This window comes from Gordonia caeni (assembly GCF_039537105.1).
Classification (GTDB): Bacteria; Actinomycetota; Actinomycetes; order Mycobacteriales; family Mycobacteriaceae; genus Gordonia; species Gordonia caeni.
This window is the reverse complement of the sequence record NZ_BAAAZW010000008.1, coordinates 170,213-227,341: the sequence shown is the minus strand read 5'-3', so window position 1 is coordinate 227,341 and position 57,129 is coordinate 170,213. Positions and strand designations below refer to the sequence as shown.

The window sequence follows — 57,129 nt, the reverse complement described above, 5'->3', positions numbered from 1 at the left end:
GCACCGAGCCGGTCGTCAACTGCATCAGGGCCGAGCCGGCGAACACGCCGAACACGGCCAGCCCCTGAATCGCGACCGAGTCGATGTGCATGGACTCGCTCAGCAGGCTCGGCGCCACCGCACCGAACAGGCCGAGCACGGCGAAGCCGACCATCCCGGGCACCAGCGCCCGGCGGAAAGCCAAGCGCGCGGAGGGAGGCACCGTCAGCATGTGGATCCCCGGCGGGCGCGCATGCGGCGGACGCAGCACCGTCTCGGGGACGAAGAAGATCACCAGCAAGGCCACCAGTTGCAGGCCGAGGAGCATCCAGAACACGGTGCGCAGCGGCTCGTAGCTGATGAACTGCACCACGAGTCCGCCGAAGAGCGGCCCGATGCCCAGACCGAAGACGTTGATCGCGGTGGCCAGGAACGACGCCTTGCCGTCCGCCCACGACCGGGGAGCCAGTTCCACGATGTGCACGGTCGCGGTCGCCACGAACACGCCCGAAGCCAGCCCGGCGAAGAACCGGGCCACCAGCAGGACGGTGAGGTCGTCCGCCACCAGGAACAGCACGGTGGACGCGATCGCCGAGAGCAGCGCGGCCACCTGCATCGGGATCCGGCCGAAGACGTCGGACCAGCGGCCCACGGTGAACAGCGCCAGCAGCACGCCCACCACGTAGGTCGCGAAGACCACCGTCACGATGAAGACGGAGAAGTGAAAGTCCGTGCGGTAGATCGGATACAGCGGGGTGGGAATGGTGGTTCCCGCCATGCGACACGACGACGACGCCGAACAGGCCTCTGCGGTCGCTGTGCGTCGGCGGCGTTCTCGGCGTCACGGAGACGGGCACGTTGTGCATGATGCGAACTTAGACGACATCCGGAGAGACCGGGATCCGAACTCGAGCGCTCTGGCACGGATCCGTGCCAGAGCGTGGCGAGAATGCGTCGCACGCACGCCGACTCACCGATCTATGACAACCTGTTCTAGTGACGCATTTCTTCGTGACCGGAGGCAGCGGCTTCACCGGCCGCTGCGTTCTGTCACGTCTCCTGGCCCGGGAAGACACCACGGTGACCGTCCTGGTGCGTTCGGCATCTCTGCCCCGATTCGCCCTGGCCCTGGAACACATTCCGGGCGGTGACCGGGTGGTCACGGCCGTCGGCAACCTCACCGCCGAGGGGCTGGGACTGCACGACGAGGACGCGCTGGAGCCCATCGATCACGTCATCCATCTGGGCGCTCTCCACGACCTCACCGCAGGCGAACAGACGCTGCAGGCCGTCAACGTCGAGGGCACCGCACGGATCGCCGAGTTCGCCGCGCGGCACGGCGCCATGCTGCATCACTTCTCGTCGATCGGGGTGTCCGGGAATCACGACGGCGTCTTCTCCGAGGACGACTTCGATCTCGGCCAGGATTTCCCGACGCCGTATCACCGCGCCATGTTCGAGGCCGAGCGCGTGGTGCGCGAAACACCGGACCTGAGCTGGCGTATCTACCGGCCGTCGGCTGTGGTGGGCGATTCGGTGACCGGCGAGATCGACAAGATCTCCGGCCCCTACTTCTTCTTCCCCCGGCTCGCCCAAGTGGGCAGCCTGCCTTCGTTCCTGCCGATTCCACTGCCCAACGGCGGTTCCCTCAACATGGTGCCGGTGGACTATGTGGCCGACGCGTTGGTGGCCCTGACCGGTTACCGCCCCGGCGAATCGGGGCTGGTCTTCCATCTGTGCGACCCGGAGCACCGGACCGCCACCGACCTGTTCAACATGATGGCCCCGACACTCGGTGGACCGCGCGGCTTCGAGATCGTGCCCGGCGCGCTGGCCCGGCCGATGCTGGCCGCCACCAGCCACAATCCGCTGCGCCCGGGGCGCGACCTGGTGGCCGAGCAACTCGGCATCCCGCCGGTGGTCCTCGATTCGATCTCCGTGCCGGTGACCGTGCTGTCCGATACGTCCGTCGCTGTCCTCGACGGTCTCGGCGTGCGGCTGCCCGCGCTCGCCGACTACGCGCCGACGCTGTGGAAGTACTGGGCGGAGAAGCTGGATCCGGGACGGCATCGCCGGGACGATCCACGCGGGGCGCTGGTCGGCAAGAACATCGTCATCACCGGCGGTTCGGCCGGGATCGGCAAGGCGACGGCCCGGATGTGCATCACGCGCGGCGCCAACGTGATCCTGGTGTCCCGCGACGCCGACCGACTGGTCGAGGTAGCCGACGAGCTGAACGCCGAGCTGCCCAAGCCGGGCATGCCCCTGGGGGTGGCCTCGGCCTATCCCACCGACATCACCGATGAGGCTTCGGTGCGCACGCTGGTGAAGTCGATCATCGCCGAGCACGACCACATCGACGTCCTGGTGAACAATGCCGGCCGGTCCATCCGGCGCGCCTCGGTGAACGCCGTGGACCGCGCGCACGACTACCAGCGGATGATGGCGGTCAATTACTTCGGCGCGGTGTACATGACGCTGTCGGTGCTGCCGCACATGATCGACCGGCAGGCCGGGCACATCGTGAACGTGTCCTCGGCCGAGGTGCAGAGCCGCGCACCGCGATTCGGCGCCTACGCGGCCTCGAAGGCGGCGCTGGAGGCGTTCGCCGATGCGACGAGCGCGGAGACGCTGTCCGACCACGTCACGTTCAGCACGGTGCGCCTGCCGCTCACCCGCACCCGGATGATCGCCCCCACCCGCGCCTACGAGTCCCGCCGCGGCATCTGGGGCGTGGACAAGGCTGCGCACCGGATCCTCAAGGCGATCGTCGACCGGCCGAAGCGGGTGACCTCCTTCTGGGGCGACCTCGCCGAGTTCGGCCACTGGGCCGCCCCCCGCCTCACCAATCGCGTGATGCACCAGCAGTACCTCCTGGTCGACGAATCCGAAGCCGCCCTGGGCACCCAGCCTCCCACCGCTCCTTGAGCCTCCCCACCCGCCCCTTGAGCGCCCCACCCGCTCCTTGAGCCGGACGAGCCGCTAGGCGAGTCCGTGTCGAAAGGAAAGCGGCCCCTGTGCGCCGCCCCTTGAGCCCGTGTCGAAAGGAAGCCGCCCCACCGCTCCTTGAGCCGGACGAGCCGCTAGGCGAGTCCGAGTCGAAAGGACAGCGGCCGCCCCCACGACCGCCACCAGAAGGCACACTGGCTTCCATGACCGACACTCCCTACCTGCTGGTCGACGACGCCGTGCTCCGCCGCAATCTGGAAACCCTCGCCGAGCAGGTCGCCGCGCACGGCCTCGAGCTACGCCCGCACGCCAAGACCCACAAGTGCGCGCAGGTGGCCCGGCGTCAGATGGATTGCGGCGCGACCGGTCTCACGGTCGCCACCATCGGCGAGGCGGAAGCCTTCGCGGCGGCCGGCTTCACCGATCTGTTCATCGCCTACCCGCTGTGGCTGTCCGACGACAAAGCCGCACGACTCCGCGCCCTCACTGAATCCGTTGCGGCCGGTGGCGCGACGATCCGCGTCGGGGTCGACTCGATTGCCGGAGCTCAGCGTCTGGCGGCCGGGCTGGCCGGCGCACCGGTCGAGGTGATGGTCGAGATCGATTCGGGGCAGCACCGCACCGGCGTGGCACCCGGCGAGGCCGGCGCCCTCGCCGCCGCGGCGCGCGAGGCGGGCCTGACCGTGGTCGGCGTCTTCACCTTCCCCGGCCACGGTTACGGTCCCGGCGATGCCCGCCGCGACGCGGCACGACAGGAAGCCGAGGCACTGTCGACCGCGGCGGAGTCGTTGCGCCACAGCGGGATCGAACCACGAGTGATCAGCGGCGGTTCCACCCCGACCGTCGCCTTCACCGGCGCCGGCGAGCTCACCGAGGTGCGTCCCGGGGTCTACCCGTTCAACGACGCCCAGCAGGTGGAGCTGGGCAGCTGCACCTGGGACGACGTGGCCCTCGTCGCCGTCGCCACCGTGGTCAGCACTGACGCCCAGGTCCCTGAGCCCCGTCGAAGGGCGGTCCTCGACGCCGGCAGCAAGGTGCTCGGCGCGGACCGCCCTGCTTGGACCACCGGCTTCGGCCGGCTCCCCGATCATCCCGACGCGCGCATCACCTCGCTGTCCGAGCACCACGCCGTCGTCGAGTTCCCGCCCGACGCCGCCGCACCCGCCCTCGGCGATCGGGTCCGGGTGGCGCCGAATCACGTCTGCTCCGCGGTGAACCTCGCCGACGAACTCGTCGCCCAGACCGCGAACGGCCTGGAGCACTGGCCCCTCCTCGCCCGCGGCGCCAATCGCTGACCCCACACGTTGGTCTGCCCCCACACGCCGGTCGAGCCCCGCACGCCGGTCGAGCGAAGTCGAGACCAACCCCGGCCCGAAGCCCTCGCTGTATCCTTATCGCGTGGCATCCGCTGCCACGCCTCGCGCAATCGATGGTGAAGTGCTCACCTGACACATTCGCGGAGAGGACTGAGTCACTCAGGACACGTCCGGAATGGAGAATGCGCAACCCGCCCGTACCCCGCGGGCGAGTTGTCATGTCCATGCCGCGTCAGCGGCGCGAGAGAAAGCGTCCGACACCATGTCCGACCCCAGCAAGGCCCCCAAAGTCAGCAAAGATCAGCGGGCGGTGACCGACAAGATCGAGTCGATGCCCGAGCCGTACCGCGCCGTCGCCGAGCGGCTGCACCAGACCATCCTCTCGGCCGGCCCTAAACTGAAGCCGCGGCTTTGGTACGGCATGCCGGGCTATGCGACCGCCCGCAGCGCCCCGGTGCTGGTCTTCTTCCGGCTCGACGACGATCTGATGACCGTCGGTCTCACCGAGAAGGCACATCTGGAGCGCGAACCGGGTGCGGCGGACACCCTGATGCCGTGCGCCTGGTATCTGACCGAGATCAACGAGGCCACCGAGGCACGCGTCGCCGACGTCGTACGGTCGGCGTTCGCCGATCAGGTCAGCGAGCCCGGACCGCCTTCGCCGTAGATACGACCGGATCGGCCGCCGGCGGCATCGTCTCCGGCGGCCGATCCACGTCTCACTCGTAGACGCCCTCCACCGACCAGGCGGCCCCGCGGTAGCAGAGCAGCAGCGCCCGGGACTGCCCCGACTCCGGCGACGGTTCCAGCAGTACCTGCGCCCGGGCCATCACCGCGCCGGCGCGGGCCGAGAAGCCGCCCCGGGCGCCGGGCTCGTCGTCGATGCCGAACGGCCACGGCCCGGCCCACCAGTGGATGCGCCGCTGCTGCCGGCCCATCCGCACCTCGACGGGTTCGGCGCTGAAGGCGCCGCGCCCGGTCACCGCCACCGGTTCGCCGGCGGCGTCGAGCAGTTCCGCCTGCCCCGTGGACAGCAGCGCCGGCAGCGGGCGGGCCAGAGCGTCGGGCCAGGAGGCGTCGACGGGGCGCTCGAGCGCGGCTTCGTCGCCGTAGGTCACCAGACAGACCCGTTCGGCCGGGCCACGTCCGCCGCTGGGCACCGGGACCCGGACGGCCTCGCCGCCGAGCAGGCCCTGCACCCGGACCAGGGAGCGGCGGGCACGATCGCCCAGGCCGCCGGCCCCCGAGTCCGGCGGCAGCCCGGCCCCGGTGAGCACGTATTGCAGCGCGCCCGGATCCACCAGTTCCACCGGTTCCAGGATCAGGCGCACCAGCGGCGAGTCCGGCCTGTCCTGCGCAGTGAGCCAGCCCTCCAACTGCCAGCGGACCCGGTCGGCGGTGGCGTCCGGGGTCAGCGGCTCGGCGGCCCGCCAGGTCCGCGAATGCCACTGCCCCTGCTCGGTGACCACGTGCACCGTCAGCCGCGTGCACGCCAGCGCCGCCGCCGACAGACGACGATGCAGGTCTTCGGCCAGCCGCCGCCCCAGGAAGGCGGCCGCGTCGATCCGGTCCACCGGCGGATCGCAGTGATGGATCACCTCCAGGTCCGCGGGGATCGGGGCCCGCGCCGGCCGCCGCCCCGGCTCCGCCGACGCCATCCGATGCGCCAGCACCGCATCGGCGGAGAACCGGGAGGCCACATCGGCGACGTCGAGCTCGGCGAACCGGCCGAGGGTCCGCAATCCCAAGCGCCACAGCAGGTTCACCAGGTCGTCCCGGCCCGCCACGGTCAGCGACGGCTCGATCACCAGATCGGCGACGGGCCGGTCGGCCAGGAAGGCGGCGTCCCCGCCAGGCGACACGATGCGGCCCGCACGGGCGGCCAGTACCGCGGTGAACAGCTGATCGGCCACCCCGACCTGCGCGGTGACGCCGATCGCCTCGACCGCTTCGGCCACCGCCTCGGCCAGGCCGGTCTCCCCACCGAAGTAGCGAGCGGCGCGGTCGGCGGCCGCCACCAGCAGACCGGGCCGCAGCACTTCGGTCATCGGGATCACGGCGGTCGCCGCCGTCACCACCGACTCGAAGAAGCGGCCGTCCCGGTGCGGATCGTCCTGCGTCACCGTCAGTTCCGGACAGGCGGCCTGGGCTTGTCGTTTCCGCATGCCCCGACGGACTCCGGATCGTCGTGCGCTGCGCGAGCAGGCCACCACCTTCCCTGCGGCGAGCACCGCGATCGGTTCGGTGCCCACCAGATCCAGGCCCCGGGCCGCGGCGGTCGCCGGCCAGTCGGGGCACCACAGCGCCAATACCCGGGTCAATTCGCCACCCGCAACCGGTTGTCGTGCGGCGCTGCCGCCACCAGCCGCAGCGGGCCGTCTTCCCCGATGCCGGGCGCCACCAGTTCGCAGCGCACTCCGCGCGGCACGATGCCCGTCCCGGCCACGCCGATGTCCACCTGGAGTCCGCCGATCCGTCCGTACCCGTTGCGCCGCAACGGGAGATGCCGGTAGCCGGCCACCTGAGCGTCCATGCGGACCGCGGCGCCGGGCCACACCCCGGACGGCCCCACCGCCATCAGCGTCGACGACTGCCGCCGCGCCCGGCCGGTCAGCACCCGCGCTCGCGACGGCGTCACCCGGTCGATGCCGACCAGCACCAGGTCGATCCCGTCCAGCAGCACCGCGGCCACCTCGAGCAGGTCCACCGCCGAGCCGCCCGTCCCGGGCGAGGTCGCGGGGACCACGGCGATCCGACTCAGGTCGGCCCCCAGGTCGGCGGCCATCGCCAGGTTCAGTTGCGGAAGTCCCACCAGCGCGGCAGTGGCGCCCGCGGCGCTGGCCGCGGCCAGCAGGGCCACCGGCAGCGTCATCGCCCCGCTGACCGCCGCCACCGAGCCGGGCACCAGCCCCCCGCGCGGCAGCAACTCGGCGACCGGCCCGGGCACCGGCAGCACCGGACTCCCGCTCGTCGAGCCGTCGGCGGCACTGCCGGTTGAGCCGGTCGAAACCTCCGACATCTGCGCGAGCTTGCGCCGCAGCGCCGCCACAGTGGCAGGCTGTTTCTGGACATTCTGATCGGACATGCGCTTCCCCTCGCCTGACGACCATTCGTTGCAGCGGCAGGGAAGATACCGATGTTCGAACTTCTGTTCGATAGATTAGCGCTCGGTGCACGCCGGCGTCAACGCCGCAGGAGAGGGCCCGCACGGTAGATTCTTCGCCATGCAGCAGCGCATCTTCGCCCTGGTGATCGGGGCTCTGGCGATCGCGGCGATCGTCCTGACCTCGCTTCCCTGGGCCGGTTCCGGACCGCTGGGCCACGGCCTGCAGTGGAACGGCTTCGGCGGTGCCGACTACGGCACCATCGAGGATCCGACACTGCCGGTCGATGAGATCGCGGCCGCTCCGCTCGGGATCTTCGTGGTGATCGCCGCCGTCGCCGCACTGCTCGCCGCCATCGCCATGGCGGTTCCCGCGCTGGCCGGTCCGGCCACCCCGCTGCGCTGGGTCGCCGCGCTGTTCACCTTGGTCGCCGCCGCGGTGCCGATCACCGTCATCCTCAGCCCGCAGGTCTTCCTCGGCCGGTCGTTCGAAGCCGTCAACGCACGCGAGGTGCTCTCCGATCCGCACTACCGCGACCTGGTGCGCGAGCGGATCCTGGAAGTCCCGACCCTGATCGCCCTCGCGGTGGTGCTGGTCGTCACGGCGGCCGTCTGCGTGGCCGCGGCCGTGACGGCACCGTCTCGCCAGGTGACGCCCGAGATCCTGTCCGAGACCTGACCGCCGGCACTCCCTTCGCCACACGCCCGTTCAGGAAACGCTCACCCGCCGCCGAGTAGATTCGACAATCATGCAGCAGCAGCAACGGCGCCTGTACTCCTTCGCGATCGGACTGGTCGCAGTCCTGACGATCGGCAGCACACTCGCCCCCTGGGTCACCCTGGACAAGCTCGGCGTTCCGGCGAGCTGGAACGGCATCGGCCGCACCTCCGACGCCGCGCTCGCCGACGAAGGTGTGGGACCGCACGCCTACGGCTGGTGGGTGGTCGCGGCTGCGGTCGTGGCTCTGCTGGCCGGCCTGCTGCTGCTCGGTTCGGCCTCGCTGGCCCGCCGGGCCGTGCCCGTTCTCTGGGTCGCCACGATCGGCGTGCTCGCCGCCCTGGCCGTGCCGATCACCGCGCTGGTGAATCCCGACTGGCTGATCGGCGACTTCTTCCACGAGATCGGGGCCCGCGACCTCGCCCAGCTGATGGGCCGCGATTTCCTGAACGTCCCGGTCCTGATCTTCGTGATCGTCGCCCTGCTGCTGTTGGCGGTGCTGTGCGCGGGTACCGCCCTCACTCTCCGGCCGATCCGCACGCGCCTGCGGATCAGCATCGACCGCGGCACCGACGGCAAGCCGGTCGCGAAGGCCACCCCCGCGAAGGCCACTGAGAAGGTCTCGCCCGAGACCACCCCCGAAGACGACGTCGAAGAGGATGTTGACGAGGATGTCGACGAGGACGCGGTAGAAGAAGCAGACGAGGTCCCCGCCGACAGGACGAAGGCCGACGAGCGCTGACCGCTTACCCGATCTGCCGGTTCACCGCCCAGCGGGTGAGGGCGTTGCGGTTGGACTGCTGGGTCTTGCGGAGGACGTTCGAGGCGTGGGTCTCCACGGTCTTGACCGAGATGAACAGTTCCTCGGCGATCTCGCGGTAGGTGTAGCCGCGCGCCAGCAGCCGCAGCACCTCCATCTCGCGGCGGGTCAGCGAATCCAGCTCCGGGTCCAGGGCCGGTTCGGGCGTCGGCGAGCGGCCGGTGAACGAGTCGAGCACGAAGCCGGCCAGCCGCGGGCTGAAGACCGCGTCGCCCTCGGCGACCCGCCGAACTGCATCGGCCAATTCGCTGCCGCTGATGGTCTTGGTGACGTAGCCGCGGGCGCCGGCGCGGATGGTGGCGATCACGTCGGCCGCCGCGTCCGACACCGACAGCGCCAGAAACACCGGCGCGTCCGAGCCGAGTGCGTCGGTCACCCCGCGCAACACGGCGACGCCGCCCCCGCCGGGCATGTGCACGTCCAGCAGCACCACGTCGGGCCGCTGTTCGACGATCCCGGCGATGGCCTCGGGCACCGTGCCGGCGTCGCCGATCACCTCCATCGCCTCCTCGGAGGCCAGCTCCGCGCGGACGCCGGAGCGGAAGACGGCGTGGTCGTCGACCAGATACACCCGATACGTCATGAATCCTCCTCTTTCTCCCCGGCCGGTCGTGCGACTCCGCTCGTTGGTCGAGTGGAGTCGAGACCCGCCCGCGGCAGCGTCAGCGTCACATTGGTCCCGCGGCCCGGCGTCGATCGCAGTTCCACTTCGCCGCCCGCGCGTTCCATCCTGCCCCGGATCGACCGGGAGATGCCCTGGCGGTCGTCGTCGACGGCCTCGGGGTCGAAGCCGACGCCGCGGTCGCGCACGAAGACCTCCACCCGTTCGTCGAGTACCTCGGCGTACACGTCCACCTTCGCCGCGCCGGAGTGCTTGGCGGCGTTCACCAGCGCCTCGCGGGTGGCCGCGATCAGCGAGCTGGCCGAGCGCGCCCAGGCCTCGTCGCGCAGTTCTTCCGGCGTGGTGTCGCCGACGGTCACCGCTTCGATCTCGGTGCCGTACGACTCCTCCACCTCGGCTCCCAGCGCGGTGATGGCCGCCGCGAACGACTCCCGGCGCTGCGCCGGGTCGCCGAACAGCCAGGTCCGCAGTTCGCGTTCCTGCCGCCGGGCCAGCCGGGCGACGGTGTCCGGGTTGGCTGCCTGCTTCTGGATCAGTGCGAGGGTCTGCAGCACCGAGTCGTGCAGGTGGGAGGCGATCTCTTCGCGTTCGGCGTTGCGGATCCGAGCGGCGCGTTCGGCGTCGAGCGCGCGCAGCAGCCGCATCCACAGCGGCACCGTCAGCAGCACCACGCCCACCAGGGTCGCCAGGACGGCGAGGACCGTGGAGTTCACGCCGCCCAGCGCCGAGCCGCTGGCCACCACCATCACCACCAGGCCACCGATCACCAGCACGGCGCCGACGACCAAGCGCAGCCAGGTGACCACCGTGCGCTGCGACCCCGAACCCAGGCCGGTGACGTCCACCTCGCGCCACACCAGGGCGGCGCCGCCGAGGACGAAGACCACCGCGACCAGTTGCTGCGCGGGAGCGTTCGAGGCGACGACGGCGCTGATCAGCAGCGCCACCACCCCCAGGACGACGAGACCGTAGGCCTGTCGCCGTTCCGCAGTCCGGGGCGGGTCGGCGTCCTCGCCCAGCGGGGCGAAGAACCAGAGCGCGGCGTAGGCGGCGGCGCCCGCGCCGGCCAGCGCCGTCAGCACCACGAAGACCACGCGCACGCGGAAGACGTCGACGCCCAGGTGGTCGGCGATGCCGCCGGCCACCCCGGCAACCACTTTGCCGCCGTTGCGTCGATACAGCTTCGGCGTCGACTCCGCCGCCGCCTCGCGGGTGATCTCAGTTCTCATCACCTTCGATACTGGCACGCCCGGAGCCGATTTCCCTCTCCCCACCGCAGAGTTCAGGGACCATCTCAGGGTCCTTCCCGATACCTTCGGCAGGTGGCCGGGCGCAAAGATGGAGTCATGAACACGACGATGCTGGCCGACCTCTGGGCGACCCGTCCGGTCCGCCGCCGCCCCGCCAAATGGGCCGGCGTGTGTGCCGGATTCGGTGCGCGCTACAACGTGGACCCGACGCTGGTCCGCGTGGCGTTCGTGATCGCGACCATCTTCGGCGGCGCCGGCGTGCTGCTGTACCTGGCCGCGATCGTGGCGCTGCCGCACGAACGCCGCGCCCACGAGGAGCACGACCACTCCAAGCACACCCTCGGACTGCCCAAGGGCAGGTTCATCGTCCTGGTGATCATCGCGATCGTCTTGGTCAGCAGTTTCGGTGGCCGCACCTGGAGCGGCGGCGGTTTGGTCGGCGCCGCTCTTCTACTCCTCGGCTGGTGGCTGCTCTACCAGCGCACCCCCGTCGCCCCGCCCGGCACCTCCGCCGCGACCTTCGACCCGTCGGGTGCGCCGGTGGGCCCGGTTGAAAACACGGCGCCCACAGCGCCCTTCGGGCCCGCCGAAGCGACGGCGCCCGCGGTGCCCGCCGAACAGCCGGCCTCGGCGTCGCCGGGTCAGCCCGTCGAGAGTGCGGTCACCGGCGAGCCCGCCGAAACGACCTCCGATACCCCACTCCTGATCGACTCCCCGCCCACGCCTCCGGCATGGGATCCGCTCGGCGTCGCGCCGTTCGCCTGGGATCTGCCGGAACCGCCGGCCCAGACCCCGCCGCCGGCTCCGCTGACGCCGCGGTCGCCGGTCACTCCGGTGACCACCGGGCTTGCCGTTCTGGTCGGTGTCGCGGGAGCCTCCCTGCACTGGATGGGCGTGGACTGGTTCACCACCGGGCGGATCGCCTCGATGGTCCTGCTGGTCTTCGGCGCCGGAATGGTGGTCGCCGGCCTCCAGCGGCGCGCCGAAGGAGCACACGCCTCCGGGCTGGTGCCCCTGGGCATGCTGACGGCCGCCGTGGTGGTCGTGGGTTCACTGGTGTCCTCCAGCGGCTGGTCGGCACCCTCCGGCGGTGTCGGCGAACGGAAGTGGGCGCCCACCGAGCAGTCGCAGCTGCGCGACGACTACCAGCTGACCGTCGGCAACACGATCCTGGATCTGCGCGGCCTCGAGACCCTCGAGCACGATCAGACCGTCAACATCAAGCAGGGCGTCGGTCAGGTCGAGGTGCTGCTGCCGGAGAAGGTGCGCGTCCGCGCCGAGTGCAGCGTCGGGATCGGCGAATTCACCTGCCCGCAAGGCATCGTCGGCGGAAACGACGACGGCCCCGTCCTCACCATCAACGCCCGCACGGGTATGGGAAATGTGGAGATGAACAAGTGAACGACACCGAGAACCTGCCCGAGGCGCGCCGGTCCCCGCTCCTGATCGTCGCCGGGGTCGTGGCCCTGGCGGTCGGCGCATGGGGCCTGTCCGGCGGCCCCAGCGTCCCCGAACTCAACCTGCTCCCGTGGATCCTGATCGGCGTCGGCACCCTCGCCGGCATCATCCTGATCGCCAGCGGCTTCCGCCGCCCCCGCTCCATCGGAGATTGAGCCCCGCCCGCTGATCGACTCCACTCCTTGAGCCGGACCGAGGCGATAGTCGAGGCCACTATCGCCGCTCCTTGAGCCGGGCCCAGGCGCCAGCCGACGCCACTATCGCCGCTCCTTGAGCCGGGCCGAGGCGATAGTCGAGGCCACTATCGCCGCTCCTTGAGCCGGGCCGAGGCGCCAGCCGACGCCACTATCGCCGCTCCTTGAGCCGGGCCCAGGCGCCAGCCGAGGCCACTATCGCCGCTCCTTGAGCCGGGCCGAGGCGCCAGCCGAGGTCCGTGTCGAAAGGAAAGCTCCCGGCGCCGCCAAGACCAAATGTCCGACCCCCGCCCTACAGTCCGCCCCATGAACCCCACCGATGCCATCTGCCCCGTGCCGCGCATGCTCGGCTGGTACGACGTCGCAGCCCGCGTCACCTTCACCTCCCACGACGGCGTGCGGGTGCGGATCGCCCACGGCACCTACCTGGATTCGCACGAGCAGGACGGGGCCGTCTTCCTCGGCGACGGTGTCGAGATGATGTTCCATCACCTCGGTCTGGACCTTCCCCGAGGTCAGCAGCTGCACACGTTCTGCGACGCGGTCACCGCCGGCCTCGCGAATTCCACGACAGCCACGGTCGTCATCGACGACGGCGAACTCCTGCTCGAGCTGACACCGTGGCAGGAGGTTCCGGGCAGCTTCCTGGATGAGTGAGCACTACGGGTTCAGCATTTTGCGGCACTGTTCCATCGTGTTCGTCTGCCTGCACTCGTTCCACTTCGCCTGATCGTCGGCCCACGAATGACGCGGATCCTGTCCGATGTTCTCGCGCCACCGATACTCGTCGCACATGATCGCGACTCCGTTGGGATCCACGGCGGTCTTACCCGCGTCCGCTCCGAGGCAGCGTGCTCCGAGTACCGGCCCCGCCGGCGGCGCTTGAGGCTGGACCGTCTGCGTCGGAATCGTCTGTACCGGCGCTTCTGTGGGGACCGGCGTCTCCGCAGGCACTGACTCCGGCGCGGAGGTCGACGCTGTGGCGGTCTCGATCTCCGTCACCACCACACCGGTCTCCGGCGCTTCGTGTTTCTCGCCGGCACAGCCGCTCAGGGCCAGGGCGAGTACGGCCAGCGCGGCGATTGCCCACTTGGATTTCATACCCGGGAGCCTGTCACACGACACAGACATCCGAAGGCGATGGCCGCTGGTCGCAACGGGCCCCCGGACTAGCTGACCATGATCACGATCAGCGAGGCGAGGAGAACGATGGCCGCAGCGACACCGCCGATGAGGACCTTCATATGGAGGAAGAACCGTTCGACAGCGGTGTCGACCTTCTTTGACGCCTGTGTGCGGCCCAACCTTGTGGCAAGTGGAGCAACGAGGACAGCAGCTCCTACGGCTCTCACGACCGCAGTGAATGCGTCAATCCCTTTGTCTACGTTCGTCGGTGGCGGTTGCCTGCGCAGGCTGACCAGCTTGCGTGGCGCTGCACTCTTGCGGTTGCGGAGACGCGGAGTGAGACTGGCCGTTGCGGTCACGGGCCCGAGGTTGCGACCGACCCAGACACCACGAGTACTCGTTCTCGCCGGCCCAGTGCCGAGCCCGATTCCGATTCCCATCGCTGGTCCTTCGCGCCGTGGTCCGCGGGTTTCCCCGATGCTTCCTCCGATACAGGAGGTCTTGTCGACGCCGCAATCAAACACCCTGAGCGTCTCGGACGCACGCATCCGGGGCGAAAAGTATCTGAAGTGTGACCGCGAGAGGGACCTGCCGCTTCGTCACCGAAGAGCCCGCCGCGCTCATCACGCCCGAGCCCGGACATGCCCACGTTGCGACGAGCTATGGGTTCAGCTTTTCGCGATCAGCACAGGATCACAGCAAGTACCGCCGACACTACGACGACTTACTTTAGTCCCCTATTTCTGGAAGGCGCGATGCAGGTAGAGACACTCGAACCAGGAAAGCCTCGCGAATTCCGCCTTTTGGACAAATGCACCAATTTAAGAGATCACGTCATGGACGCATTCTGCCGATTCCACGAGGAACATCCTTGGTTAACTCAGGGTGAGACCACCGATAAGCATCGATGACCTCTTGGAGGTAATGTTCGAGTCTCCTTGGCCTTCGACCGTCCCTGTCACCTATAGAAACGCGATACTCGCCGGCAAGACGATGAATCTCCGATCGATCGTCCTCTTTCAAAGGAACCGCGAGATCCCTCGCCACCCCTTCCGCAGCTTCAGTGAGAACTCGTCCTTCATAGATCAGATCGTCCCAGTAATATTGGTTAACAACCCTTACCTCGAACCCCAGATCTGAGTTGTGGTCCAATTCTGGGTAGTCCCAAAATTCCTGACTGACCGACATACCTACGGAATGAGTGGAAACATCTTGGTGATCGAATATGTCTCCGACACTCACACTACTGCAATACTCGGCCTTCGACTGGCCATTAAGAAGCGTTCGAACTGCATCAAAACCGTTCATGAGGCTCGTCTCGAACTCTGCGATCTTACCTGGAGAGAATTCCGCAGAGTCCATAAGACGCGGACTGGTGTGGCAGGTGATTATCACCTGATACTTCTCGGAATATTCCTTATCGTAGCGACATAGGACACCCCATACGTCCCGGGCCACGCGACCGAAAAGCATGACAACTTCTACATCCGGACACACCTCTAGTGCAGCCCGCAGTGCTTCGACCGCCTCGCCTACCTCATTCGGAGAATTCTGCTCCACCCGACCGGTCCACGGGTATGCATTCCACACGACAACATCTTTGAAGGAAATACAATACTCTTCGAGATATCTTCTAAATCTGACCGTTGACCCATCAGTATTGTCAATACTCAGTACAGCCGAGTTGACAGCCTTTCGGATCACCTTACTACCAGGCGACTGGAACACCGCGAAAACGCGAGCCCGCGTGCCACCGTAACTTGGAGACAAATATGGAATAAACTTTCCCGGATGCCGCCCGCGAAGAATGTCAACCAAGTTGTTAATTGGTGCAACATGCGGTTCACGAAAATCAATGTCAGGAATAGAGGGATCGTGATCACGGAGAGAATCTGCACTGGTCGACGCACGACTCTTACGCCTACGCCACCAACCATTGAATCGATCGGCAACGAATTCCAGTCCCAACTCAACGAAGGCATCTGTGAAGTCATCTTGCCCCGACCGCCGACCTTTGCGCATCTGCTCCGCCTACCATTCAGGTCTTTACATGACAATTCTGGCATTGCCACGAGATCCTGCGTGGTTGAACGGCAGAGTTCACCTCAACTGATCTCGTTCTGCACCCACTGAGCTCCTAGGGTGCGAGAGTGGGCAGAAGATGTCAGATGGTCGCCTCCCAGAGAACTGGTCAGCAGTCACTCCCACTCGATGGTCCCCGGCGGCTTGCTGGTGACGTCCAGGACCACGCGGTTCACGTCCGGAACCTCGTTGGTGATCCGGGTGGAGATGATCTCCAGCACCTCGTAGGGCACGCGGGTCCAGTCCGCAGTCATCGCGTCTTCCGACGACACCGGGCGCAACACGATCGGATGCCCGTACGTACGACCATCCCCCTGCACACCCACGCTCCGCACGTCGGCGAGCAGCACCACCGGGCATTGCCAGATCTGCCCGTCCAGGCCGGCTGCGGACAGCTCCTCGCGAGCGATCAAGTCGGCCTTGCGCAGCAGTTCCAGACGATCAGCGGTCACCGCGCCGACGATCCGGATAGCCAGCCCCGGTCCCGGGAACGGCTGGCGCGCAACAATCTCCTCCGGCAGCCCGAGCTCACGACCGACGGCTCGCACTTCGTCCTTGAACAGCAGGCGCAGCGGCTCCACGAGCTTGAACTCGAGGTCTTCCGGCAGCCCGCCGACGTTGTGGTGGCTCTTGATGTTGGCCGTCCCCGACCCGCCGCCGGACTCGACGACATCCGGGTACAAGGTGCCCTGCACCAGGAAGTCGACCTTCTTGCCGGACTCGGCCTTGTCGCCCAACACCTCGGACACCGCATCCTCGAACGACCGGATGAACTCACGGCCGATGATCTTGCGCTTGGTCTCCGGGTCGGAGACACCGTCCAGCTCGGAAAGGAACTTCTCCTCGGCGTCGACGGTCACCAGACGGGCACCGGTCGCGGCGACGAAGTCGGTCTGCACCTGCTCGCGCTCCCCCGCGCGCAACAGACCGTGGTCGACGAAGACACAGGTGAGACGATCCCCGATCGCGCGCTGAACCAGTGCTGCGGCGACCGCGGAATCCACACCGCCGGAAAGCCCGCAGATCGCCAGACCGTCGTCGCCCACCTGGGCCTTGACGTCGGCGATCAGCGACTCGGCGATGTTGGCGGCGGTCCACGTCGGCTTCAGGCCGGCGACCTCGTACAGGAAGCGCGTCAGCACCTCCTGACCGTGCGGGGTGTGCAGGACCTCGGGGTGGTACTGGACGCCGGCCATCCGGCGCTCGACGCACTCGAACGCGGCGACCGGAGCCCCCGGGGTCGAGGCGGTGACGGTGAAGCCCTCGGGTGCGGCCTGTACGGCGTCGTTGTGGCTCATCCACACCGGCTGAGTCTCGGAGAGACCGTGGTGCAGGACGCCGCCGTCGCCGGAGATGTCCATCATGGTGCGGCCGAACTCGCGGCCCCCGGTGTTGGCGACCGTGCCGCCCAGGGCGTCGGTCATCTTCTGGAAGCCGTAGCAGATGCCGAAGACCGGAATCCCCTGGTCCAACAGTTTCGGGTCGAGAGTCGGGGCTCCGTCGGCGTACACCGACGCCGGCCCGCCCGACAGGATGATCGCCACCGGATCCTCGGCGAGGAACTCCGCCAGCGGGGCATCGTGGGCGATCACCTCGGAGTAGATACGCGCCTCCCGCACCCGTCGCGCGATCAACTGCGCGTACTGGGCACCGAAGTCGACGACGAGGACTGGTCGCGGGTGGTCCACCGAGGTTTCCGTCACGAGGCCCAGTCTATTGCCTCGCTGGTCGACCGCACTCGAGCCCCCTGATCCGCCAACCTCCCCTGGGCCGCGCCGTCGAGGAACGGCCGCCATCACACCGCAACGAACGAGTGCGGCCCCTCCACGAAGAGCCGAAACGACCCGAGGCACATCAACCGGGCACTAGTGTTTGAGCTGTCGCACTGCAGCACCACGTGACCCTCCAGACAGGCCAGAGAGCAGCGAACACCATGGCTTCTCGCACAGTCCACATCGTGACTGCCATCGCCGCCGCGGTCGTCAGCGGCGCCGTCCTCTTCGCCACCGCACCACCCACTTCCCTCGTCGACGCACCCATGAACCAGCAGGCCGAGGCCGGCGGGGAACTCGACAGCGACGTGGTCCCCGAACTCAGAGACTTCTACGACACCCCCATGCCCGACGACGCCGAGGTGGGGCAACTCTTCGCCGCCGAACCCGTCGACGGCGCACCCGACGACGTCAAGCTCTACCGGATCCTCTACGTCTCCTCCGACCTCCAGAACAACAAGATCCCGGTGTCCGGAATCTATGCGGCCCCTTCGACAGGCTCAGGGAGCGAAGGCGACGACTCAGGGAGCGAAGGGGACGGCTCAGGGACACAAGGGGACGGTTTTCCGCTCGTCTCATTCGCACACGGAACACTCGGAGTCGGCCGGCCGTGCGGAATCAGCCAGACACCGTTACAGCCGCGAACCCCCGGATACACCGCCTGGGCGCCGCACATCAAACCCCTCGTCGACGCCGGGCTCGCCGTCGTCGGCTCCGACTACTCCGGCATGGGCGCCCCCGGACCCTCGTCCTACCTCGTCGGTCCTCTCGAAGGCCGCGGCATCCTCGACGCCATGCGCGCCGTCCAGGACCCCTCCCCGCTCACCGGCGACATCCCCATCGACACAAGCAAACTCGCCGTCTACGGCAAATCCCAGGGCGGCGAAGCCGCCAACAGCGCCCTGCAACTCGCCCCCGACTACGCGCCCGACCTCGACATCGCCAGCGGCGTCCTCCTCGCCCCCGGCTACACCCCGCCCATCCGCGGACTCCTCGACACCGTCATCGACAACCCGACCAGCACCACCCAAAACATGTTCGTGCTGCTCATCGCCCGCTCCTACGCCGAAAGCTATCCGGACCTGGTGAGCCTCGATGAGATCCTCACCCCCGAAGGCATCGAGAAGGCCAAACTCCTCGACACCTACTGCGCCAAAGCCCTCACCGACCAGGTCTCCGACGTACCGCTCAACCAGCTCGTCAAGACCCCCGTCTCCGGTGACCTCATCCGCGCCATGAGCATGGCGATGCCCGGCACCAAGAGGATCCCCACCCCCATCGGCATCTGGCAGGGCCTCGAAGACGTCACCATCATCCCCCAGTTCACCCACGCCCAGGTGATGGCCCAATGTGCGCTCGGCACCACCACCTTCTACGTGCGCTACCCCGACGACGACCACGGCTCGATGAACTATCAGGCCCGCGAACACCAGCCGTCGGCACTCGACTACATGAAGAACATCTGGGACGGTGAACCGGCACCCGACAATTGCGCTAACCGATTGCTCGGCACCCTCAACACGGCGCCGGCGGTGAACTGATGAACCGCGACATCACCCTGGAAGCCTCCCTCGCGATCGCCGTCGGGCTTCTCATCGTCACCTGGGCCGCATTCCGCAGCACGGACCCGCCCGCTCCGGGTGCCCTGCGCCGCGGCGGCATGGCCGCTACCCTCACCTACGCCGTCCTCGCCGTCCCGGTCCTCGTCACCCGCGGCCTTACTCTCATCGGCCTCATCGTGCTGCTCGTCGCGACCGCCCTTGCCTTCACCGCCAGCACCTACTCGCTGCACCGGTCCCAGACCGGCGACGGCGCTGCGCCGCCCGAAACCGCGCCCGAACGGTACGCCCGCTGCGCCGTCTCCATCGGGGTCGCCGCCGTCCTGCTGATCGCGGCCGGCCAAACCCTCTCTCTGCTCAGCAGTCTCGACCCGCGCGTCATCGTCCTCGCCGTCGCCGTCGTCGCCGCCTGGATCGCCTACGCACAAGGTCTCGCGGCCACCCACCGCGTCGGCTCGGTCACCATGTGGTTGATGTTCATCCCCATCGTGCTGTGCCTGGCCCTGGGCATCTACCTCGGCAGCCCCGGCGTCATCATCACACCGATCCGCGACGTCGACGGCGTCACCGCGGCCACCGGCGTCGGTATCGTCGTGCTCCTGATCGTCATCGGCTGGGCCGACAACACCCTCCGCAACAGCGCCCTGATCGGCCACTGGTCCCGGTGGCGGACTCTGGCCGGACCGCTCATCGTGGCGGCGCTCATCGTCATCGGCCTGCTCATGCTGCTCGGCGGCTCCATCCTCGTTCCCTCCATGGAGTTCTTCACCGTCCCCGCCAACCTCGACATGCTCCCCGGTCTCGCAGGCGGCGCCCTCGCCATCCTCACCGTCTTGTTCACCGCGCTCGTCGCCCACGCATTCAGCGGTGCCGCCCGCGCCGGGATCACCGCGACTCCCGGCGAACAGAACGACGAGTTCGCCGTCGCGCCCGCCTGGCTGCTCGGGGCAGCGATCACCGCGGCCGTCCTGGCACTCCTCGACCCCGGCGCCGGCCTTCTGCTGTTACTCACCGCTCTCGTGGCGGCAGCACTCATGGGCACCCAACTGGCGGCCCAGACCGGCGGTCCAGGTCGGGCGGTGGGGCTCGCGATCGGCGTCGTAGCCGGAGTCATCGTCGTCATCGTCCTGTTTCTGACCGGACAGACCGGGATCGGCTGGTGGACGAGCCTGGCCGTCGTTGTCACCGCCGTCGTCGCGTTCATGGCGGCGACGATTGTCGGGCCACGCGTCACCGGCGCGGAGGCTCCCCACAACTCTGACGCCGAGGGGAATGCGAACCAGCATGTCTGACCCGATCCCGATCCCGGTCCCCGAGCGATTGACCGGCCGTGAAGCGCTAACCACTAACGGACAGCCGGCCGGCTGGAGTCTCTCCGACTTCTGGGCATGGTCATCGTCGGACCTGCTCGGCAACGCGCTCCGCGGCATGCTCGCCGAGTTCATCGTCGGTACCGCACTCGATTGCATCGGCACGGACGCCGTCCGACAAGAATGGGACGCGACGGACCTGATTACGAAGGACGGCCTCGCCGTCGAGGTAAAGTCCACCGCCTACCTGCAATCCTGGGGCCCCACCACCACAGGCTCTCTACGGTTCGGAATCGGCGAGACCTACGGATGGGATGCGCGAAGCAACACTTACTCCCCCGAGCACAAGCGGCAAGCAGACGCCTACATCTTCTGCGTCTTCACGGCGAAAGACCGCTCCACGGCCGATCCACTCGACACCGATCAATGGGAGTTCTACGCCGTCTCGACAGCCTGTCTGAACCGGACACTGGGAAGGCAGAAGTCTGTAGCCTTGTCCGTCATCAAGAAGCTAGACGGCGTAACGCCGGGAGCCTACTCAGACCTGGCCGACATCGTCAGCAGGGTTCTCGCCGGCACCGATCACCACAACCGATTGAAGTGACCCATGTCGACTCACGGCTCCAGTAATACGGCGACCTCGCCGGTGCCTGGAAGGGCTATCTCACCGAGTGCCACAGTCTTCTCGCCCTCCACCCCTCGGTCCCACTTGCCAGGCGGTTCGTCGCTGGGCGACGGCCTGCGAACTCGTCCTGTGGCTCACGTTCCTGATCACCGAACGAGATCGGTTCAGTGCCGAAGTTCAGAAGATCACCAAGCTTGTCGAGACGAGCCGGGGTCGGCTCGCCGTCCCTGCGTCGCTAAGGACATCTATGCGATGCGCTGGTCCGTGAAGTGGTGTGGAGAGGGACCAAGCGGCGGGTGGAGGTGCTCTTCGGAAACGTGCGTGACCGCACTTATCTCTCGGACGCAACCGCGCCGCGAACCGGCAACCACGACGAACATCGCCACCTCGAGCAGCGGCACCCTCCTCGCGGAGTGCTGAGCCGCGGCTGGCGGCAGATCTCCTTCTCTCGCAATCCAGAGGTGCTGCGCTGCGACAACGAACTGGCCGTCGAGCCCGGAGATCCACTGTGGCGCTACCACCCTCGGATCATGCCCCCTGATCTCACAATCGACACCTGTGGTGATCACAATCGCAGCGCTCCTCCCGACCATCGGTGCCGCCTATGGCGACGTCAGTCCCTGAGCATGATTCCGTAGAGGTCTGACATCCCAAGCACTTTCACCCGAAATCAGTTCAACCTTTCGAGTTGAGCGCTCGGCGAACCAGCTGAACATCAATCCTCCGCGTGTCGACCGTTTCCGTTCTGTCGTTTTCGAAGCAGACACGTGAATTCAGCGGCGTCGCGAAGCGTCGTATAGGCACAGTTGGTAGAGGGACACACCCATATCTGAACTATGAATGCGCCACTGATCTAGAGTCACGCCTGTGAAGACCACCCCGACATGGGCGGGGTACAAGTCAAACAGCGCCTGGAGATCGTCGAGGTCGACGAGGACTTCTTCGAGTGGTATCCGAGTGCGCCCTCCGGATCAGAGCGGACCGACGCAGCCGTTCTCTCGAACGGACTTTCCAAACCAGGAGGCGGCTACACCGCAGCGGCAGGCGGACCGCAGCAGTGTCGTATCGGTGTGCCACGATCCGTGTCATGACTCACGCATCGAGCACGACCACGATCCGTCGGCGTCTCGCCATCGCAGCCGTCGCCGGCGTTCTCTCCGTAGGTGGCGCCGCCGGAGTAACTGCGACCGGCGGTCTCGGTGCGGCACACGCTGTCCCGATCGATCAGACCAATGGGGCGGTCACGGACGCGAGCAGTGACATCGAAGTCGCGCACGCCGCCTACCGCGACCTGACGATGAAACGGCTCTCACACGAGAAGGCTGTGGCCTACGCGCGTGGCGAGATGACCGCGAAGCAGGCCACTCGGTCGCTCAACAAGCACCTTCACCGCTACTGTGCGTCCGCCCGGCTGATCAGTCGGGCGCTCTCCGACCGCGGCTACAACAGCGCAACCATTCAGAACTACTATCACCGGTCTGGTTGCATGGGTGCCCCGAGCATCACCCACAACGCGCCGAAGGCGTGAAAACCCACCGGGTGCGAGTGGCTGTCGGCAGTGCCGTCTAATGTTCATCGCGGATCCTACAGACGGATCTGCCGACCACTAATAGCGTGAGTTCGGCCGCTGGATCATGGGGAGAGCAGATGAGCAAGCAGTCCGAAGACCTTCTCCCGTTGTGGACGCTTTCCACGACGGAAACCGAACTGCCCCTGTCACTGACAGAGCCGATGACTCCTTCTCGCTTGACTGAACTTCGCGCCGTGCTGGCAGCCCTTGCGGAATCACCAATTGCAACACTTGAAGCACACCCTCTGTCAGCTCCTGCAGACACCTCCAAGGGGATCTCACTCGGGCGCATGAGCCCCCTCGCTCAAGAACTAGCCACCCTGGCCGCGCAGTCCACGCGTTCAGTCCCCAAAGCGGCGGGCAACAGCGGGGAGGTCCTGTACCGAATGGTGGTGCCGGCCAAGGTCGCTGCTGAGGTGAGCGGCGGGGTCTTGGAACCGATGATCTCGAAGGCAGTCCCCGGCGGCGTCCGTAGCGCACTGGTCGGCACGAATGGAATCAGCGCACATGCCAGCTTCGTGCCGGCAACAGCCGGTGCAGCAGGTGGCTCCGCCGCAACGGTAGGGGTTGCCGCAGCAGGTGCCGGGGCGCTCACAGTGGCCGCACCGCTCGTCCTCTTGGCAGTCGCGGCGGGCGCCAGCGCGCATGCTGACCACAAGCGCCAGTTGGAGATCGAGAAGATCACGGCCTTGCTGGAGAAGCTGCATGAGGACCGGCTCGACGATGAACGCAACAGGCTGGATGGGTGCCGGAGCGCCATCGACAAGGCGACTGCGATTCTGCTGGACAAGGGGAAGATCGGCCTCTCCCTCGGCCTCGACACCGCGGTGCACACAATCGATACGGCACTCGCATCCGCCCAGAGGCGGATCACCGACTGGCGGGCCGCACTCGAGAAGCTCCCGCCCGACAAGGTGGAATTGCGCCAGCTGAACGACGCGATCGCGGGTATCGAGTCCCCAGGGAGCGAGTTCTACGTTCACCTCGAGCTGGCCGAACTGGCCATCGCCCTCAAGCGCCGCGTAATCGTGCTCCAAGCAGTCGAACACGCACAGCAGGACGATGGCAATCCCTTCGAGTCATTCACCAATTCGATCAATCTGGACGCGCAGAATCTCGAGAAGATCGTGACCGGGCTCCGCGACGTCCTCCTACGGCTGTCGACCCTCCAACTCGACCGTTCACACGGGATGAGGGATTTCACCTTCAGCTCCGGAGCGGTCGACAAACTGCTGAACACGTCACACCGGCTACGAGCCCTGGGGGATCGCGTGGAAGCAGGTAGAAGTCAGTCCGATGTTGCAATCGAAATGGTGCAGAAGGTCGATGGTTCGATCGTCGTCCTTCCCGCGATGGCCGCGGAGTAATCGACTCTGAGAACCGGCCACGTCCGACACTCCCCCAACACAGGGTCTCCGCAAGCTCTGTCACCCGGGCCGCTGACGGCGGGCTGAGCCGCCTCAACGAGGTCCTCGCCTCGCCGGCCCGGGTACCCGTGCAGGATCTGCCGCCACTGCGCGGGAATCATCGACGCTCCCCAGCGCGCTCCAGGTAGCGCTCCGGCAATCGCCGCGACTGTGTCGGTGTCGGTGTCGTCGCCGATCCGGATCGCGGTCTCCAGGGCCGCACGGAAGTGCTGGCTCTCATTCTCAACCGAGAGCCGTCTGGCCAGACCGTCGTTGAGCCGCAAGGCAGTTCTTCAAATGAGGCCCCTACGACAACTCCCCCCCTCCGGCACTCCATCCCGAAACAGCGTCGCCACGAGCCCCGTCACCGTGTCCCGGGCATGTGCCGCGCTTTCATCGGCGAGGTCGATCCCCTCCGAGGTCTGCGGAAGGTCAGGGCGCCCGTCCGAGTACTGGACGTCCTCGGCCACCTGAACCACGACGATGTACCGACCGGCCGGACCGAGCACACCGGTCGTCAGATGAATCCACTGCGGACCGACGCAGCACATCCACCCCTGCTTCACCGCGACGAGGTCGTCGCGCTCGAACACACCAACCAAGCCGAAGCGCTGGTCGTACCCGTCCGCGCCCACGTCCGTCCAGTTGTGCAGATGACCGAGGATCCGCTCGGCCCACGACGGTCCCGGGGCGACGATTCCCACGGGCACGCTGTGAGCCGCGTCGAGGTCGTCGAGCAACCGGTCGTAGAGCGTGGCGACGTCCGACGCGGTGGTGCGGGTGTGCCACCACGGCCCGTCCTCCGACGGCGCCGTCGCACCGAGGCCGAAGCGCTCGGCGACCGCACCCACGACCGCCGGCCCACCCATCTGATCCCAAAGGATGGTCGCCGCAACGTCTTCCGAGGCGGACAACATCTGACCGAGCAGCATGTCGTCCTCCGGAGCCACCGGCCGCACGCCGGTCGCCTCCAGGAAGGCCAACTGCGAGGCAATGAACAGCTTCGCCAGCGACGCGGTCAGGATCGGTTCGTGTTCGTCGATCCCGACGCTCTCTTCGGTCTCTCGGTCGACGACAATCAATGAGGCGCCGGCCCGGCGGAGTTCGGCCCAGTCCTGCACGTCATCCAGGCGGGCACCGATGAGGTCCATCGAGGTACTGGCGGGCTCGGACTCGCTGTCCGGCACTACCTTCACCAGCACCGTCACACCTAGTAACAGAAGTACGACAACCAGCGCTGCGAACCGCCGACGACGCCCGCGGCCGCCCTTCGGCGTCACCTCGAAAGCTCGCGACCCAGGCACGCCCTCACGGTAACCCGACCCCGGGCACCTGCGTCCGTCCATCCCGGCTGAAGCCCCGGGCGCGCGCAAATGCTCCCCGCCCGCACATATCGTTGCTAGGCCGCCCGCCGCTTCGGCCTCGACGACGCACTGTCAGTCGTCGGCCGCTGCCGCGAGCCGGCTGAGCCAGCTCACCAATAGCGCAGTCTCCTCGGGACCGAGGATGTCCGGATGACCGGCGGCGTAATCGAGCACGCCCAGAATCGTCGGTCGCGAGCCCGCTTCACCGACCAGTGTGGCACCGGAGATCGCGGAGATGACCGCCTCGCGCGCCGCCGCGGAGAGTTCCGGGTCAGGCTCGCCGAAAATGATCTGCCGCAGCGTCACCCCGATATTGGTCGCCAGGATGTGTCCGCTCGCCTGCTCCGGCGACACCACCAGTCGCCCCTGATCTGCAGCCCGGTGCACCAGCGCCCGCAGCAGCACCGCGGGCCGAGCCTCGGCAGCTCGGGTGTCGCCGGGACGTACCTTGCCGTACATCAACGTGTAGAAGCCGGGATTGGCCAGCCCGAACGCCACGTGCGCGTCCCAGCCATCCCGGATGTCCTGGATGGGATCACCGGTGGACTCATGGGCCTGCTTCTGCGCGATGTACAGCTCGAAGCCGCGCTCGACCACGGCGTCGACCAGACCCTGCTTGTTGCCGAAGAAGTGATAGAGGGTGGGCATCTTCACCCCGGCCCGGTCGCACACCTCACGGAGCGAGAAGTCCTCCCCCGGCGCGACGGCAATGAGATCCGCAGCGGCGTCGAGCAACCGCGTCCGTGTATCGACCTTGTCATCTTCTATCACTCCGCTATAGTATCGGTGTATCGCTGATATATGTATATATATCGTCGATAGAGTGTCCGCGCACCAACCGAATCTGAGGAGAACCCATGATCACCCGAACTCTGGCCGGAAAGAACGTTCTGATCGCCGGCGGCGGCAAGAATCTCGGCGGGCTGATCGCGCGCCAGGCCGCCGAAGCCGGCGCCAACGTCGCTGTCCACTACAACTCCGAATCGAGCCGGGCCGAGGCCGAGGAGACCGTCGCCGCGGTGACCGCGGCCGGCGGTAAAGCTCTTCTGCTGTCCGGCGACCTGACCGTTCCGGCGAACATCGAGAAGCTCTTCGCCGACACCGTCGCCGGGCTCGGCTCGGTGGACATCGCCGTGAATACCGTCGGCAGAGTGCTCCGCAAGCCGATCGCCGAGACCTCCGAAGAGGAGTACGACGCGATGTTCGACATCAACAGCAAGGCCGCGTACTTCTTCATCAAAGAGGCCGGCGGGCAACTCGCCGACGACGGCAAGATCATCACGATCGTCACCTCGCTGCTGGCCGCGTTCACCGACGGCTACTCGACCTATGCCGGCGGCAAGAGCCCCGTGGAGCACTTCACCCGAGCCGCGGCGAAGGAGTTCGCACCCCGCGGGATCTCGGTGACCGCCGTGGCCCCGGGCCCCATGGACACCCCGTTCTTCTACGGCCAGGAAACCCCGGAGCGGGTCGAGTTCCACAAGTCGCAGGCGATGGGCGGCCAGCTGACCAAGATCGAGGACATCGCCCCGATCGTGAGCTTCCTCGCCACCGACGGCTGGTGGATCACCGGGCAGACGATCCTCGCCAATGGTGGCTACACCACCCGCTGACCTGCCGGCCCGCAATCACCCACACCACTCCAGGAGCAGAGCATGAGCACTTCCACACCACCCCCGGTCGCCTCCTTCATCGACGCCGTCAACCGGCATGACGAAGAGGCCTTTCTCGACGCCTTCCCCACTCACGGCTTCGTCGACGATTGGGGCCGGGTCTTCACCGGCCGCCGGGACATCAAGGCCTGGAGTGACAAGGAGTTCATCGGTGCCCGCGGCACGATGACCGTGAGCGAAACATCGACAGCCGGTGACGAGGTGACCGTGGTCGCCGACTGGCGCAGTAGCCATGCGAACGGCCTGAGCCGCTTCGTTTTCCGGATCGAAGGAGACAAGATCGCCTCCATGACAATTCGCGAAGGCTGAGCACTCCCCTGAGCGCCGACGACTCCGTATGGATTCGTCGGCGCTCACGGTTACCCAGCCCCGTGCACAGGTGGCTAGGCTCGGGGCGTCGTCGGCCGGACTCGCCGGCCGACGCGCACCACGAAAGAGACACAGTCCAGTGAGTACACAGATCCGTATCGGCATCGTCGGCTACGGCAACCTGGGGCGCGGCGTCGAAACCGCGATCGCCCTCAACCCCGACATGGAGCTGGTCGGGGTCTTCACTCGCCGCGCCCCGGCGAGTGTCGAGCCGGTCGGCGCGGCCACGCAGGTCTTCCCGATGTCGGCCCTCGACACCGATCGCGACGACATCGACGTCCTGATCCTGTGCGGCGGCTCGCGCAGCGACCTTCCCGAGCAGAGCCCGGCGCAGGCCGCCCGGTATTCGATCGTCGACAGCTACGACAACCATGCGCGGATTCCCGACCACTTCGCCGCCGTGGACGCCGCCGCGCGCGCCGCGGGCACCACGGCGGTGATCTCGACCGGCTGGGATCCGGGCCTGTTCTCGCTGAACCGCGTCTTCGGCGAAGCCATTCTGGCCGAGGGCTCCACGTACACGTTCTGGGGCCGCGGCCTCAGCCAGGGCCACTCCGACGCGCTGCGCCGGGTACCGGGAGTGGCGGCCGGAGTGCAGTACACCCTGCCCTCGGAACCGTCGATCGAACGCATCCGCGCCGGGGCCACCCCCGAACTGTCCACGCGCGAGCGCCACACCCGCGAGTGCTACGTGGTGCTCGCCGAGGGCGCCGACGCCGAGACGGTGCGCGCGGACATCGTGAACATGCCCGACTACTTCGAGCCCTTCGACACCACCGTGCACTTCATCAGCGAGCACGAACTGGCCAGCGACCACCGGGGCATGCCGCACGGCGGTTTCGTGATCCGCAGCGGCACCACCTCCGACGGCACCGCGCAGGTGATCGAGTACAGCCTCGCGCTCGACTCGAACCCGGAGTTCACCGCCAGCGTCCTGGTGGCCTACGCGCGTGCGGCGGCCAGGATGAACCGGGCGGGTGACGTCGGCGCCAAAACCGTCTACGACGTCGCCCCGGGCCTGCTCTCCCCACTGTCGGCGGAAGAGTTGCGCGCCGGATACCTCTGATCGGCCAGGCTATCTCTGATCGGTCAGGTGTTCGGCCAAGTACTGCGCGGTGACACCGGCTGAGTCGGCGATGACCTCGTCGACCGTGCCGGCGGCGACGATCCGGCCGCCGTCCACCCCACCGGACGGGCCCAGGTCGATCACGTAGTCCGCGTTGGCGATCAGATCAAGATCGTGCTCGATCACCACCACGGTGCCACCCCGCTGCACCAGTCCATCCAGCACCGACAGCAGCGTGCGCACGTCCAGCGGATGCAGCCCCACGGTGGGCTCGTCGAAGACGAACAGCGCGGTGTCCTGCCGGCGACGCAGCTCGGCGACCAGCTTGAGTCGCTGCGCTTCTCCACCCGACAGCGACGGCGTCGCCTCACCCAGCGTGAGGTAGCCCAATCCGACGTCGATCAGTCCGGTCAGCTTCTTACGCACCGACGGCAGATCCTCGACCTGCGGAAGCGCCTGCACCACGGTGAGTGCGAGCAGGTCCGGCAACGCGATCGACAACCTGCCGTCCGGCGCGGGCCGCGTGTGTCGCCAGGCCGACGACGCGTACCGGCGGCCACGGCAGTCCGGACAGTCGATGTCGACGTCGGGCAGGAACTGGACGTCGAGCGAGATCTGCCCGGTCCCCTCGCAGCGCGGGCAGCGCAGCGAACCGGTGTTGTACGAGAAGTCCGACGCCGTCAGACCCTCTTCGCGTGCCGACGGCAGCTGCGCATAGGCACGGCGCAGCTCGTCGAGCGCACCGGAGTAGGTGCCGACCGTCGACCGGACGTTCACCCCGATCGGCGTCGCGTCGACCACGTCGACCTTCTCGATCCCGGCCGGCTCCAGCGACACGACGTGCGACGGCGGTGCCCCGGCCAGTGCCGGAACCAGCGATTCCAGGACCAGAGTGGTCTTGCCGGAGCCGGACACGCCGGTCACCGCGGTCAAGCGTCCCCGCGGGATCGTCACGTCCAGCGGGTGCACCGTATGGACCGCGCTAGTGCGTAATCGCACGGTCCCGTGCGCGAAAACCTCTGCGACGCCGGCCCTCTCGCGAACGACGACCTGCTCCGCGCCGATCAGGAACGGCCCGATCCGCGAGGCCGGGTCGGCCCCCACCTGTGCGACGGTCCCTTGTGCGATCACCGTCCCGCCGTCGGCGCCGGCTCCCGGGCCGATCTCGATGAGATGGTCAACTCCCTGCAGCACCTGCGGGTCGTGGTCGACCATGACCACCGAGTTGCCACCGCCGACCAGGTCGTCGAGCACTCTCTGCAGGCCGACGAGGTTCGCCGGGTGCAGACCGATCGACGGCTCGTCGAGGACGTACAGCACGCCGGTGGTCTCGTTGCGCACCGCGCGAGCCAGCTGCACCCGTTGCCGTTCTCCAGTCGACAGCGTTGCACCGGCGCGGTTCAGCGCGAGATAGCCGAGACCGAGCTCGGTCAATCGGCGCGACATGCCCAGTAGCGTGGCGATGAGCGCCTCGGCCATCGGCTGCAGTTCGGCCGGTACCGCTTCAACGACGGTCGGTGCCCAGTCGACGACGTCGTGCAGGGCCAGCGCGGTGATATCGGCGAGGTCGCGACCGCCGATCTGCGGAGCTCGGGCGGCCGCCGAGAGCCGCGTGCCACCGCAGTCGGGACAGACGTGTTCAGACAGGAAGCGACTGACCCGTGCCAGCCGCTTCTCGGTGTCGGCACGTTTGAGTTCTTCGGTCACCGTGAGCCGGGCGTTGCGGAACGTGAAGTCCAGGTCGTGCACGCCCTTCACGGAGGTGACGGTGATGTGCTTCTTCTCCTCCGGCCCGGCCAGCACGATCTGCTTCTCAGCCTCGGTGAGTTCGCGCCACGGCACATCGGTGCGCACCCCGAACTCGCGGGCGATCTGCGGCTGGACGTTGAAGCCGAACATCTGCCACGGGATGACGGTGCCGTCGTCGATCGACACGTCCTCGTCGCGGATCAGGGTGGCGTCATCCACCTCGCGGACGGTGCCGAGGCCCTCGCAAGTGGGGCAGGCACCGTCGGAGTTGAACGCGAGGGCCTCGGCACCGGGCCCGAAGAAGCTCACTCCGCATTCCGGACACACGATCGGCTCCTCGGCCGCGACGTTCAGCGTCGGCGCCTGCCGGTGCCCGTTGGGGCACAGATGGCCGGCGAGCCGGGAGAACATCAGGCGCAACACGTTCAGCAGCTCAGTGGAGGTGCCGAATGTCGAGCGAGGGCCGGGCACGGCGGGGCGCTGCCGCAGCGCGAGAGCAGCCGGGACGTGCGAGACGCGCTCGACGTCGGCGCGCGGGGCCTGCCCGATCCGGCGGCGAGTGTACGTCGAGAGCGCCTCCAGGTACCGTCGCGAACCTTCGGCATAGATCACGCCCATCGCCAAAGACGACTTCCCCGACCCGGACACCCCGGCGATCCCGACCAATCGGCCCAGCGGAATGTCGACGTCCACATCGCGAAGGTTGTGCACGCGGGCCCCGCGCACCTCGATGCACGACGGCGGTTGACGGTCGGAATGTGCGGACACGGGCGCCCTCCTCGGTTCCAGAATGGCACACGGTCCGGTGGCGACCTCCGTAGTGATCGGGGAGTTCACCGCCAGCGTCCTGGTGGCCTACGCGCAGAATGTCCGAGGGCGGTGAGAAGGTCTGTCCATGACGATCTGGAATCATCACGCGTACGACCGCGGTGAGCTCCTCAGCAAGGTCCACACGCCGGACAACGTCGACGCACGCATGGCCCGGCGCTACGACGGTCACATCGGCGACTTGAACCGGTGGGTCGATGAGATCCGCGGGGAGACAGGGGAATCGATCCCCTACTTCGATCCCGATGCCGCGAGTCTGGGAGTTCGCATCCTCATGCTCTTCCAGGACCCATCCGGTGCCGCCGACGGCGAATCGGGCTTCATCAGCAAGCACAACAACGATCCGACGGCCCGCAACTACTACGAGGCCACCGAGGAGGCGGGCGTCCCGTACGACCTCACACTCAACTGGAACGTCGTGCCGTGGTGGTCGACCAAGAACCCGGAGTTTCCCGGTCGGACGGCGGGCAAAGAGGCACCGCGCGCCGCGCCGTACCTCGCGGAGTTCATCCGGCGGCTCGGTGCGCCACCACGAGTACTTGTCCTGTCGGGCAACGACTCTCAGAAGGCGTGGGATCGCATCGCGACGAGGATCGATCCCGTGCTCACCGCCGACACTCGGATCCTCCGCTGTCCGCACCCGGGTCCGATGTCGTACAACGCCGTCAACCGCGCCGATGGCCGCAAGAATCGGGAGCACATCGCCGAGGTGTTCCGTTCGGCCACCGAGTTGGCTCAGACCGAGTAGTCGAATTCGTCGTCTTCGTCAGTCGTGGGCCGCTTTCACGATAGTGTCAGCTTTATACCACTTGACCGAAGGGCTTGAGGCGGCGTGAAACGCAGAGGTACAGGAAGTCGACGAAGACAACCGAAGTCCGGCGCTACTTCTCCTGCCACAGTTCGCATTCGAGTGCCGATTCTTCCGGCGTTCGACCGCAACACGGCCCACCCTTCCTTCCTCAAAGGCGTCGAGAACGGTGAACTTCCCGAATCTGTTGAAAGTGCCGTAGCTGAACTCGAAAGACGCCTTAGGGTCACAGCGATAGACGCTCACACCGAGGGGCGAAAGTACGCCATCCTGCGCTACCTCCTGGCACAGAAATCACCGGCGGCGATAGCTGCGCTGGACCGGTTCTCCTTCGTGAAACCCAGGATCGTCCGGCGCACCTCGGTAAAGCCGAAACAGAATCCTGCCAAGGTCAAAGTGACGCATTTGAGCAAGCGCCGACGTCGCCGTGACCCGAACAGGATATCCAACCGATCCCCAGCCGAGAAGACACCGCTGTACGAGGACTTCGGACACCGCGCGTGGAGTCCCGAAATTTCGAGTGGTGCCGTCGGGCTCGGCAGGAATCGGCGCCACTGACCCTCCTAGCGTCGAGTCGGCACTCGCCAAGGCTCTGACCTGTGGATCACCTCGACAGCGCCGCGTCGAGCCAGGCGAACATGCGCGCGTCGATGAGCTGACGTGCCATCGGCTGGCAGTGGAAGTCGGCTCCCTCGGCCGCGGTGAACGGCACCAGTTCGCTCGGCCCGCCGCAGGCGTGGGCGAGCCGCTCCGACTGCCCCGGCCAGAACTGTTCGCGTTCGGGGTCTGCGAGCAGCAGCGGCGTGGTGCTCTGCGCTGCCTCGGCGTCGGAGAGCGTGTAGCGGTGCACTTCGGTGAGGGTGTCGAAGTAGCTGTCCTTGCCGTACGGCCGCGCCCGGAACCGCCACGTCCGGGCGGTGGCCGGCGAGAACCGCATGCCGATCCCCATGTCGTGGTCGAAGGACTCCTTCTTTCCCGCCCGGAACAGCTTCAGCAGCGGTGACGGAATGTTGTCGGTCCACGACGCCGACACGTCCATCACCCCCGGATCCAGCACGGCGGCGGTGAACCGATGCTCGAACGCCAGCGCCCGCGCCAGCCAGAAGCCGCCCTGGCTGATCCCGTACGCGGCGAGGCGCCGGCGATCCACACCCGGCTGGTCCAGGACGAAGTCGACCACCGGCGTCAGCACCGCCTCCCAGTCGGGGCGGAACCCGACCCCGTGCTCGAACAGCATCGACTGCTGTCCGGGACCGTCGAACATCAGCACGGTGTAGCCGCGCGCGAGCGCCCCGGCCGCCCCGTTCGACCACAGCCCGCTGGTCGCACCGTCACTTCCGTTGACCATCACCAGGGTCGGCCGCACGGCCGCGTCGCCGCCGCTCCGGAACAGGTAGCCGGGCAGCGTGGTGTCCTCGTACGGGATGTCGACGCGCTCCACCTCCACCGCGGCGGTGTCGACGAATCCGTCCCAGCACGACCGCTGCAGCCGGAACGTCGGCAGCAGCTGAGCGTCGGATTCCAGGGCGCCGGCGGCGTTCACGGCCACCCCCAGATAGGTCGCCGCCCGCAGATACGACGACGCCGCGCTCACCGTCCGCCCGGCCGCCGACTCGGCGTCGGCCAGCGCTCGCACCCGGCTGCCGGTGGCCAGCCAGGCCTCGAACCAGCGTTCGTGATCGCCGTCGGCGACGTCGTCGATGGTCGCCAGCACCTCCCCCGCATCGGCGGCGCCGTGCGAGGCGGCTCCCAGCGCACACCGCACCTCGTAATCGAAGTCGGCGCTGCGATAGAAGCCCTTGCTGAAGGCGCGATGCGCTCGGACGGAACGGATCTCGGCCATGGGAAGCCTCCTTGCAAGTGAGTCGTCAGGGCACCGGGACCGGTGCGAGGGAGTTGCCGCGCCCCACGACCGCACAGTTCGACGACGGCCGCGCCCCGGCGAACCGATCGGTGAGGAATTGAGCGGCCTGCGCCTGGAACGGGATGAACGCTTGGCCGTGGGCCTGCCCCGCGTACCGCGCATAGGTCACCGCGGTGCCGCTCCGGCAGTACTTGTGCGCCAGCCCCTCGACGTCACCGGTCACCATCAACCCGTCTCCGACGGCGTCGACCTGCCCCACCCCGAGCAGTACCGGGGTCTCGGGGGCGCCGGCGGAGCCCATGATGTTGTCGTTGATGGCCCGCACCACCGGCGCCACCTGCAGCAGCGAGGTGTACGGCGCGCGCACCATGTCGCGGTTGGTCAGGCCGGGGTACTGGGCGGCGAAGGTGTTGATGCACTGGGAGCTGACGGTGCGCACGATCTTCTTGCCCCGAGGCGAGAGGAAGGCGCCGGTGTCGAAGCCGTAGGTGCGCTGATAGGCGACGACCAGCGCGGGAATCACCCCGGCCCAGCTCTTGCTGCCGCTCACGTAGGGCAGGTTGTGCGCCAGATGAACCGGTAGCCCTCCGGCCGCCGCGCCCACGACGTTCAGCTCGGGCGCATAGTCCGGGGCCACCTCGGCGCCCCACTGCGTCGGCACCGAGCCTCCCGAGTATCCGAGGAGCCCCACCGGCGTGGACCGCGGCATCTGCAGCACCCGCTGCGCCGCGCGGACACCGTCCAGCGCCGCATACGCCGACTGCCGGCCGATGGTCCATTCCTGGTCCCGGCCCTCGTAGTCGGGGACGACGATGTCGTAGCCGGACGCCAGGTACCCGCTCATCACGCCCTGTTCCAGGGTGCCGAGCGGGCCGGGAACCCCGGCACCGGTCAGCGTGTACGACGGATCGCACTGCGGCCCCAGCGCGTCGTAGGCCATGTGGAACGACAGCAGCTTGGCCGGTCCCGCCACCGGCGAGCGCAGGACGGTCCCGACCGCGGCCACCGGGGCGCCGTGCTGGTCGGTCGAGCGGTACAGCACCTGGGTGCTCGAGACCGGCGCCAGGGCGCCCCGGTACCCGTAAGTCACCGGCCGGGTGCGCAGGACCGTGCCCGGTTTCACCCCGTCGAGCGGCTTGTCGTAGCGGTAGAACGGATCCGCCGACGGCGCCGGCAGCGCCGCCGAAGTCCCCGGCCATGCCGCCGCTCCGGCAGCGACGAGCACCGCGATCACCAACAGGATCACCGCAGGCCGGCCGCGCACGCGTGTCGCAGTGTCCTCAGGCGTGCACGTCCGCATGGATTCTCCGATCTCCGCGGTGGGTTCTTTCTACTCCCGCGCAGCCCCGAGCGGGGAACATCGGCGCAATCACGTGGCGCGCGGTGCCGATCACATGAGGATGGCGGCCTGTCGCAACGGCGGAATCTTTGTCGGCACCTCGATCTACTCTGGTTCATGGTTCCTCGACGCTTCACACGTCTGGGGCCGGCACAGCGAGCACGCACATGCGGCCTGCACTGCGAATATCCTTTGGATACAGTCAGCGTGCGAAGGAGCTAGACATGAGCGAGCTGCAGAAAGCACAGCGACGTGTCCGCACCATCCGTGCGATACGGCGTAGTTCCGAGCTGGAGGGCGCGCGAAGCACCGACGCCACTCGCGCCGACCAGCTGGCGTACGCCCGAGGGGCGATCTCCGTGATCGAACTCGGCGAGCGGGTTCGAAGCCGACATAACCGCGAGTAGCCCACGTACATCGAGCTTCTCGTCATAGACTGCACCCAGAGAACGAGGGGGCGGATACGTGGCGGCCTACGTGGGGGTGACCGACCGCGATTGGTACGAGTTCCTGTTCGAGACCGGTCCGCTTCACCCTGAAGTGAACTTCTGGTTCCCGAGTCCGAAGCAGGGCTTCAAGGCCGTTCGTGTGGGCGAGCCGTTCGTTTTCAAGACTCACTACGGCCGTTCCCCCACTTCTAACCGTCTGGTCGGAGTCGGACTGTTCTCGGGATTCGCTCGTGCCACCGTCAGCGAGGCATGGAGTCTTTTCGGAATCGGCAACGGCGTCGAATCAGTCGATATCTTGCGACACCGGATCGAGCACTACCGCAAGCAGAAGATCGGCCCTCTCGAAGACCCGGAGATCGGCTGCGTCCTGCTACATGATGTCGTCTTCTTCGCCCCGGACGAGACCCTTCCGGCACCCGACGGCTTCGCCCCGAGTATCCAGCGCGGCAAGATCTGGGACCTCGTTGGTACCGACTCTGTCGTCGAAGCGGTCCTGCGACATCAGATCGCGGTGGACCAGGCGCAGATTCTGTCGTTCGGGCCGACTACGGGAGCCCCCGTACCGACTGTGCCAAGAATCGGACAGCAGGCTTTCAAGGCAATGGTCGCCGAAACGTACGGTCACCACTGCGCGATTACCGGAGAGAAGGTCCGTCCCGTACTGGAGGCCGCGCATATCCTCCCCGTCGCGGCCGGCGGCATGCACCGCGTCGACAACGGACTACTCCTCCGTTCTGACGTCCACACATTGTTCGACCGTGGCTACATCGGCGTCGACACCAAGTACCGCCTCCGTGTCAGTCCTGCCCTGAAGAGCCAGTTCGGGAACGGCGATTGGTTCTATGCCCGCGAAGGGATGACCCTCGACGTTCCAACGAAGCGCGCGCAGCGGCCCAATCGGGGGTTCCTGGAGTGGCACAACGACGAGGTGTTCCTGTCCTGACCCCTTGACGCTCACACCCCATCGGCCCAGGGCGGACGATTGTCAGCGGTCGGTGCAATCATTCCGGCTGTGCCACACATCCCTGCAGTGCACAGTATGAACGTCGCCCCGTACGAGCGCTCACACCTGGCATCATTGTTACGATTTAGGTAACATCATGGAACTGCGGTACCAGAACAATGAACTCGAACGACGGTGCACCGACGCACGTTACATGCAGCGCAAGCTCGGCGTACAGAAGTCGAAGACCCTGCGCCTTCGACTCAATGAACTGCGCAGCGCCGACGACATCAGCGACCTCCTAGTGTTCGCCGGCAAATGGGAAGAGCTGAAAGGCGACCGCGCGGGGCAATGGTCCGGTCGCCTGACGGGAAACTGGCGACTCATCGTGAAGCCCGACGACGGGGCGATCACAGTCCTCGTTATCGAAATCGTCGACTACCACAAACGCTGACCACGCAGAGTCACGAAAGGAGCACCGACATGATCACCCTGCCGAACTACGCCGTCGCCCCCGGGGAGCACGTCGAGGAATGGCTCCACGAGAACGGGATCAACGCCGCCGAACTGGCACGTCGCCTCGACGTCACCCCGAAGCATGTCTCCGAGCTGCTCTCCGGCAAAGCTCCACTGTCGGCCACCGTCGCGCTTGGCCTCGAGCGGGTGACTGGTATCCCCGCCCGGATCTGGAACAACTTCGAGGCAGGCTACCGCGAGGACCTCGCGCGACTGGCCGAGGAAGACGAGCTCGCCGCCCAGCACGCGCACGCCAAACGCTTCCCGCTCACCTACCTGCGCAAATGGAAGTTCATCACTGCACCCGCACGCGATAAGGCAGGTACGGTGCGCGACCTTCTCCCCCTCCTCGGAATCGGTCACCTCGACGCCTTCGACGCCACCTGGACACATCCCAAGGTCGTCTATCGCAAAGCGATATCGAGCGGGGACAAGACCTACGAACGAGCGACGTGGCTCGCGCTCGGCGAGCGGCAGGCCCACCTCGCCGAACTTGCCGACTTCGACATGCCCGCACTCGCAGCACTGATCCCACAGTTGCGTGCGCTCACGGCACGGCCGGACCCCGCCGCCGCAATCGTCGAGGCGCAAGAATTGCTACGCGATGTCGGCGCCGCGTTGTGCTTGATTCCGCCGATCCCGGGCTTCGGCGTCCACGGCGCCACTCGCTGGATTGCAGGACACCCGGTCATGCAACTTTCTATGCGTGGCAAGACCGACGACCAGCTGTGGTTCACCCTCTTCCACGAACTGGGTCACGTACTGCTGCACAGCCACAACATCCTATTCCTGCAGGGCGCAGGCGACACCGCCGAAGACGAAGCCGATGAGTTCGCCGCAACCACCCTCGTGCCCGTCGAGTTCCGTAAGCGGTTGCCGACGAGCCGCAACATCGCAGCGATCCGCGATCTCGCCGCCGAATTGGGCATCGCACCGAGCATCGTGCTCGCCCAGGCACAGAAGCTGACCACCGACTACGCGTGGGGCCATCAACTCAAGACCACGCTCGAGTGGGACGACTCCACGAGCTAGTGTCCCCGCCGGACCGACATTCCGGCCGTCACCTCACCCTGCAGGTCAGCACCACTTCTTCCGGGCATTCCTAGGCGACTTTCGCCGAACCGTAGACAACGTGAGCGACATCACCTACTTTTGGAGATGTTCCATTTGGAACTTTTCCAGATGATCACGAATCGAACGGAGATCACGATGACGCTGTCAATCAAGGACGTGCTCGCCGCGAAGGGGCTGCACCCCGACGCCGACGAGCTCGCCCGCATCGAATCCACCTGGGCCCAGTTCGGCGAACTCCGCCGAGACCTGGAGACCATCGACACCGCGGATGCCGACATCGCGCTCCGCAACATCCCCGGAGGCGATCACAATGGCTGACGAACTTCTCAACCAGTCCGCGACCGCCGTCGGCGAACTGATCCGCACCAAGCAGATCTCTCCCGTCGAGGTGACGCGCCGCGCCCTCGAGTACGCGCACGCCAAGAACGACGTCATCAACGCCTTCGTCAGCTTCCGCGACGACGCGGCCATGGCCGAGGCGGAGAAGGCCGAGAAGGAGATCGCCGCCGGCGAGGTCCGCGGCCCGCTGCACGGTGTGCCGATGGCTCTCAAGGACAACCTGTACGTCGCCGGCGAGGTGACCACCATGTCGTCGAAGATCCACGGCGACTTCGTCTCCGAGCACGACGCCACCGCCGTCGCCAAGCTGCGCGAGGCCGGGGTCGTCCTGACCGGCAAGCTCAACATGCACGAGTACGCCTGGGGCATCGACAACAACAGCCCGCACTTCGGCCCGGTCCACAACCCGTGGGATCTGGACAAGGTGCCCGGCGGCTCCAGCGGCGGCTCCGGTGCCGCGGTGGCCTCGGACATGTCGTACTCGACGCTCGGCACCGACACCGCCGGATCCATCCGGATCCCGTCGGCGGCCAACGGTCTGGTGGGCCTCAAGCCCACACACGGCCGCGTCGCCAAGTTCGGCTGCTACCCGCTGGCCTGGACGCTCGACCACATCGGGCCGATGGCCAAGACCGTCGCCGACGCCGCCGCCATGCTGGGGGCCATCTCCGGTTTCGACCACCGCGACCCCACCTCGGTGGACGTCCCGGTCGACGACTACCTGGCCGACCTGGGCGGCGACCCGAAGGGGCTGGTGATCGGCGTGGAGGAGGACTACTTCTTCCGCGACGTCGACTCGGAGATCGAGCGACTGGTCCGGGCCCGGATCGAGGACCTGGTGTCCCGCGGCGCCACGGTGAAGAAGGTGCAGATTCCGTCCCTGCGGTATTCGGAGTGGACGGAACTGGCCACCAGCCTGTCGGAGGCGTCGGCGATCCATCACCAGGACCTGATCGACCGTCCGCAGGACTTCGGCGCCGACATCCGGTTCCTGTTCTACCTGGGTGAGCTGTTCTCCTCCGTCGACTACCTGCAGGCGCAGCAGGCCCGTCGCCAGATCAAGAAGGAGTTCACCGCCGCCCTGGGCGACGTCGACGTGATCATGGCGCCGACGCTCCCGGTGATGGCACCGGACATCGGTTCGGCCGTGGCCGATCTGAACGGTTCGCCGGTGGATCTGGTGCAGGCCTTCATCCGGTTCACCGGGCCGAGCAACCTGACCGGTCTGCCCGCCCTCACCGTGCCGGCCGGCCTCAACGGCGACCTGCCGGTGGGACTGCAGATCATCGGCAAGGCCTTCGACGAGACCACGCTCCTGCGCGTGGGCGGCTACGTCGAGGAATCCGATCCCATGCACGGCCGGCGCGCGCCGAACGCCGCCTGACCCGATCCCCGCGGGCGCGCCCCTCCGCGCGCCCGCGGGGCCCTCGTCGGCACCCGTCCGGCGTTCTCCACCCTGCCGAGAGAGAAACCATGTCCAGTCTCGCCTTGTTGTTCGTCGGAGCCGTGCTGCTCGTGAACGGACTGGTCCTGCTGGGCCGCATCAGCGCGCGCGCCGCGGTCCCGATCAACCTCATCACCGGCGCGGGCCTGGTCACCGCGTCCCTGCTCATCGCCATCCCGGCCGGCGGCGACGCCCGCCTGGCCCTGTTCGGCGCCGTCGGCTACAGCCTGTTCGGCGTCACCTATCTCACCGTCGCCGGCGGCACCCTGCTCGGCGCCGACGGCACCGGCCTGGGCTGGTACTGCGCGTGGGCCTCGGCCGTCGCGGTGGTGCTGGCCGCCATCAACTTCACCGCCGGAGATGCGCACATCGCCTGGCTGTGGTCGGGTTGGGCCGTGCTGTTCTTCGCCTTCTTCCTCTCCTGCTGCACGGCCGATCCCCGATTCGACGTCGCCGCCGGAGTGGTGGCGATCGCCCAGTCGGTCACCACCGCGTCGATCCCGGCGCTGCTGATGATCGACGGCTCGTGGACCGACCTGCCCGTCGGCTGGGTCGCCGCCGCCCAAGTGGCCGGCGTGGTGCTCGCCGTCGCGATGGCCGCCCGCCCCCGTCCGGCGGAGCGTGTCGAACCAGCGACTGCATGACACGACGACGACTCGTGCCGCTCATCGCCGCTGGTGCGGCGGTGAGCGGCCTCGTCGTGCTGTCGCCGGCGGAGGCCGGCGCCCTGGCCGTCCGGCTGGCGCCCGTGCTGCTGTTCGTGGCGGCGATGTCGGTGGTGGTGAACCTGGCGGCCGCCGCGGGCGCCTTCGACGCGGTGGCCGGGTGGGCGCGCCGGCGGTCGTGGGGCGGGATGTCGGCGCCGACCGCGGCCTGGTGCCAGATCGTGGTGCTCGCACTGGTCTCGACGGTGTTCCTGTCCCTGGACACCACGGCGATCCTGGTGACGCCGCTGGCCGTGGCGCTCGCCCGCCGGGGCGGACTGAGCCTCTGGGCGGCCGCGCTGGCCGTCATCTGGATCGCCAACATCGGCTCGCTGCTGCTGCCCGTGTCGAATCTGACGAACCTGCTGGCCGCCGGATCCGGTGTCTTCGCCGGCCCCACCGCCTACCTGACCGCCGCGTGGCGGCCGGCACTGGTGGCCGCCGGGGTCGCCGTCGCCGCCTCCTGGATCGCCTACCGCTGGTCCGCCCGCACCCACGACGACGAAGCCGTTGCGACACAGCCTGATCCGGCATCCACCGTCGTCGATCGGCGCCTGCGCGCCAGCTTGATCACCCTCGGGGTCCTGCTGCCGCTGCTGGCCACCCCGTTCCCCTACTGGATCTCGGCGACCCTCGCCGCCGCCATCCTCGTCGTCGTCACGGTCCGGGCCGGCGGGACCGGCGCGACGCAGTCCCCGGCGATCCGGTGGGCGTCGCTGATTCCGTGGGGGTCGCTGGCCTTCGTGACGGTGCTGTGCGCCGTCGCGGCGATCGCCCACACCGCGGGCGCCCTCGACGCGATGGCCGACGCGCTGGGGTCGCGGCAGGACTCGACCGCCGGTCTGCTGGCCATCGCCGGGGTCGGTGCGGCGACGTCGAACGTGGTCAACAACATTCCGGCGTTCCTGGCGCTGGAGCACGGCGTCGACACTCCGGGTGGCATGCTCGCGCTGCTGGTGGGCGTCAACGCCGGTCCGATCATCATCCCGTGGGCGTCGCTGGCGACGCTGCTCTGGCACGACCAGCTGCGCCGATCGGGAGCTTCGGTGTCGTGGCGGTCGTTCATCGCCGCCGGGTGCGTGCTGGCACCGGTCGCCGTCGTGCTGCCGGTACTAGCGATCGGCTGACGTCAGAGGGTTTCGAGCACCTCGAAGTCGAAGACGTCGGCGCGCGCCAGGTTCACCGGCTGGATCGCCTGGTTGCCGACGAAGCGGACCACTCCGCGCGGGCCGGTGAAGGTGAGGCCGTCGATCACGCGATCGAAGTCGCTCACCCCGACCCCGCCGGACTTCTTGGCCAGCTCGGCGAGGGTCTGGATTCCCTGGTAGCACGACTGCGCCATGTTGTTCAGCGACGGCGCCGACGCTCCGCGCGAGGAGACGTAGCGTCCCAGGAAGTCCAGCGCGTTCGCACTCGTCAGGCTGCTGAAGTACGAGGCCGAACAGTACAGGTCGCCGGTGGCCTCGGGGCCGCTGGCCAGCAGCATGCTCTCGTCCATGAGCGGGCTGTAGCGGGTGATGCGTTCGGCAAGACCGGCTTCGGCGAACGACCGGTTGAAGGCGACCGCATCCTGACCTACCAGCAGCATCAGGACCGCGTCGCAGTCGCTGGCCGCGACCGCGGCCGGCAGCCGCGGGTCGGAGCCGTGGCCCATCGGCACGAAGGTGGTCCCGACGATCTCCACGCCGAGCACCGAGGCGAAGTCGATCACCTTCTGCAGTGAGCGCACCGGCCAGACGTAGCGGGCTCCCACCACGTGCCAGCGCCGGATGCCGAGGTTGTCGCGCAGCCAGGTGAGTGCCGGGAAGATCTGCTGTTCGGGCGTCTCCCCGCTGCAGTAGATGCCGCGGGCGTCCTCGCCCCCTTCGTACAGGGACGTGTACACATACGGGATCCGGCCGCGCACCAGCGGACCGAGGAGCCGGCGGATCGACGAGATGTGCCAGCCGGTGATCGCGTCGATCCCGGAGGTCTCGATCAGGCGGCTGACCTGGGCGACGACGGCGTGCGGCGACTGACCGCCGTCGATGTAGACGATCTCCACCTTCCGCCCGTTGATGCCGTCACCGCGGTTCAGTTCATCGGCGGCCATCTCGCAGACGGAGATGCACGAGGGGCCGAAGATTCCACCGGTCCCCTGCAGCGGGATCACCATGCCGATGCGATAGGGGTCCGGACTTGCCGACGAAGTCTGCGGCAATGCGGCCTCCTCCCTCATTGCACGGGTGCTCACATCTGAGATGAATTGCGATCCACCTCACTGGAAAAGCGGTGCTCCGGTATTGTATGCTTTCAAATGGTTTTATTTCAATAGTGGGATTTCATGTGCGCGACGGGAGGGGACATGAGCGAGACCCGAGGTGACGAGGCATCGGGCACCACTGCCATCACCGCCCCCGCCGGCCTGCTGAAAGCCCTGGTCCTGCACGGCCATCGCCTACAGAACGCCGTCTCGGCCGTCGGCGCCGCCCACGAGCTCACCGCCGACGAGTGGCTGATCCTGGATGCCTTGAGCACGCACGATGGTTTGTCGATGTCCCAGGTGTCCGCGCTGACCCTGTCGTCCGGCGCCTCCCTGACGCGCGCCGTCGACCGACTGGTCACCCGCTCGCTCCTTTATCGCACGCCCAGCCTCACCGACCGCCGCAAGGTGGAGGTGCGCATCAGCGACCTCGGCCGCTCGCTACACGGGCAGATGACGAACGAACTGGCCGAGATGGATCGCGCACTCCACTCCGACCTCGCCGACGCCGAGGTCGACCCGGATGCCGTCGCCGCCCTGCTGACCGGACTCACCGAACCGCACTGACGCCGACGCGTCGCCCCACCGGATTCTCCACGCCCGCCAGGTCAGGCGGGCCTTTCGTCGTTTCCGAGGCGCCGCTGACGATCGCCCTCAACCGGCCGCGCCGGTCTTTCAGGCACGCCGAAGCCGGCAGTGATGTACACCATATCCTCCTCTCGATGTGACGTTGACAATAGTCCGAATGATGATAATAATTCGGCGTGAAGTCAGCATTCGTCATCCGAACGGATGAACGTCATCCCCGCAGAGAGGACTCGGCACCATGGGCAGGTTGGACGGCAAGGTCGCCTTCATCACCGGAGCAGCGCGCGGACAGGGACGCAGTCACGCGGTCCGGCTGGCACAGGAGGGCGCCGACATTCTGGCGCTCGATCTGTGCGCCCCCGTCCCCAGCGTGGAGCGTCTGTACCCGGGCGCCTCCCCCGACGACATGGCCGAGACCATCGACATCGTCAAGCAGTTCGGCGGGCGGATCGTCTCGGCGACCGCGGACGTGCGCGACTACGAGGCCGTCGCCGAGGTGGTCGCCAACGGCATCGCCGACCTGGGCCCGATCGACATCGTCAGCGCCAACGCCGGCATCTTCATCTTCGGCGACCCGACGCACGAGGTCACCGAGGGCGACTGGCGCGACGTCCTCGACATCAACCTGACCGGCGTCTGGCACACCTGCAAGGCCGTCGTTCCGGGGATGATCAAGGCGGGCAACGGCGGTTCCATCGTGATCACCAGTTCCACCGCCGGCATCAAAGGGACCCCGAACGTCGCGCCCTACACGGCCAGCAAGCACGGCGTCGTGGGCCTCATGAAGACGCTCGCCCTCGAACTGGCCCCGCACTCGATCCGGGTCAACAGCATCCATCCCACCGGGGTCAGCACCGACATGATCCTCAACGAGCCGACCTTCCGGCTGTTCCTGCCCGACGAGGAGCACCCCACCAAGGAGCAGGCCGCCCCTGTCTTCACCACCACCAACGCCCTGCCGGTGCCGTGGGTCGACCCCATCGACATCAGCAACGCTCTGCTCTTCCTCGCGTCCGACGAGGCCCGCTACGTCACCGGCACCGAACTCAAAGTCGACGCCGGCTACTGCATCAAGTAATCGAAAGGCCTCTGATGACCGACACTCTGGTGACCCCCGACGTCACAGACGACGCCACCGTCGCCGCCGCCTGGGCCGAACGCTTCACCGCCGCACTCGAATCCGGCGGGAGTGAGGCCGCCGCACTGTTCACCGACGACGCCTGGTGGCGGGACCTGCTCGCCTTCTCCGGCGACCTGCACAGTCTGCAGGGCCGCCCGGCGCTCGGCGACCTCCTCGCTTCGGCCCGCGGAACGCTCCGCAGCCCGGTCGTGGTCGCGGCCCCCGCCGACTTCGTCGCGATGCTGCCGACCGCCGACGGCGTGATCACCGCCTTCCTGTCCTTCGAGACCGCCGACGGCCGGGGGCAGGGACTGGTCCGGCTGGTCGAGTCCGGCGGCCAGTGGCTCGCGGCATCGTTGTTCACCACCCTCGAGGACCTCACGGAGCTGCCCTTCGCCGCCGGCCGCAACCGGCCCGACGGCAACCCGACAGACGGCCGCACCTGGCACAAACGTCGTGCCGCCGCAGCGGAACTGGCCGACGGACAGCCCGACGTCCTCGTCGTCGGCGCCGGGCACAGCGGCCTCGGCCTGGCCGCCTACCTCGGCGCGATGGGCCTGCGGGTTCTGGTCGTCGACCAGGAGGAGCGGGTCGGCGACAACTGGCGGCGCCGCTACGACTCGCTGGTCCTGCACGACCCCGTGCACTACGACCAGCTCCCCTTCTTCCCGTATCCGGAGACCTGGCCGGTGTTCACCCCGAAGGAGAAGATGGGCGATTGGCTCGAGCTCTACGCCTCGGCGATGGAGATCGACGTCTGGTGCTCCACCACCGTGGCCGGCGCGGTCCGCACCGGCGACCAGTGGGAGGTGACTCTCCAGCGCACCGGTTCGGACGGAGAGACCACGGCGCAGACGGTGACACCGGCGCACGTGGTCCTGGCGACCGGCGTGAGCGGGACGGTCCCGCAGATCCCCGACATCCCCGGTGAGCTCGACGGCCCGGTGCTGCATTCCAGCGAGTACCGCGGCGGCGGCTTCGGCGGCAAACGCGTCGTGGTGGTCGGCACCGGCAACAGCGGGCACGACGTCGCCCAGGATCTGGTGGACCACGGCGATCAGGTGACGCTGATTCAGCGCGGCCCCACCTACGTGGTCAGTTCCGGCGCGGTCACCGAGATCATGATGGGCGCCGCCTATTCGGACACCTCTCCCCCGACCGCGATCTCGGACTACCTGGGCGCGTCGTCGCCGCACCTGTCCGACGCCACCACGGCCGGACTCCAAGCGGCTACCGGCGCGATGTCCGAGTACGACGCCGACCTGCAACGCGACCTTGCGGCGGCGGGCTTCGCGCTGTCGTCGGGCGAGGACGGCACCGGCTCCATGCGACTGTTCCTGGGCCGCGGCGGCGGGTACTACATCGACGTCGGCTGCAGCCGGCACATCTGCGACGGCACCATCGCCGTCCGCTCGGGCGTCTCGGTGGCCGGGTTCGACGGCGCCGAGGTGGAGCTGTCCGACGGCTCGCGGATCCCCGCCGACGCGGTGATCCTGGCGACCGGTTTCAGCGGCATCGAGCACACCGCACGAGCGATCTTCGGCGACGAGATCGCCGACCGCTGCGGCCCCGTGTGGGGTCTCGACGACGAAGGCGAGCTGCGCGGGATCTGGCGGCGGACCGGCCAGCCCGGCTTCTGGTTCTCCGGCGGCAATCTGGGCCTCGCCCGCTTCTACAACCGCTACCTGGCCCTGGCCATCGGCAAGCAGATCCTGCAGAACACCGAACGATAGGAACCGACCATGACCATTGACGAACTGCTGGAGATCGAAGCGATCCGCCAAGTACGACTGGCCTACTCCAACTACTTCGACAGCCAAAACGCCGACGGTCTGCAGAGCCTGTTCTGCGAAGACGCCGTCTGCGAGTTCCCCGAACAATTCGGCGGGAACTGGGTGGGGCGCGAGACCATCCTGACCAACTTCACCAACGAGTTCAGCAAGATCGGCGAGCCCTACGACTCGATGCACGTGGTCACCAACCCGTGGATCACCGTCACCGGCCCGGACACCGCGCACGGCCGCTGCTACCTGATCGATCTGCTCACCCGGCAGCAGGCCGGGACCGGGCACTACACCACCGTCGGCGGACACGGCAATCCGCTGCTCTTCCTCGGGATGTACGAGGACGAGTACCGCAAGGTCGACGGCCGGTGGCTGTTCTCCAACATCCGGCTTCCGTTCTTCTGGCCGGACCGCACCTTCGAGCAGGTGCGTCGCCCCGACTGAGCCCGCCCCCTGCGTCTCCGGCACGAGTTCTCACAGATTCGAGGAATCACGTTGTACAAGAACACTTTCCAGGTCGCCTGGATCACCAACGACGTCGAGCGGGCAGCGAGAGTCTTCAAGGAGGAGCAGGGCGTCGACCTGGCGGTTTTCCGGGGCTTCTCGCTCGACGTCTTCGACGGGGATCCGCTGGTGATCGACGTGGCGCTCGGCTACGTCGCAGACGTGCAGTTCGAGATCATCGAACCGGTCTCGGGTCCCACCGACCTGTACACGCGACACCTGCCGGCCAGCGGCGAGTACGTCCTCAAGTTCCACCACCTCTGCAATCGGTTCGACACGGTGGACGAGTACGAGAAGGCGCTCGCCGCCGACCGCGAGCGAGGAGTGACGATCGCGGTGGACGGCAGCTTCGGCGAGAGCGGCCGTTTCGCGTACGCCGACACCCGCGACACGCTCGGCGTGTACCAGGAGTACGTGGTGCTCGATTCGGACATGAGCTTCCTGGACTCCCTGCCGCGCAACTGAAGTCGCGGCGATTCGCCGATCTTTCATCTTCTCCGCGGGACCGTTCGCGGTCTTCGCCCAGCGGATGAGGTCGGCGTTTCGCTGGGTGGTGGTTCGTGGTGCGACGGCCCTCGACTCCCGTCATGACCCAGATGGCCGCAACACCTCTCTGCGGGAACAGAACCCTCTAGGGTCGGTAGAAACCAGATGTCTCGTGAGCCTTGCCCAGACGCTGGATCGACCAACCCCGGCTGCCCTGGAGCTTACTGGCCGTTGCCCTGCCCCTGTCGTCCCGAGGAGTGACCATGACCGAATCAACCGACCACGCCGTTCTGGTGGAGCAGACAGGCCACGTCCGCACCCTCACGATCAACCGGCCGGACGCGAGGAACGCGATCAACAGCGCCGTCACCGATGCACTTGGGATCGCTTTGGAGGCCGCAGACCTCGATCCCGACGTGCGGGCGATCATCCTCACCGGCGCGGGCGACAAGTCGTTCTGCGCCGGCGCCGACCTGAAGGCACTCTCCCGCGGCGAGAACATCGGCGCCACCGACCCGTCGCACAACCGCTGGGGCTTCGCCGGAGTCGTCTCCCATCCGATCAGCACCCCGCTGATCGCCGCGGTCAACGGAACTGCGCTCGGCGGCGGTACCGAACTCGTTCTGTCCTGCGACCTGGCAGTCGCCGCCGACGGCGCCTCATTCGGGCTGCCCGAGGTCAAACGGGGGATCTTCGCCGCAGCCGGCGGTGCTTTCCGCATCGTCGAGGCGATGCCGAGGAAGATCGCCATGGAACTGCTGCTGACCGGACGTCCCATCACCGCCGCTCAGGCACTGGAGTACGGACTGGTCAACCGCGTGGTCCCCCAGGTCGATCTGCTCGCCGCCGCCGGAGAATTGGCCCGGGAGATCGCGGAGAACGCCCCGCTGGCGGTGCAGGCGTCCAAACGCCTGGCCGTCCGTCTGGCCGACGGCGAGATCGCGGGCGAGAGCGAACGCTGGCGCGCCAACACCGACGAGCTCGGCACGGTCTTCTCCAGCGCCGACGCCATGGAGGGCCCGTTGGCTTTCGCCGAGAAGCGTGCGCCGGTCTGGCAGGCGCGGTAACCCCCCAACTCTGGACCCCGGTGACCACCGGCCCTGACCACCGCACCAGCGGCCCGACGGTTCCCTCAGAACCCTCCAAATCTGGGTCTCGAAGTTTGGCGTATTCGAACATGTGATCTATCTCTTTGTGGCCTTATTCTGGAATCAGGAAACAGCAGAGAAGGGGCCCTCACCGTGGACGCTGCCATCCTCACCCGACTCACCGACGACCTGATCGACGACCTCTCCCCGACCACCGACCTCGACGGCGGCGCGCCGCGCGACCGCACGCTCGGCGAACTCCTCAGTGACCCGCGGCAGGTGTTCGACGAGCCCGACATCCTGGCCGTCGTGGTCACCGCCGTGCGCCTGCGCAACGTGGCCGAGTATCTGATCGCCACGAGCGTCGCCACCGCCGAGCGACTGGGCATCCCGGCCCGCAAGCGCCTCAAGACCGGCGCGGATCTGCTCACCGCGATCGGCGTCGCCCCGTCGGCCGCCTACCGCGCCGCCCGGGTCGGCCGCGCGGCCCACACTCTGCCCACCGTCACCCACGCCCTGCGTGACGGCGCCCTGGGCATCGAGCACGCCGACGCCATCGGCAAGGGACTAACCCACATCACCGACCGCGTCGAGCTCGACGACGACCAGCGCACCGAGATCGTCACCTCGCTGAAGATCCAGACCAGTCCGGCCGCGATCGCCCACCGCGCCCGCGAGATCGCGATCACCCTGGCTCCCACCGAGCCCGCCGCCGACCACGTCCCGGTCGCCGAGAACTACGACCTCAACGACATGACGCTCCACCAGAACGACGAGGGCCGGATCGCCGCCACCCTCGACCTCGACGTGGTCACCGGCGAAGAGCTCCAGGCCGCCCTCGACCCGCTGTGCCGTCCGGTCCCGCTGCCCGACGGCACCCCCGACCCGCGACCGCCCAGCCGCCGGCGCGCCGACGCCCTCGGCCAGATCATCCGCACCTACCTGGCCGGCTCCGAACGCCCCAGCTCCGGCGGCGTGCTGCCGCACGTCACCCTGATCCGCCCCGCACGGATGTGGCTGCCCGAGGCGACCCTTACCGCGATCCCCGAGGGCGGCGCCCACCCGAACGACGCCGACACCCTGGGCTTCACCGGCCCGATCACCGCGGCGACCGCCGACATCCTCGCCTGCGACGGAGCCCTCACCGACGTCCTGGTCGACGCCGCTGACGCGCCCCTGGACGTGGGGCGCACCCAGCGCCTGTTCCCGCCGGCCATCCGCCGCGCGCTCGCCGTGCGCGACCGCGGCTGCGCCTTCCCCGGCTGCGGCCGCCCCGCATCGTGGTGCGACGCCCACCACATGGACCACTGGGAGGACGGCGGCAGCACCTGCGTCGACAACGGCGTCCTGCTCTGCCGCATGCACCACACCCTGATCCACCACACCGGCTGGGAGGTGTTCCTCGGCCCCGACCGCCACCCGTGGTTCACCCCGCCCCTGGACCCCGAGCACCCGCGCCGCCACCGCGAACCGCTCCGCTCCCAGGCGCGAAGGACCATGACCGACCTACCGCACGCCGCCTGACGTCCCTCCGTGGAATCCGCCGACCGTCGTCCCGTACGCGACGACACCCACCTTCCGAGAGCAGCACATCACGTTCGTCCGCTCACGCGGACTCCAGCTCTCCCCTCACCGGGAGGGTGCACGTTCTTTGAGAACTCCATACGGGCCCCGGGCCCACTGTCCAGCACACCAAGGCCACCCTTAGGCTTAGCGGGTGCCCGGCTACCTGAAATTCACCGTCAACGACCTCGCGCAGGCCGCGGTCTTCGCTGCCCTGATCGCGGTGCTCGGTCTGCCGGGAGCGTTCAACCTGGCCAGCGGCATCCCGATCACCCTGCAGACGATGGGTGTGATGCTGGCCGGTGCCGTCCTCGGCCCCAAGAAGGGCACGGCCGCCGTCGTGATCTTCATGGTGCTGGCGATCGCAGGCCTGCCGATCCTCGCAGGCGGCCGCTCGGGCCAGGTCGCGCTCGCCTCGCCGACCGCCGGCTACTTCCTGGGGTTCCTGCCCGGCGTCATCGTCATCGGCGTGCTGACCGCGTTCATGATGCCGCGCTACCGGGTGTGGCTGGGCTTCCTGATCAACTTCCTCGGCGGCGTCGTGGTGATCTACATCTGCGGCATCATCGGCCTTCTCGCCCGCACCGATGAGTCGCTGCGGTACGTGATCGTCACGACCCACGCCGCCCTGGTCCCCGGCGACGTGATCAAAGCGGTGATCGCCGCACTGGTCGCCGCCGCCGTCCACCGCGGTCGCCCCGGTCTGATTCACCCGCTCCGCCCGCGACCCGCTGAGCCCGTCACGCCGGCATGACCTCCATCGAGTTCGACGACGTCACCCACGCCTTCACCGATCGCCCGGTGCTGCGCGGGGTCACCCTCGAACTCGCCGAGCACCGCATCGGCATCATCGGCGCCAACGGCAGCGGCAAGTCCACCCTGGCCCGCATGATGAACGGCCTGGTGTCCCCAGACTCCGGCACCGTCACCGTCAACGGCCTCAACGTCGCCAAGAACAAACGCAAAGTGCGCCGGCAGGTCGGCTTCATCTTCTCCGACCCGGATCGGCAGATCATCATGCCGACGGTCCGCGAAGACATCGAACTGTCCCTCACGCGGGTCACCAAGGACAAGCGGCAGCGCCGGGAACGGGCCCTGGCGACCCTCGCCGACTTCGGCCTGGCCGACCACGCCGACCAGCCGTCGCACACCCTGTCCGGAGGTCAGAAGCAGCTCCTCGCCCTGGCCTCGATCATGGTGATCGGGCCGTCGATCCTGATCGCCGACGAACCCACCACCATGCTCGACCTGCGCAACGCGAACATGCTGCGCGACGTCCTCGGCGGCCTCGACGAACAACTCGTCGTCCTCACCCATCACCTGGATCTGCTCGCCGACTACGACCGCGTGCTGGTACTCGACGACGGCCGCGTGGTCGCCGACGACGAGCCCGCCCCGGCGATCGCCTACTACCGCTCCCTGATGTCCTGACGAGTCGGTTGCCTGATCAGTCGACGTGCTTGCCGCGCAACTCGATCGCGATCTGTTCGGCGTCGAGATTGGTGAGCGTCTCGTCGAGCACGTCGGCGTCGAATGCGCCGTCATCGCGTGCATCGAGCAGCGCTGTGCGCTCGGCCTCGATCACCTCGAGACGTTGCTTCTTCCGGACGGCGAACTCCTCCTGACGATCGGCATCGGGAGGAATCACCGGCTCGGCGACCGACTGCGCCGCGTCCCGGAGCTGTTGCATGAGGCGCGCCCGCTCGGCGGCGTCCTGTGCCTCCTGGGCACCGTGGTCCGTCGGTGCGATCAGCCGCAGCAGCGGTCCGATGGTGCCGCCCTGGATCGCCAGCGACAGCAGCGCCACGGCGAAGGCGATGAGGATCAGAACCGGCCGCTGCGGGGTGTCCGCCGGCAGCGTCTGCGCGGCGGCCACCGTCACCGCGCCGCGCATGCCGGCCCACACCACCACCGCGCCCTCGCGCCACCCCAGCGGCGCGCGCAAGAAGTAGTCGATGTCGGCCAGCCCCCGCGTGATGCGTTTGGTGAACCGTTCGAGTCCCCGTTCGCTCAGCTTGCGGCCGCGCTCTTCGAACTTCGCCGCCGTCTGCTCGCGACCTTCCGGCGTCTGGAGCTTCTCCTGCAGAGTCTCGAATCGCGGCTGCAGACGCGCCCGGAGACGTCCCCGCAGCCCGAGTACGCCGATCAGCGGGGCGACGTAGGCGGCGCGGATCACGATGGTGAGCAGCAAGGCGATCAGCGCGACCAGCACCGCGTTGCCGACCCCGGCGTGGTCGCGTTCGACGCTCTCCACGATCGGCCGGATCTGCAAGCCGAGTGTCAGGAAGACGACGCCTTCCAGCACCAGCTCCACGGTCTGCCAGTTCTGCCGATCGGACAGTCGGCTTTGCGCCGACAGCAGGCGCGGGGCGCGGACGCCGGTCACCAGACCGGCGACCACCGCGGCGACCAGACCCGAACCGCCGAGCAACTCCGTCGGCACGGACGCGATGAACGGCACCGTGAACGACAGCGCCGTGTTCACCGGCGGCCGGCTGATCCGCTTGCGCACCTGCAGGTTCCCCAGCCCGACCCCGGCGCCCACGACGACGGCGATCACCACCGACCACGCGAATGTGCCGAGCGCACCCCAGAAGCTGAACGTCGCCGCCGTCGCCACGATCGCCGTCCGCAGCAGCACCAGCGCCGTCGCGTCGTTCAGCAGCGATTCGCCGTCGAGGATCGCCACCACGCGTTTGGACACCGGGGTCTGTTTGACGATCGACGTCGCGACCGCGTCGGTCGGGCTGACGATCGCGCCCAGCGCGACTCCCCACGCGAACCCGAGTCCGGGCAGCACCAGCATGAAGAACAGCCCCAGCAGAAGGGCACTCGCCACCACGAGCACCACCGACAGGCCGCTGATCGCCCCGAACTCGCGCCGGAAGTTCATCGCCGGCATCGACACCGCGGCCGAGTACAGCAGCGGCGGCAGCAGCCCTTCGAGAATCCACTCGGGCTCGATCTCGAACTCGCGCAGCGCGGGCAGGAAACTGGCCCCCACGCCGATCGCGACCAGTAGCAGCGGCGAGGCCAGCCCCAGCTTGGGCCCGATCACCGAGGTCGCCGCGATGGTCAGTACCGCGACCACCGAAACCACCAGCAACTCGACCATGGCGAACGCCCTACCGAGCCCGCACTCGACTGGGCGGGGCCGTGGCGCAGGTGGTCGCGTTCACCCGCTGATTATGGCGCACTCGCGGCGCATACTGTTCCCATGGCATTCATCCCGTACCTGTTCTTCAGCGGCAACTGCGCCGAGGCCTTCTCTCGCTATCGCGAGATCTTCGGCGGCGAGCTGTCGATCATGCGCAACTCCGACGCCCCGGCCGACGCGCAGATGCCCGGCGGCGGCGACTTCGTCATGCACGCGAGCCTCACTCTCGACGACGGCGCACTGCTGCTGGGTTCGGACGATCCCACCGGCGACGACGGCCGCAAGGTCGGCTTCTCTGTCTCGCACAGCACCCCGGACGTCGAGTCCGCCCGCCGGGTGCTCGCCGCTCTCGGGGAGGGCGGCGAGGTCACGATGGAGATCGAGGAGGCCTTCTGGTCCGCCGGCTTCGGCATGTGCGTCGACCGCTTCGGCGTCCCGTGGATGATCGACGTGGCCCACCCGGAGCAGTGACCGCGCGATGACCATGCTCGGCACCTATGTGCCCGGCGGTACACCGATCCACCGGCTGCCCGCCGGGGTCAAACTGCTCGCGCTGATCGCCGCGATCCTGGCGATGACGCTGAGCGTCCACACCCCGATCGGGGCCGGCGTGGCCGTCGGCGCCGTCCTGGTGGTGTTCGTGCTGGCCGGGCTCGGGCCGCGGCGGGCCTGGCCGCTGCTGCGCGGGCCGTTCCTGTTCGTCGCGGTGATCTTCGTCTTCCAGGTGTTCCTCACCGACTGGCGGCGGGCGGCGGTGGTGTGCGCGGTGCTGCTGGCCTCGATCGGGCTCGCAGCCGTGGTCACGCTCACCACCCGGACCACGGATCTGCTCGCGGCCATCGTCGCCGCGCTCGCTCCCCTGGAGAAACTGGGTGTGCGGACGGATTTAATCGCCATGGCTCTAGCCTTGACAATCCGGTCCATCCCGCTGATCGCGGAGGTCTTCACCCAGGTCGACCAGGCCCGACGCGCCCGCGGATTGCGGCCCGGCCCGCGGGTGCTGTTCGTCCCGGCGGTCCTGGCCGCATTGGAGACGGCAGATGGCTTCGCAGACACCCTGGCGGCCCGCGGCCTCGACTAGGCTCGAAGCAGTTGCACAACCGACCACCACCGGCAAAGGATTTATCGTGGCTCCGAAGATTTTCGATGACGTGACCGCAGCTGTCGGCCGCACCCCCCTCGTCCGCCTCAACCGGATCACCGACGGCGCCGAAGCCACCGTGCTGGCCAAGCTCGAGTTCTACAACCCGGCCAACTCGGTGAAGGACCGCATCGCGGTCGCCATCATCGATGCCGCCGAGGCCGACGGCACCCTGCCCCCGGGCGGCACCATCGTCGAGGCCACCAGCGGCAATACCGGCATCGCCCTGGCGATGGTCGGCGCGGCCCGCGGCTACAACGTGGTCCTGGCCATGCCCGAGTCGATGTCCAAGGAGCGACGTGCTCTGCTGCGCGCCTTCGGCGCCGAGCTGGTGCTGACCCCGGCCGCTGAGGGCATGGCCGGCGCCGTCCGCACCGCCGAGGAGATCGCCGCCGAGCGTCCCGGCGCCGTGCTGGCCCGGCAGTTCGCCAATCCGGCCAACGTCGCCGTCCACCGCGCCACCACCGCCGAGGAGATCTGGGCCGACACCGACGGCCAGGTGGACGCCGTGGTCGCCGGCATCGGCACCGGCGGCACCGTCACCGGTGTGGGCCAGGTCCTCAAGGAACGCAAGCCCGAGGTGAAGGTCTTCGCCGTCGAGCCCGAGGAGTCGGCGATCCTCAACGGCGGCAGCCCGGCCGGTCACAAGATCCAGGGCATCGGCGCCAACTTCGTCCCCGAGGTCCTCGACACCGACGTGTACGACGAGGTGATCGACATCAACGCCGACACCGCCTTCGCGTGGGCCCGCCGGGCCGCCACCGAGGAGGGTCTGCTGGTGGGCATCTCGTCCGGTGCGGCCCTGGCCGCGGCGGTGAACGTGGCCAAGCGCCCCGAGTTCGCCGGCAAGACCATCGTCGTGGTGCTCCCCGACTTCGGCGAGCGCTACCTGTCGACGCCGCTCTTCGAAGGACTCGTGGACTAGTGACCGACTCGCAGCCTCCCTTACTCGCAATCCTGAGGGAGGACCTGCAGGCCGCGTGCGACCGCGACCCGGCTGCCCGCTCCAAACTGGTGGTGGCGCTCGCCTACCCTGGCGTGCACGCGCTGTGGCTGTACCGCATCGCCCACGGCCTGTGGACCAGCACGCTGCCGCTGCGGCTGCCCGCCCGCCTGCTCTCCCAGTTCGCCCGGTTCCTCACCGGGGTGGAGATCCATCCCGGTGCGGTGATCGGCCGCCGCTTCTTCATCGACCACGGCATGGGCGTGGTGATCGGTGAGACCGCCGAGGTCGGCGAGGACGTGCTGATGTTCCACGGCTCCACCCTCGGCGGTACCAGCATGAGCAAGGGCAAACGACATCCGACGGTCGGCGACCGCGTCCTGATCGGCGCCGGCGCCAAGATCCTCGGCCCGATCAGCCTGGGCGACGACGTGAAGGTCGGCGCCAACGCGGTCGTGGTGCACGACGTCCCCGCCGGCTACGTGGCCGTCGGCGTCGCCGCCAAGTCGCGCCCCGGCCCCGACGTGATCGACCCGTACGCCGAACCGGCCCTGTACATCTGACGCGCTGTACATCTGACGCGCTGTACATCTGACGCGCTGTACATCGATATCCGATGTACCTCTGAGTCCTGGGAGTCCCGTGAACCGCAAATGGTGGACGTTGGTGATCGTCTGCCTCGGCACCTTCATGCTGCTGCTGGACGTGACCATCGTGATGGTCGCGCTACCCGACATCGAACGGGACCTGGACGCCTCGTTCACCCAGCTCGAATGGGTCACCGACGCGTATGCGCTGTCACTGGCGGCCCTGCTGTTGACTTCCGGCGCCCTCTCCGACCGCTTCGGCAGGCGGCTGATCTTCGGCCTCGGACTGGCGGTCTTCACCGCCGGATCAGCGCTGTGCGGGGCGGCCAACAGCGCGGAGATGCTGGTCGGCTCGCGGGCCGCGCAGGGCGTCGGCGGCGCCATGCTGTTCGCCACCTCCCTGGCGCTGCTGGCCGCGAACTACCAGGGCAAAGACCGCGGGATCGCGTTCGGTGTCTGGGGTGCGGTCACCGGAATCGCGACCGCCGTCGGGCCCATCCTGGGCGGTGCCATCACCACCGGTATCAGCTGGCGCGGCATCTTCTACGTCAACGTGCCGGTCGGCGTCATCGCCCTGGCCCTCACGTTCTGGCTGATGCGCGAGTCGAAGGCGCCGTACGCGCGCCGCATCGACTGGGCGGGCATGATCACCTTCACCGGCGGGCTGTTCGCCCTGGTGTACGGCGTCACCGAGGCCGGTGAGACGTCGTGGACCGACACCACGGCGCTCTGGTGCTTCGCGATCGCGGCCGTGCTGATGATCGCCTTCGTGGTGATCGAGTGGCGTATCCGCGAGCCCATGTTCGATCTGGACCTGTTCCGGGTTCCCACCTTCCTCGGCGGCTCCATCGCGGCCTTCTGCATGAACGGCTCGATGTTCGCCATGATGCTGTACTTCGTGCTGTACCTGCAGAATCAGCTCGGCTTCAGCGCGCTCGACGCCGGTCTGCGGCTGCTGGTGTTCTCGGCGGCGACCATGGTGGTGGCCACCATCGCCGGCCGGCTCACCGACCGAGTCCCGGCGCGCTGGATGATCGGCCCCGGCCTGGTGCTGGTCGGCGCCGGCCTGCTGACCATGACCGGCCTGTCCGCGGACAGTTCGTGGACGCATCTGATCGTCGGCTTCGTGCTGGCCGGCATCGGCGCCGGTCTGGTCAATCCGCCGCTGGCGTCCACCGCCGTCGGTGTGGTCACGGTGGCCCGCTCGGGCATGGCCTCGGGGATCAACAACACCTTCCGGCAGGTCGGTATCGCTGTCGGTATCGCGGTCTACGGCACCCTGTTCTCGTCCATCATCACCGCCGACCTGAAGGAACAGCTGGCGGGTTCACCGGGCGACGGCGTCGACCCGTCGGCGATCTCCGGGGCGGTCAGCGGCGGCCAGGAGGCCAAGCTGCTCGACCACGTGCCCGCCGCCTACCGGGGCGAACTGTCGGACGCGATCGGCGTCGCCTTCAGCGACGCGATGAACCACCTGTTCGTGATCAGCGGCGGCGTCGCGATCGTCGGCGGCGTGGCCGCGTTCTTCCTGATCCGCAG

56 protein-coding genes and 1 pseudogene (2 of these 57 only partly in view) are annotated in these 57,129 nt (G+C 67.9%); 40 read left to right on the top strand and 17 right to left on the bottom strand.

What is annotated here, in order from left to right:
- Nucleotides 1–760: pseudogene (locus tag ABD732_RS14645) on the bottom strand (MFS transporter); its annotated part reaches 401 nt to the left of the window's first position; the annotation flags it as partial.
- 215 nt (nt 761–975) lie between these two features.
- Here ABD732_RS14645 and ABD732_RS14640 point away from each other — a divergent pair.
- The 3 genes from ABD732_RS14640 (at nt 976) to ABD732_RS14630 (ending at nt 4,911) form a co-directional block, all read left to right on the top strand.
- Nucleotides 976–2,907, top strand: a complete 1,932-nt coding sequence (locus ABD732_RS14640) for an SDR family oxidoreductase (protein ID WP_344785015.1) — start codon at nt 976–978, stop codon at nt 2,905–2,907.
- 224 nt (nt 2,908–3,131) lie between these two features.
- Nucleotides 3,132–4,223 carry an alanine racemase gene (locus ABD732_RS14635; protein ID WP_344785013.1) on the top strand — a complete coding sequence of 364 codons (1,092 nt, stop codon included), beginning with the start codon at nt 3,132–3,134 and terminating at the stop codon, nt 4,221–4,223.
- Nucleotides 4,224–4,506: 283 nt separating this feature from the next.
- Complete coding sequence (locus ABD732_RS14630) at nt 4,507–4,911, top strand: DUF1801 domain-containing protein (protein ID WP_344785011.1); 405 nt, start codon at nt 4,507–4,509, stop codon at nt 4,909–4,911.
- A gap of 52 nt (nt 4,912–4,963) precedes the next feature.
- Here ABD732_RS14630 and ABD732_RS14625 read toward each other — a convergent pair whose 3' ends face one another.
- Together ABD732_RS14625 and ABD732_RS14620 are read right to left on the bottom strand one after the other, a co-directional pair.
- Entirely contained in the window at nt 4,964–6,565 is a 1,602-nt protein-coding gene (locus ABD732_RS14625; RefSeq protein WP_344785009.1) for a DNA polymerase Y family protein, read from the bottom strand.
- Entirely contained in the window at nt 6,562–7,329 is a 768-nt protein-coding gene (locus ABD732_RS14620) for a hypothetical protein (protein WP_344785007.1), read from the bottom strand. Before ABD732_RS14620 ends, ABD732_RS14625 begins: the two co-directional genes overlap by 4 nt.
- A 139-nt stretch (nt 7,330–7,468) precedes the next feature.
- Between ABD732_RS14620 and ABD732_RS14615 the strand changes: the two genes are divergently transcribed.
- Both ABD732_RS14615 and ABD732_RS14610 read left to right on the top strand, forming a co-directional pair.
- Complete coding sequence (locus ABD732_RS14615; protein ID WP_344785005.1) at nt 7,469–8,026, top strand: hypothetical protein; 558 nt, start codon at nt 7,469–7,471, stop codon at nt 8,024–8,026.
- A 70-nt stretch (nt 8,027–8,096) separates the two neighbouring features.
- Complete coding sequence (locus tag ABD732_RS14610; protein ID WP_344785003.1) at nt 8,097–8,807, top strand: hypothetical protein; 711 nt, start codon at nt 8,097–8,099, stop codon at nt 8,805–8,807.
- A gap of 4 nt (nt 8,808–8,811) precedes the next feature.
- Here the strand turns inward: ABD732_RS14610 and ABD732_RS14605 are convergent, their stop codons facing one another.
- Nucleotides 8,812–9,468, bottom strand: a complete 657-nt coding sequence (locus ABD732_RS14605; protein WP_344785001.1) for a response regulator — start codon at nt 9,466–9,468, stop codon at nt 8,812–8,814.
- Complete coding sequence (locus ABD732_RS14600) at nt 9,465–10,736, bottom strand: PspC domain-containing protein (protein WP_344784999.1); 1,272 nt, start codon at nt 10,734–10,736, stop codon at nt 9,465–9,467. The genes ABD732_RS14605 and ABD732_RS14600 overlap by 4 nt, the downstream gene beginning before the upstream one ends.
- A 117-nt stretch (nt 10,737–10,853) precedes the next feature.
- Here ABD732_RS14600 and ABD732_RS14595 point away from each other — a divergent pair, with 117 nt between their 5' ends.
- From ABD732_RS14595 to ABD732_RS14585, 3 genes are all read left to right on the top strand, one after another.
- Nucleotides 10,854–12,158, top strand: a complete 1,305-nt coding sequence (locus tag ABD732_RS14595; RefSeq protein ID WP_344784995.1) for a PspC domain-containing protein — start codon at nt 10,854–10,856, stop codon at nt 12,156–12,158.
- Entirely contained in the window at nt 12,155–12,370 is a 216-nt protein-coding gene (locus tag ABD732_RS14590) for a hypothetical protein (protein WP_344784993.1), read from the top strand. Before ABD732_RS14595 ends, ABD732_RS14590 begins: the two co-directional genes overlap by 4 nt.
- A 345-nt stretch (nt 12,371–12,715) precedes the next feature.
- Complete coding sequence (locus tag ABD732_RS14585; protein ID WP_344784991.1) at nt 12,716–13,066, top strand: hypothetical protein; 351 nt, start codon at nt 12,716–12,718, stop codon at nt 13,064–13,066.
- Between the two features lie 3 nt (nt 13,067–13,069).
- Here the strand turns inward: ABD732_RS14585 and ABD732_RS14580 are convergent, their stop codons facing one another.
- From ABD732_RS14580 to guaA, 4 genes are all read right to left on the bottom strand, one after another.
- Entirely contained in the window at nt 13,070–13,510 is a 441-nt protein-coding gene (locus tag ABD732_RS14580) for a hypothetical protein (protein WP_344784989.1), read from the bottom strand.
- Nucleotides 13,511–13,578: 68 nt separating this feature from the next.
- On the bottom strand, nt 13,579–13,893 hold the full coding sequence (locus tag ABD732_RS14575; RefSeq protein ID WP_344784987.1) for a hypothetical protein: 315 nt from the start codon (nt 13,891–13,893) through the stop codon (nt 13,579–13,581).
- 475 nt (nt 13,894–14,368) lie between these two features.
- Nucleotides 14,369–15,556, bottom strand: a complete 1,188-nt coding sequence (locus ABD732_RS14570; RefSeq protein ID WP_344784985.1) for a uracil-DNA glycosylase family protein — start codon at nt 15,554–15,556, stop codon at nt 14,369–14,371.
- 176 nt (nt 15,557–15,732) lie between these two features.
- Nucleotides 15,733–17,319, bottom strand: a complete 1,587-nt coding sequence (gene guaA / locus ABD732_RS14565) for a glutamine-hydrolyzing GMP synthase (RefSeq protein ID WP_344784983.1) — start codon at nt 17,317–17,319, stop codon at nt 15,733–15,735.
- A gap of 254 nt (nt 17,320–17,573) precedes the next feature.
- Here guaA and ABD732_RS14560 point away from each other — a divergent pair, with 254 nt between their 5' ends.
- The 5 genes from ABD732_RS14560 to ABD732_RS14540 all read left to right on the top strand — a co-directional run bounded on the left by ABD732_RS14560 (nt 17,574) and on the right by ABD732_RS14540 (nt 23,819).
- Nucleotides 17,574–18,929: a lipase family protein gene (locus ABD732_RS14560; RefSeq protein WP_344784982.1), complete on the top strand. Its 1,356-nt coding sequence runs from the start codon at nt 17,574–17,576 to the stop codon at nt 18,927–18,929.
- Nucleotides 18,929–20,239, top strand: a complete 1,311-nt coding sequence (locus ABD732_RS14555; protein WP_344784981.1) for a hypothetical protein — start codon at nt 18,929–18,931, stop codon at nt 20,237–20,239. The genes ABD732_RS14560 and ABD732_RS14555 overlap by 1 nt, the downstream gene beginning before the upstream one ends.
- Nucleotides 20,232–20,861, top strand: a complete 630-nt coding sequence (locus ABD732_RS14550) for a hypothetical protein (RefSeq protein WP_344784979.1) — start codon at nt 20,232–20,234, stop codon at nt 20,859–20,861. Before ABD732_RS14555 ends, ABD732_RS14550 begins: the two co-directional genes overlap by 8 nt.
- A gap of 1,108 nt (nt 20,862–21,969) precedes the next feature.
- A complete protein-coding gene (locus tag ABD732_RS14545) occupies nt 21,970–22,410 on the top strand; it encodes a hypothetical protein (RefSeq protein WP_344784977.1) in 441 nt (146 codons plus the stop codon).
- A 119-nt stretch (nt 22,411–22,529) separates the two neighbouring features.
- On the top strand, nt 22,530–23,819 hold the full coding sequence (locus tag ABD732_RS14540) for a hypothetical protein (RefSeq protein ID WP_344784975.1): 1,290 nt from the start codon (nt 22,530–22,532) through the stop codon (nt 23,817–23,819).
- On the opposite strand, the gene ABD732_RS18785 is transcribed toward ABD732_RS14540, so the two are convergent.
- From ABD732_RS18785 to ABD732_RS14525, 3 genes are all read right to left on the bottom strand, one after another.
- Nucleotides 23,741–24,142, bottom strand: coding sequence for an ADP-ribosylglycohydrolase family protein (locus tag ABD732_RS18785; RefSeq protein WP_425553056.1), 402 nt, complete (start codon nt 24,140–24,142; stop codon nt 23,741–23,743). The two genes, ABD732_RS14540 and ABD732_RS18785, sit on opposite strands and share 79 nt — an antisense overlap.
- Before the next feature lie 9 nt (nt 24,143–24,151).
- On the bottom strand, nt 24,152–25,066 hold the full coding sequence (locus tag ABD732_RS14530) for a hypothetical protein (protein ID WP_344784973.1): 915 nt from the start codon (nt 25,064–25,066) through the stop codon (nt 24,152–24,154).
- Between the two features lie 228 nt (nt 25,067–25,294).
- A complete protein-coding gene (locus ABD732_RS14525; protein WP_344784971.1) occupies nt 25,295–25,993 on the bottom strand; it encodes a TetR/AcrR family transcriptional regulator in 699 nt (232 codons plus the stop codon).
- An 86-nt stretch (nt 25,994–26,079) separates the two neighbouring features.
- On the opposite strand from ABD732_RS14525, the gene ABD732_RS14520 reads away from it, so the two are divergent.
- From ABD732_RS14520 to ABD732_RS14510, 3 genes are all read left to right on the top strand, one after another.
- Nucleotides 26,080–26,835: an SDR family oxidoreductase gene (locus ABD732_RS14520; RefSeq protein ID WP_344784969.1), complete on the top strand. Its 756-nt coding sequence runs from the start codon at nt 26,080–26,082 to the stop codon at nt 26,833–26,835.
- 42 nt (nt 26,836–26,877) lie between these two features.
- Nucleotides 26,878–27,204, top strand: a complete 327-nt coding sequence (locus tag ABD732_RS14515) for a nuclear transport factor 2 family protein (RefSeq protein ID WP_344784967.1) — start codon at nt 26,878–26,880, stop codon at nt 27,202–27,204.
- Between the two features lie 139 nt (nt 27,205–27,343).
- Nucleotides 27,344–28,330 (top strand): diaminopimelate dehydrogenase, encoded by a 987-nt coding sequence (locus ABD732_RS14510; protein ID WP_344784965.1) that lies wholly within the window; start codon nt 27,344–27,346, stop codon nt 28,328–28,330.
- Between the two features lie 9 nt (nt 28,331–28,339).
- Here the strand turns inward: ABD732_RS14510 and ABD732_RS14505 are convergent, their stop codons facing one another.
- Nucleotides 28,340–30,847 carry an excinuclease ABC subunit UvrA gene (locus ABD732_RS14505; protein ID WP_344784963.1) on the bottom strand — a complete coding sequence of 836 codons (2,508 nt, stop codon included), beginning with the start codon at nt 30,845–30,847 and terminating at the stop codon, nt 28,340–28,342.
- A 127-nt stretch (nt 30,848–30,974) separates the two neighbouring features.
- Between ABD732_RS14505 and ABD732_RS14500 the strand changes: the two genes are divergently transcribed.
- Together ABD732_RS14500 and ABD732_RS14495 are read left to right on the top strand one after the other, a co-directional pair.
- The gene (locus ABD732_RS14500; protein ID WP_344784961.1) at nt 30,975–31,655 is read left to right on the top strand and encodes a uracil-DNA glycosylase family protein; all 681 of its coding nucleotides are present in this window, start codon (nt 30,975–30,977) and stop codon (nt 31,653–31,655) included.
- A 162-nt stretch (nt 31,656–31,817) separates the two neighbouring features.
- Nucleotides 31,818–32,273, top strand: coding sequence for a hypothetical protein (locus tag ABD732_RS14495; RefSeq protein ID WP_344784959.1), 456 nt, complete (start codon nt 31,818–31,820; stop codon nt 32,271–32,273).
- Between the two features lie 46 nt (nt 32,274–32,319).
- Here the strand turns inward: ABD732_RS14495 and ABD732_RS14490 are convergent, their stop codons facing one another.
- Both ABD732_RS14490 and ABD732_RS14485 read right to left on the bottom strand, forming a co-directional pair.
- Nucleotides 32,320–33,558: an alpha/beta hydrolase family protein gene (locus ABD732_RS14490; RefSeq protein ID WP_344784957.1), complete on the bottom strand. Its 1,239-nt coding sequence runs from the start codon at nt 33,556–33,558 to the stop codon at nt 32,320–32,322.
- Between the two features lie 25 nt (nt 33,559–33,583).
- A complete protein-coding gene (locus ABD732_RS14485) occupies nt 33,584–34,879 on the bottom strand; it encodes a lipase family protein (RefSeq protein ID WP_425553055.1) in 1,296 nt (431 codons plus the stop codon).
- 263 nt (nt 34,880–35,142) lie between these two features.
- Here ABD732_RS14485 and ABD732_RS14480 point away from each other — a divergent pair, with 263 nt between their 5' ends.
- From ABD732_RS14480 to ABD732_RS14445, 8 genes are all read left to right on the top strand, one after another.
- Complete coding sequence (locus ABD732_RS14480) at nt 35,143–35,325, top strand: antitoxin VbhA family protein (protein ID WP_344784955.1); 183 nt, start codon at nt 35,143–35,145, stop codon at nt 35,323–35,325.
- A gap of 58 nt (nt 35,326–35,383) precedes the next feature.
- Nucleotides 35,384–36,310: an HNH endonuclease gene (locus tag ABD732_RS14475; RefSeq protein ID WP_344784953.1), complete on the top strand. Its 927-nt coding sequence runs from the start codon at nt 35,384–35,386 to the stop codon at nt 36,308–36,310.
- A gap of 157 nt (nt 36,311–36,467) precedes the next feature.
- Nucleotides 36,468–36,764, top strand: a complete 297-nt coding sequence (locus ABD732_RS14470; RefSeq protein WP_344784951.1) for a type II toxin-antitoxin system RelE/ParE family toxin — start codon at nt 36,468–36,470, stop codon at nt 36,762–36,764.
- A 29-nt stretch (nt 36,765–36,793) separates the two neighbouring features.
- Nucleotides 36,794–37,858 carry an ImmA/IrrE family metallo-endopeptidase gene (locus ABD732_RS14465; RefSeq protein WP_344784949.1) on the top strand — a complete coding sequence of 355 codons (1,065 nt, stop codon included), beginning with the start codon at nt 36,794–36,796 and terminating at the stop codon, nt 37,856–37,858.
- A 177-nt stretch (nt 37,859–38,035) separates the two neighbouring features.
- Nucleotides 38,036–38,218, top strand: coding sequence for a hypothetical protein (locus ABD732_RS14460; protein ID WP_344784947.1), 183 nt, complete (start codon nt 38,036–38,038; stop codon nt 38,216–38,218).
- A complete protein-coding gene (locus ABD732_RS14455; protein ID WP_344784945.1) occupies nt 38,211–39,623 on the top strand; it encodes an amidase in 1,413 nt (470 codons plus the stop codon). The genes ABD732_RS14460 and ABD732_RS14455 overlap by 8 nt, the downstream gene beginning before the upstream one ends.
- An 89-nt stretch (nt 39,624–39,712) precedes the next feature.
- The gene (locus ABD732_RS14450; RefSeq protein ID WP_344784943.1) at nt 39,713–40,327 is read left to right on the top strand and encodes an AmiS/UreI family transporter; all 615 of its coding nucleotides are present in this window, start codon (nt 39,713–39,715) and stop codon (nt 40,325–40,327) included.
- On the top strand, nt 40,324–41,514 hold the full coding sequence (locus tag ABD732_RS14445) for an ArsB/NhaD family transporter (RefSeq protein ID WP_344784941.1): 1,191 nt from the start codon (nt 40,324–40,326) through the stop codon (nt 41,512–41,514). The genes ABD732_RS14450 and ABD732_RS14445 overlap by 4 nt, the downstream gene beginning before the upstream one ends.
- A 2-nt stretch (nt 41,515–41,516) precedes the next feature.
- Here the strand turns inward: ABD732_RS14445 and ABD732_RS14440 are convergent, their stop codons facing one another.
- Nucleotides 41,517–42,605 carry a substrate-binding domain-containing protein gene (locus ABD732_RS14440; RefSeq protein ID WP_425553059.1) on the bottom strand — a complete coding sequence of 363 codons (1,089 nt, stop codon included), beginning with the start codon at nt 42,603–42,605 and terminating at the stop codon, nt 41,517–41,519.
- A 126-nt stretch (nt 42,606–42,731) separates the two neighbouring features.
- Here ABD732_RS14440 and ABD732_RS14435 point away from each other — a divergent pair, with 126 nt between their 5' ends.
- The 9 genes from ABD732_RS14435 (at nt 42,732) to ABD732_RS14395 (ending at nt 51,193) form a co-directional block, all read left to right on the top strand.
- Entirely contained in the window at nt 42,732–43,196 is a 465-nt protein-coding gene (locus tag ABD732_RS14435) for a MarR family winged helix-turn-helix transcriptional regulator (RefSeq protein ID WP_344784937.1), read from the top strand.
- A gap of 259 nt (nt 43,197–43,455) precedes the next feature.
- Nucleotides 43,456–44,295: a mycofactocin-coupled SDR family oxidoreductase gene (locus tag ABD732_RS14430; protein WP_344784935.1), complete on the top strand. Its 840-nt coding sequence runs from the start codon at nt 43,456–43,458 to the stop codon at nt 44,293–44,295.
- 14 nt (nt 44,296–44,309) lie between these two features.
- On the top strand, nt 44,310–46,070 hold the full coding sequence (locus ABD732_RS14425) for an FAD-dependent oxidoreductase (protein ID WP_344784933.1): 1,761 nt from the start codon (nt 44,310–44,312) through the stop codon (nt 46,068–46,070).
- A 9-nt stretch (nt 46,071–46,079) separates the two neighbouring features.
- Nucleotides 46,080–46,565 (top strand): nuclear transport factor 2 family protein, encoded by a 486-nt coding sequence (locus ABD732_RS14420; RefSeq protein ID WP_344784931.1) that lies wholly within the window; start codon nt 46,080–46,082, stop codon nt 46,563–46,565.
- Between the two features lie 51 nt (nt 46,566–46,616).
- The gene (locus tag ABD732_RS14415) at nt 46,617–47,090 is read left to right on the top strand and encodes a VOC family protein (RefSeq protein ID WP_344784929.1); all 474 of its coding nucleotides are present in this window, start codon (nt 46,617–46,619) and stop codon (nt 47,088–47,090) included.
- Nucleotides 47,091–47,374: 284 nt separating this feature from the next.
- The gene (locus ABD732_RS14410) at nt 47,375–48,178 is read left to right on the top strand and encodes a crotonase/enoyl-CoA hydratase family protein (RefSeq protein WP_344784927.1); all 804 of its coding nucleotides are present in this window, start codon (nt 47,375–47,377) and stop codon (nt 48,176–48,178) included.
- Between the two features lie 174 nt (nt 48,179–48,352).
- Nucleotides 48,353–49,723: an HNH endonuclease signature motif containing protein gene (locus tag ABD732_RS14405; protein ID WP_344784925.1), complete on the top strand. Its 1,371-nt coding sequence runs from the start codon at nt 48,353–48,355 to the stop codon at nt 49,721–49,723.
- A 193-nt stretch (nt 49,724–49,916) separates the two neighbouring features.
- A complete protein-coding gene (locus ABD732_RS14400; protein ID WP_344784923.1) occupies nt 49,917–50,516 on the top strand; it encodes a biotin transporter BioY in 600 nt (199 codons plus the stop codon).
- The gene (locus tag ABD732_RS14395; RefSeq protein ID WP_344784921.1) at nt 50,513–51,193 is read left to right on the top strand and encodes an energy-coupling factor ABC transporter ATP-binding protein; all 681 of its coding nucleotides are present in this window, start codon (nt 50,513–50,515) and stop codon (nt 51,191–51,193) included. Before ABD732_RS14400 ends, ABD732_RS14395 begins: the two co-directional genes overlap by 4 nt.
- A gap of 16 nt (nt 51,194–51,209) precedes the next feature.
- Here ABD732_RS14395 and ABD732_RS14390 read toward each other — a convergent pair whose 3' ends face one another.
- Complete coding sequence (locus ABD732_RS14390; protein WP_344784919.1) at nt 51,210–52,877, bottom strand: cation:proton antiporter; 1,668 nt, start codon at nt 52,875–52,877, stop codon at nt 51,210–51,212.
- Between the two features lie 102 nt (nt 52,878–52,979).
- Between ABD732_RS14390 and ABD732_RS14385 the strand changes: the two genes are divergently transcribed.
- The 5 genes from ABD732_RS14385 to ABD732_RS14365 form a co-directional block, all read left to right on the top strand.
- Complete coding sequence (locus ABD732_RS14385; RefSeq protein WP_344784917.1) at nt 52,980–53,390, top strand: VOC family protein; 411 nt, start codon at nt 52,980–52,982, stop codon at nt 53,388–53,390.
- 7 nt (nt 53,391–53,397) lie between these two features.
- Nucleotides 53,398–54,000, top strand: coding sequence for a CbiQ family ECF transporter T component (locus ABD732_RS14380; protein ID WP_344784914.1), 603 nt, complete (start codon nt 53,398–53,400; stop codon nt 53,998–54,000).
- Nucleotides 54,001–54,046: 46 nt separating this feature from the next.
- Nucleotides 54,047–54,985 (top strand): cysteine synthase A, encoded by a 939-nt coding sequence (cysK, locus tag ABD732_RS14375; protein WP_344784912.1) that lies wholly within the window; start codon nt 54,047–54,049, stop codon nt 54,983–54,985.
- The gene (cysE, locus tag ABD732_RS14370) at nt 54,985–55,566 is read left to right on the top strand and encodes a serine O-acetyltransferase (RefSeq protein WP_344784910.1); all 582 of its coding nucleotides are present in this window, start codon (nt 54,985–54,987) and stop codon (nt 55,564–55,566) included. Before cysK ends, cysE begins: the two co-directional genes overlap by 1 nt.
- Before the next feature lie 79 nt (nt 55,567–55,645).
- Nucleotides 55,646–57,129, top strand: the 5' portion of a protein-coding gene (locus ABD732_RS14365; RefSeq protein ID WP_344784908.1) for an MFS transporter. The gene runs 25 nt beyond the window's last position; 1,484 of the gene's 1,509 nt are visible here — the first part of the coding sequence; its start codon is at nt 55,646–55,648; the stop codon falls past the right edge of the window.

Excerpts from the sequence above, each read along its gene's own strand:
- ABD732_RS14615 (WP_344785005.1), top strand. The coding sequence starts at position 7,469 with ATGCAGCAGCGCATCTTCGCCCTGGTGATCGGGGCTCTGGCGATCGCG.
- ABD732_RS14420 (WP_344784931.1), top strand. The coding sequence starts at position 46,080 with ATGACCATTGACGAACTGCTGGAGATCGAAGCGATCCGCCAAGTACGA.
- ABD732_RS14630 (WP_344785011.1), top strand. The coding sequence starts at position 4,507 with ATGTCCGACCCCAGCAAGGCCCCCAAAGTCAGCAAAGATCAGCGGGCG.
- ABD732_RS14600 (WP_344784999.1), bottom strand. The coding sequence starts at position 10,736 with ATGAGAACTGAGATCACCCGCGAGGCGGCGGCGGAGTCGACGCCGAAG.
- ABD732_RS14485 (WP_425553055.1), bottom strand. The coding sequence starts at position 34,879 with ATGCGGACGTGCACGCCTGAGGACACTGCGACACGCGTGCGCGGCCGG.
- ABD732_RS14395 (WP_344784921.1), top strand. The coding sequence starts at position 50,513 with ATGACCTCCATCGAGTTCGACGACGTCACCCACGCCTTCACCGATCGC.
- ABD732_RS14480 (WP_344784955.1), top strand. The coding sequence starts at position 35,143 with ATGAGCGAGCTGCAGAAAGCACAGCGACGTGTCCGCACCATCCGTGCG.
- ABD732_RS14605 (WP_344785001.1), bottom strand. The coding sequence starts at position 9,468 with ATGACGTATCGGGTGTATCTGGTCGACGACCACGCCGTCTTCCGCTCC.
- ABD732_RS14540 (WP_344784975.1), top strand. The coding sequence starts at position 22,530 with ATGAGCAAGCAGTCCGAAGACCTTCTCCCGTTGTGGACGCTTTCCACG.
- ABD732_RS14515 (WP_344784967.1), top strand. The coding sequence starts at position 26,878 with ATGAGCACTTCCACACCACCCCCGGTCGCCTCCTTCATCGACGCCGTC.
- ABD732_RS14620 (WP_344785007.1), bottom strand. The coding sequence starts at position 7,329 with ATGTCCGATCAGAATGTCCAGAAACAGCCTGCCACTGTGGCGGCGCTG.
- ABD732_RS14570 (WP_344784985.1), bottom strand. The coding sequence starts at position 15,556 with ATGCGCAAAGGTCGGCGGTCGGGGCAAGATGACTTCACAGATGCCTTC.
- ABD732_RS14580 (WP_344784989.1), bottom strand. The coding sequence starts at position 13,510 with ATGAAATCCAAGTGGGCAATCGCCGCGCTGGCCGTACTCGCCCTGGCC.
- ABD732_RS14490 (WP_344784957.1), bottom strand. The coding sequence starts at position 33,558 with ATGGCCGAGATCCGTTCCGTCCGAGCGCATCGCGCCTTCAGCAAGGGC.
- ABD732_RS14545 (WP_344784977.1), top strand. The coding sequence starts at position 21,970 with ATGACTCACGCATCGAGCACGACCACGATCCGTCGGCGTCTCGCCATC.
- ABD732_RS14595 (WP_344784995.1), top strand. The coding sequence starts at position 10,854 with ATGAACACGACGATGCTGGCCGACCTCTGGGCGACCCGTCCGGTCCGC.
- ABD732_RS14425 (WP_344784933.1), top strand. The coding sequence starts at position 44,310 with ATGACCGACACTCTGGTGACCCCCGACGTCACAGACGACGCCACCGTC.
- ABD732_RS14410 (WP_344784927.1), top strand. The coding sequence starts at position 47,375 with ATGACCGAATCAACCGACCACGCCGTTCTGGTGGAGCAGACAGGCCAC.
- ABD732_RS14500 (WP_344784961.1), top strand. The coding sequence starts at position 30,975 with ATGACGATCTGGAATCATCACGCGTACGACCGCGGTGAGCTCCTCAGC.
- ABD732_RS14460 (WP_344784947.1), top strand. The coding sequence starts at position 38,036 with ATGACGCTGTCAATCAAGGACGTGCTCGCCGCGAAGGGGCTGCACCCC.
- ABD732_RS14435 (WP_344784937.1), top strand. The coding sequence starts at position 42,732 with ATGAGCGAGACCCGAGGTGACGAGGCATCGGGCACCACTGCCATCACC.
- ABD732_RS14470 (WP_344784951.1), top strand. The coding sequence starts at position 36,468 with ATGGAACTGCGGTACCAGAACAATGAACTCGAACGACGGTGCACCGAC.
- ABD732_RS14455 (WP_344784945.1), top strand. The coding sequence starts at position 38,211 with ATGGCTGACGAACTTCTCAACCAGTCCGCGACCGCCGTCGGCGAACTG.
- ABD732_RS14385 (WP_344784917.1), top strand. The coding sequence starts at position 52,980 with ATGGCATTCATCCCGTACCTGTTCTTCAGCGGCAACTGCGCCGAGGCC.
- ABD732_RS14550 (WP_344784979.1), top strand. The coding sequence starts at position 20,232 with ATGTCTGACCCGATCCCGATCCCGGTCCCCGAGCGATTGACCGGCCGT.
- ABD732_RS14520 (WP_344784969.1), top strand. The coding sequence starts at position 26,080 with ATGATCACCCGAACTCTGGCCGGAAAGAACGTTCTGATCGCCGGCGGC.
- ABD732_RS14450 (WP_344784943.1), top strand. The coding sequence starts at position 39,713 with ATGTCCAGTCTCGCCTTGTTGTTCGTCGGAGCCGTGCTGCTCGTGAAC.
- ABD732_RS14555 (WP_344784981.1), top strand. The coding sequence starts at position 18,929 with ATGAACCGCGACATCACCCTGGAAGCCTCCCTCGCGATCGCCGTCGGG.
- ABD732_RS14440 (WP_425553059.1), bottom strand. The coding sequence starts at position 42,605 with ATGAGGGAGGAGGCCGCATTGCCGCAGACTTCGTCGGCAAGTCCGGAC.
- ABD732_RS14445 (WP_344784941.1), top strand. The coding sequence starts at position 40,324 with ATGACACGACGACGACTCGTGCCGCTCATCGCCGCTGGTGCGGCGGTG.
- ABD732_RS14610 (WP_344785003.1), top strand. The coding sequence starts at position 8,097 with ATGCAGCAGCAGCAACGGCGCCTGTACTCCTTCGCGATCGGACTGGTC.
- ABD732_RS14635 (WP_344785013.1), top strand. The coding sequence starts at position 3,132 with ATGACCGACACTCCCTACCTGCTGGTCGACGACGCCGTGCTCCGCCGC.
- ABD732_RS14380 (WP_344784914.1), top strand. The coding sequence starts at position 53,398 with ATGACCATGCTCGGCACCTATGTGCCCGGCGGTACACCGATCCACCGG.
- ABD732_RS14465 (WP_344784949.1), top strand. The coding sequence starts at position 36,794 with ATGATCACCCTGCCGAACTACGCCGTCGCCCCCGGGGAGCACGTCGAG.
- ABD732_RS14585 (WP_344784991.1), top strand. The coding sequence starts at position 12,716 with ATGAACCCCACCGATGCCATCTGCCCCGTGCCGCGCATGCTCGGCTGG.
- ABD732_RS14430 (WP_344784935.1), top strand. The coding sequence starts at position 43,456 with ATGGGCAGGTTGGACGGCAAGGTCGCCTTCATCACCGGAGCAGCGCGC.
- ABD732_RS14390 (WP_344784919.1), bottom strand. The coding sequence starts at position 52,877 with ATGGTCGAGTTGCTGGTGGTTTCGGTGGTCGCGGTACTGACCATCGCG.